Consider the following 46,241-nt stretch of genomic DNA (forward strand, 5'->3'; position numbering starts at 1 on the left):
GGACCATGCTCTCGCCGCCGTCCAGGCCGAAGCGCTTGGTGCCGGGGAAGCGGCGGTGCAGGAACCGCTCGAAGCCTTCGGTCTCGATCAGCTTCTTCAGGATGGCGACCTTGCCCTCCTTGGTGAACACGATCTCCTTGTCGCGGCCCTCGATGCGCTCCTGGAGCCAGGCCTTCTCCTTGGGGTCCGAGATGTGCATGTACTGCACGCCGACGTTGCCGCAGTAGGTGCGCCGAAGGATCTCCAGGATCTCGCGGACGGTGGCCGTCTCCAGCCCCAGCACGTAGTCGAGGAAGATCGTTCGGTCGAAGTCGGCCTCGGAGAAGCCGTAGGTCGCCGGATCGAGCTCGGAGGCGTCGCCGGGCGTGGTGGCGATGCCCAGCGGATCGAGGTTGGCCTTCAGGTGGCCGCGCATCCGGTAGGCGCGGATCATCATGATGGCGCGCAGGGAATCCAGGGTCGCGGCGCGCACCTGGTCGGTGGTGGCGGCTGGCTGGCGCTCGGTGATCTTGGTTTCGACCTTGGCCTGGACGGCGGGCCACAGGCCGTCGAGGGCGGAGAGCCAGTCGGGCCGCGCGGCCGGGGCGGCGGGCTGGGTCCAGCCTGGCCGCTCGGTCTGGCGCTGAGGGTCGCCTGCGGCGTCGTGCAGGGAGGCGAAGAAGGCCCGCCAGGAGGGCTCCACAGAATTGGGGTCGCTCGCCCAGCGCGCGTAGAGGTCCTCCACGAAGGCGGCGTTGCCCCCATAGAGGAAGGAGGTCTCGGCGAGCACCTCGTTGATCAGACCTGCGTCGTCGGCCATGTCGTCCGCTTCCCGGGCTGTTGGGCCGCGGAGCTTCTCGAGAAAAGGAGCCGAGCGCGGACCGCCCTCAAAACTAGTTGCCTGCTTCAGGCGCCTTTCAGCACCTCGACCATGGTGGAGCCGAGCGCCGCCGGAGAGGGAGAGACGCGGATGCCCGCGGCCTCCATCGCAGCGATCTTGTCCTCAGCCCCGCCCTTGCCGCCGGAGATGATCGCGCCCGCGTGACCCATGCGCCGCCCAGGCGGCGCGGTGCGTCCCGCGATGAAGCCGACCATTGGCTTCTTGGTTGCTGAATTTTTAATGAACTCGGCCGCGTCCTCCTCGGCGGAGCCGCCGATCTCGCCGATCATGATGATCGACTCGGTCTCGGGGTCCTTGAGGAACATGTCGAGCACGTCGATGAACTCGGTGCCCTTCACGGGGTCGCCGCCGATGCCCACGGCCGTGCTCTGGCCGAGACCTGCCTGGGTGGTCTGGAACACAGCCTCATAGGTAAGGGTGCCCGAGCGGGAGACAACGCCCACCGAGCCGCGCTTGAAGATGTTTCCCGGCATGATGCCTATTTTGCACTCATCGGGAGTGAGCACGCCGGGGCAATTGGGCCCGATCAGCCTGCTTTTCGATCCGCTGAGCGCGCGCTTCACCTTGACCATGTCGGCCACCGGTATGCCCTCGGTGATGCAGACGATCAGGCCGATCTCCGCGTCGATGGCTTCCAGGATCGAGTCGGCCGCGAACGGCGGCGGCACATAGATCACGCTGGCGTCGGCGCCGGTCTCGCGCGCCGCTTCGCCCACCGTGTCGAACACCGGCAGGCCCAGGTGCTTGGTCCCGCCTTTGCCCGGCGTCACGCCGCCGACCATCTTGGTCCCGTAGGCGATCGCCTGCTCGGTGTGGAAGGTGCCCTGCGCGCCGGTGATGCCCTGGCAGATGACGCGGGTCGACTTGTTGATCAGGACGGACATGGACTTAGGCGGCCTCTCGCACGGCTTTCACGATCTTCTCGGCGCCGTCGGCCAGGTCGTTGGCCGGGATCACGTTGAGGCCGCTATCGCGGATGATCTGCTTGCCGAGCTCGGCGTTGGTGCCTTCCAGCCGCACCACCAGGGGCACGACCAGGCCCACCTCCTTGACCGCGGCGACGATGCCTTCGGCCAGCAGGTCGCAGCGGGCGATGCCGCCGAAGATATTGACCAGGATGCCCTTCACGTTGGGGTCGGCCATGATGATCTTGAAGGCCGCCGTCACCTTCTCGCGGGTCGCCCCGCCGCCCACGTCGAGGAAGTTGGCGGGCTCGGCGCCGTAGAGCTTGATGATGTCCATGGTGGCCATGGCCAGGCCTGCGCCGTTGACCATGCAGCCGATCTCCCCGTCGAGGGCGATGTAGCTGAGGTCGTGCTTGGAGGCCTCGATCTCCTTGGGGTCCTCCTCGCTCTCGTCGCGCAAGGTCCGGATCTCGGGGTGCCGGAAGAGGGCGTTGTCGTCGAACGACACCTTGGCGTCGAGGACGCGCAGCTGGTCGTCTGCGGTGACGATCAGCGGATTGACCTCCAGCATCGCCATGTCCTTGGCGACGAAGGCGGCATAGAGCTGGCCGAGCAGCTTCGACGCCTGTTTGGCGAGGTCGCCCTTGAGGCCCAGCGTGGTCGCCAGGCTAAGGCCGTGGTGCGGCCAGACCCCGGTCGCCGGATCGATGGAGAAGGTGGCGATCTTCTCCGGCGTGGAGTGCGCCACCTCCTCGATGTCCATGCCGCCTTCGGTGGAGGCGACCACGGAGACGCGGCTGGTTTCGCGGTCCACCAGCAGCGAGAGGTAGAGCTCGCGGGCGATGGCCGCGCCTTCCTCGATATAGAGGCGGTTGACCTGCTTGCCCTTGGGCCCCGTCTGGTGCGTGACCAGCACCCGGCCCAGCATCTCGGCGGCGTTGGTCCCGACCTCCTCCACCGACTTGACGACGCGAACCCCGCCCTTGGCGTCGGGGCCGAGGCCTTCGAAGCGGCCCTTGCCGCGGCCGCCGGCGTGGATCTGCGACTTCACCACGAAGACCGGTCCCCCCAGCTTCTCGGCGGCCTGCACGGCCTCCTCGACGGAGAAGGCGGGATAGCCGCGCGGGACCGCCACGCCGAACTCGGAGAGGACGGCTTTGGCTTGGTGCTCGTGGATGTTCATATGGCTCGCAGGCGCTGGCGAATGTCGCCTCGCCTCAGCGGCGAGTGGGCGGCGTTATAGGCGCCGCTCCAGGGGATGACAACCGCGCTAGGGACGGAAAACCCGGGTCTCTAGCCGGCGCCTTCGAAGGCGGCGGTGGCGCGGCGTTCGAGCTTGCCCCAGCCGACCCGCGCGCCATGCAGGGCCGCGTCGATCGACTTGACCACCACATAGTACATCAGCTGGCGGTAGCCGAAGCGCTGGATCGGCATCCACACCAGGTCCGCCCAGGGCGCGCGCCGCTCCAGGGCCATGCCGACCGCGCCGGCCGAAAGGTCGAGGAAGATGAAGGCGGCCCAGAAGAACAGCGGCCGCGACAGGTCGTCGGGCGACCACTCCACCGGGTGGAAGGCCCAGGCGTAGACCGCCGAAATCAGGCTCCAGAGGACGGCCAGGTCGACCAGCGGCGCCACCGCCGTCAAGATGATCTGGAACAGCCAGATCTGCGGCAGGGCCACGAAGCCCAGCACCGGCCGCTTGACGTCGAACAGCGCCGCGCGGTGCTTGTAGATGCATTGCAGGGTGCCGAAGGACCAGCGGAAACGCTGCTTCAGCAGGCCGGCTACAGTCTCCGGCGCCTCGGTGTAGGCGCGCGCCTCGGGATCGAACTCCACCCGCCACCCGGCCCGCTGCATGGCGATCGTCAGGTCCTGGTCCTCGGCGAGCGTGTCGTCGGGATAGCCGCCGAGGGCTTCCAGCGCGGAACGCCGCCACGCCCCCACAGCGCCCGGCACCACGGTCACCGCGCCCAGCGCCGCCCGCGCGCGACGCTCCAGGTTCTGGGCGGTGACATATTCCAGCGCCTGCCAGCGGGTGATCAGGTTGCGGCGGTTGCCGACCAGCGCATTGCCGGCCACGGCGCCGACCGCCGGATCGGCGAACCAGCGGGCAAGCTTGCCGAGCGTGTCCGACGGAAACAGGGTGTCGGCGTCCAGCGCCACCACCACGTCGCCGCCGGCCTTGGTCAGGCCCCGGTTGAGCGCGCGCGCCTTGCCGCCGTTCTCGAAGGCCATCAGCGTCACCCGCGGCTCGTCGGCGAAAGCCCGGCGGACGACCTCGGCGGTGTGGTCCTGCGAGCCATCGTCGAGCACCAGCACCTCGAGCCGCGCCCAGTTGGAGGCCAGGACCCGGCGCACCGAGGACTCGATCACCTTCTCCTCGTTGAAGCAGGGGACCAGCACGCTGATCAGCGGTCCGGTCTCGGGATCGGGCAGCGGCGGCGTCCGTTTCACGATCGTGAAGCGGTGGATCAGCGCCAGCACGCCGAGCAGCAGCAGCCGGGCGACGCCCAGCACGATGGCGACGATGAACAGGCTCTGCAGCGCGACCTGCACCCCGTGGAAGAAGCCGAAGCCCATGCGGTCGAGCAGCAGTTCGAAGGAGTTGCGGCTGGTGGGCGGCAGCACTTCGGCGGGGGTCATGCCGGCCAGGTCACCGACGGTGACCAGCTTGTAGCCGCGGGCCCGCAGGGCGTCGATCAGCACCGGCAGGGCCGCCACCGTGCGGCTGCGGTCGCCGCCGGAGTCGTGCAGCAGGATCACCTGGCCCGGGCGCTGGTCGCGGTCGGCGAGGCGGGTGAGTGCGGTGTTGATGATGTGGCTGGGGTCGGGCTTCTTCCAGTCGTCGGTGTCGATCCGCAAGCCCACGCTCAGGTAGCCCTGGCGCTGGGCGTCCAGCAGCGGCGCGACCTCGCGCGGGGTCGAGGGCTCGGCGTCGCCGAAATAGGGCGGCCGGAACAGGCGCATGGAGCGGCCGGTGATGGTCTCGAACAGCCGCTGGGTGGCCGACAGCTCCACGGCGGTCTGGGCGGCGGGGATCTCGCCGATGTTCGGGTGGGTCCAGGTGTGGTTGCCGACGTTGTGCCCTTCGCGCAGCTCGCGGGCCACCAGGCCGGGCTTGGCCGCCATGTTCTTGCCGATGACGAAGAAGGTCGCAGGCGCGTGCTTCTGCTTCAGGATGTCGAGGATCTTCGGCGTCCAGCGGCCGTCCGGCCCGTCGTCGAAGGTCAGCGCCACCCAGCCGGGATGGAAGCCGTAGCGCTGGATCACGTAGGAGCTGGGCATCACCTCGTAGTTCTCGCCGGAAATCAGGCCGGTGTCGGAATCGATCTCCAGCGACCGGCGGCCGGGCGTCGGGATGGACTCCACCCGCAGCACCTCGCCGGAGCCGTCGAAGTCGACGTCGACGCCTGGCTTCAGCACCTCCAGCCCGTCGGGCTTGGCCTGGCCGTAGTCGTGGCGCAGCACCTTCCAGTCGAGCTGGTCCTCGCCGCCCATCCGCCAGAGCGCATAGCCCATGGGGCGGAAGCCGTCGGCGACCTTGATCTGGTTGAACAGGGTCGAGGCGTCGAGGAACCAGACGCTGTGCTTGCGGCCCAGGTCGTCCTGGTAGCCGAAGGTCGGGTTGAGCGAGGCCTCGTCCATCTCGGCCTGCGCCTCGGCGTCGTGCGCCTTCTGGGTCGCCTCGTTGAACAGGATGGTCTCGGCCGACGCCGGGTTCTTCGGGCCCTTCAGCGTCCAGTCGTAGCCGTAGGCGCCCAGCGCCAGGACCGTCTTGGCCGGGTCCAGCGCCTCCATCCGCTTGGCGAGCGTGGTCTCGAACCAGTCCTGCGCCGCGGCCGGACCCGGCTCGCCGCCGCCCCAGTGCTGGTCGTAGGCCATCAGCACCACCGCGTCGGAGACCTCCTGCAGGGCCTTGATCGGAAAGTCGTCGTCGGCGAAGGGCGTGGTGACCCAGACTTCGCGGCCGATCGGTTTCAGCGCCGCGCGCGCCTGGGCGATGAAGCCCGGATAGGCCCGCGCCCCCGCCGGCGACAGGTCCTCGAAGTCGAAGACGTAGCCGGCGTAGCCGCGCTTCTGCGCCTGGGCGACCAGGTTGTTGATCAGCCCGACGCGGGCGGCGGGGTTGAACAGCACCGCGTCGGCCTGCGGGCCGTTCCAGGCGTGGCCGGCGGTGTTGTAGTTGAACACGCCCGGCAGGATCGACGGCGGGCGCTTGGCCGAGGCGATGATCGCGCGGGCCTGCGGGTCTGAGGTGATCGACAGCGTCCCGTCCGCGCCGGCGAGGGCGATCCACTGCGGCGAGACCACGTCCAGCTGGTCGATGTGATCGGCCAGGGATTCGCGCGAGCTCTCGTCCCAGGAGACGTAGAAGCCCACCGCCAGGGGACGCGCCTGCCCGCCCGCGGCGGCGGCGCTGCGCGGATGCGGGATGCGGTTCCACTGCTGCCGGCCCTTCAGCTTGTGGGCGGTCTCCTGGTGCAGGGCCGAGAGCACCTGCGGGTCCTTCAGCGTCAGCCCCGGAAGCCGCGGCGCGAAGGCCAGGGTGGCGAAGAAGGCCGCGACCATGAGGGCCACGAAGGAGGCCACCAGGCCGCCCACGAGGCGCACGCGGCGCGCGCGGCGCCCAGTCGGGTCGTGGAAGATCAGATCGGCCATAGCCGCGGCGGCGCCTTAGGGTGAATCGGCCAGTCTTATGCCTCGCCACGATGACCGAAGCTAGGCGGCCCCACGGCGGCCCCGGCGACCGGCGTTTGCGAAACAGGCGACATCCGCTATCTGCGGGCGGAGAGACGAGACGCAGGAGCCCTGCGCTGATGGCTTTGATGCCGAAGATCCTGCGCTGGGGGCCTTACGACGACCTGCGGGGCTGGCTGCGCAGCCTGATCATCGCGCTCACCGGCGCGACCTTCCTCGCCTATGCGGGCGCCTTCGGATCGAATCGGGCGTCCCCGCCTGTGCGCTTCGCCTACTGGTTCGGGCTGATGATCGCGGGCTGGCTGTGGGGCGCCTTCGTCTCCCGGTTGATCTTCGGGCGGGTCGGTCAGCCGCAGCAGCTGTGGCTGCGGGTCGCCGCCTCGTCCCTGGCGCTGTCGATCCCCTTTACCGTCGTCGTCGCCTTCGCCTCCCGCGTGGCCTGGGGCTCCCGCTTCAACCGGCTGCCGGACATCGTCGAGCTGGCGGCGCAGGTCACCGTCGTGTCGGCCGCGATGATCGCGATCAATGTGCTGGTCGTCCGGCGCACCGGCGCGGCCACCCCAGCGTCGTCCGAGCCGCCGAAGTTCCTCGATCGCCTGCCCTTGAAGCTGCGCGGCGCCGAGGTCTGGGCGGTGGAGGCGGAAGACCACTACCTGCGCCTGCACACCTCCAAAGGCCAGGACCTGATCCTGATGCGGCTGGCCGACGCGGTGGCGGAGCTGGAGGGGATCGAGGGCGCCCAGGTGCACCGCTCCTGGTGGATCGCCCGCGACGCCATCACCGACGCGCGGCGCGGCGACGGGCGGGCCACCCTGACGCTGAAGGACGGGGCCGAGGTCCCGGTGAGCCGGACCTATGCGGGGCAGCTGCGCCAGCGCGGCTGGATCTAGCCTAGCTCTTGTTTTCGGGAATCGCGGTGCGATTCCCTGGCCGCCTCGCCAGCCACTGCTCGCGGGTCTGGCCCCAGGCCTCGACATAGGTGTCCTGATAGGGCGGGGGCATGGCCGACGGGCCCCACAGGGTCGAGCCCAGGCGCTTGGCCACCGCCTGCGAGGCGGTGTTGGCGGGTTCGATCGTGTGGATCGCCTCGCTCCAGCCCAGTACGTCGAAGACGTAGTCCATGCAGGCCGCCGCGCCCTCGGTGGCGTAGCCCTTGCCCCAGGTCTCGCGGGCGAGCCCCCAGCCGACCTCCCGGCCCGGCCAGTCCTCCGGCTGCCAGGGCCCGAGGCGGCCGATCCAGCGCCCGGACGCCTTCTCGATCACCGAGAACATCGAGAAGCCGCGGATCGACCAGGCCCCGGCCACGGTACAGATCCCACGCCAGGCCACCGAGCGGGCTTGTGGCCCGCCGAGGTGGCGCATGGTCTCCTCGTCGGCGGCGAAGGCCGCCCAGGCTTCGAAGTCCTCCGCGACCGGCGCGCGCAGAATGAGGCGATCTGTCTCAAGGATTGGCGCTAGCTTAACCTTCATAGTTCAGGCTCATATTGTAGCGGGAGAGATCGGTGTGGGGGTCGTCAGCTTAGCCGTGGGCGCGGCAGGCGGGCCAGCACTTCGTTCATCGAGGGATCCGCTTGGGGCTGGGATCTCTATTATGACGCCTGACAATTTCGACGAGTTCATGCCGCAGCCGGCCAGACGGCGCGGCGCCTCGACGCGACACATCCTGTTCGCAGGGGTCGCGGGAGCCTGCGTGCTGGGGGTGGGCCTGGGCCTGTGGGCCCGGCCGGCCATGAACGAGCGGCGCATGGCCGCGGCGGCGCCGGTCGCGCCGGTGAAGCCGGCCGCGCCGACCCGCAGGCTCGAGATCGTGGTCGACGACCGCCCGGCGCCAATCGGCGCCCCGATCGAGGTGCTGTCGAAGACGCTGGCCGCCCCGGCGCAGGCCGTCCGGCCCGAGCCGCCGTCGGAGCCCGAGCCGCAGGCGCCGATACGGCCGCCGCAGGGCCTGATGCGGGTGCAGGCGACGACCCCGCCGGCGCCGGACCTGGCGCCCGCTGCGGCCAAGCAAACTCCGAGGCCCAGGCTGCAGGCGCCGCCCGCGCCGGCCCTCGCCGCGCCCAAGCTGACGATCGCCAAGGCGAGGCCGCTCGCGCCACCCACCCGCTTCGCGAAGATGGAGCCCGCGCCCGCCAAGCCGTCGCGCAAGGCGGAGCTTGCCAGCGCGCAGGCCGCAAGGGCGCACAGCATCGAATTGGCGCGCGCCGAGGCGGCGGCGCACAAGGCCCAGCTCGCCCGCGCCGAGACGGCCAAGGCGCACAAGGCCGAACTGGCCCGCGCCGAGGCCGCAAGGACGGCGGCCCACAAGGTCGAGCTCGCCAAGGCGGCCAAGGCCGCGCGGCAGGATCAGCTGCGGCTGGCCAAGGCCGAAGCCAAGGGCCGGGCCGAGGCGCGCGCCGAAGCCAAGACCGAGGCCCTGGCGCAGGCTCGGCAGGAGGCGCGCAGCCGGACCCAGCTGGCGGGCCTGATGCACGCGCTGGCCCGCGCCGCTCATCACAAGGCCACGCCGCAGGAGCCGCCGCCGGCGCAGCTGGCCAGGCTCGACCGCAAGTCCAAGGCCCGCCACGAGCTGAAGGTCGCGTGGGCCGCGGCCCGCAAGCCGCCGCGCCGCGCCGAGCCGTCGTACCGGGCGCGTGCGGTCCAGCAGGCGCCGCAGCCGGCCTCGGGGCTGATGAAGGTCTCGACTACGCCGCGCTGCGCCAACCACGATGCCGGCGCAGCCCTGGTCTGCGCCGACCCGAGCCTCGGGGCCGCCGACCGCCAGCTCGCCCGCGCTTACCAGGGCGCCCGGGCCGCCGGCGTGCCCGACGCCCAGCTACAGCGACAGCAGCAGCGCTGGCTCGCCGCACGCTCGGCGGCGGCCCGCGAGGCCCCCTGGGCGGTGCATGACGTCTACCTGGCCCGCATCGCCGAGCTGAACGGTCAGGCGCACGACGCGCACGGCGACGGCTACTGAAAGCCGGCTTCGCCGTTGCAACTGCGGAGTCGCCGAGCGGGTTAGGGCCCGCAGGGGACGCTGCAGGAGGTTTTTCACCATGACCACGGAGCCGGCTGGGCAGCCTTTGGGCGGCGGCAGCTATCGCGGCTTCTCCGGGGCTGCGCCACCCCTGCCGCGGCCCGCACAACGGGCGCCGGCTCGGCCGATCCCGAGGGCCCTGACGGCCGCCGGCGGCGTGGCGGTCGCGGTGGCGTTGGGCCTGGGCCTGGGTTTACTGGCCAAGCCCGACCTCATCCATCTGGGCCCCACCGCCCCCATGCGGGCGGTCACCGGCTCGGCGGAAGACGCCACGCCGCCGAAGGTGGACATCGAGGTCAACCGGCCGCCGCCTCTGCCCGCCGTGAAGTCCGCAGGACGCCTCGACGTCCTGCCGCCGGACCTGGCCCGCAGTGCGGCCAGGCCGATCCCGACCTCGGCGCCTGAGTTGGCCCAGGTCGAGACGCCGGCGCCGGTTCCCGCGCCGCGGGCGCTGGCCACCGATCCCGCCTGCGATGACGCGCGGAGCCGCGCGGCGCAGATGGTGTGCGCCGATCCCGACCTTTCGGCCGCCGACCGCGAGTTGAACCGAGCGTACCGCCGAGCCCTGCGCTCCGGCGGTTCGCCCGATCAGGTGCGCGAGGAGCAGCGCGACTGGCTGACCATCCGCGAGGACGCCGCGCGCCGCTCACCGCGCGCGGTCGCCAATGTCTACGAACAGCGGATCGACGAACTGAACCGGATCGCCGAGGACGATCCCAACTAGTGTGCTGGATTTGAAGTTCGCCTCACGCGCCACGCGCCTAGCGAACTTCAAATCCAAAAAGCACACTAGAAACATATACTTGCTAGTATCCTCATCGATTCCGAAGTCAGCCGCAAGCACTTGCGAACTTCGGAATCGGGACACTAGAGGGTCGCGGCGGGCTCGCCCTCGGCGACGAGTTCGGCCGCGGCCGCAAGCTTGCGCAGCGAATCCTCGTGGCCTTGGCGCGTGATCCGGTACCCGGTCAGACAGAGCAGCGCCAAGCCGTAGAGGAGGACGGTCGTCGGCGCATAGACCAAGCCCAGGTTGCGGACAATCTGCGGGTCCACATAACCCGGGCGGGCGTGCTGCGGGAAATGAATCGCCGCCAGCAGCATACCGGAGGCGAAGATGCCGATGCCGGTGACGGCCTTGGCGACGAAGGCGGCGGCGGCGAAGAATAGCCCCTCCGAACGCCGGCCTGTCTTCAGTTCGGAATCCTCCACCACGTCAGCGATCATAGAGGTCATCAGGATCGCGCCGGACGTCCCCAGGCAGACCGTGACCACGCCCAGCACGAGCAGCAGCGGAAAGATGACCGGCGAGCCGTTGGGCGGCAACAGCCCCGCGAGCCGCAGGGCGATTGGGGCGATGGCCGCCATCGCCGCGATCGGGATCAGGATGAGGGCGCCGGCCTTCTTGCCGAGCGACTTGGAGATCAGCGGCGCGATCACGAAGGCGAGCGCCGCCCCGCTCAGGCTCGAGAAGGTGAACAGCGCGATCTGGGCGGACGACAGTTCCCAGAAGTAGGTCTGGAAATAGAGGCCGATCGAGAACCCGAGGCCGACCGCCATGGCGAAGAACAGGCTGCCGCCCAGGAGGGCCAGGAACGAGGCGTTCGCCAGGGTGCCGAACATCTCCGCCACCAGGACCTTGAGGGAGACGTCCCGGCGCGGAGGGTGGCGCAGGTAGGGGATTTGGCTGTGGGTGCCCAGCGCCGAGGTCAGGATCGCGAACAGCATGACGCCGGCGGCCGCCAGGCCGTAGTGGGAATAGCCGGCCGGGTTGAGCTGGCCCACCGCATGGCCGGCCTCGGGCCGCAGGAAGACCTTGAGCGCCATGAAATACATGAACAGGCCGCCGATCCAGGAGAACAGGAAGCGGTAGCTCAGCAACTTAGTGCGCTCGTCGTATTCCGCCGTGAGCTCCGCCGACAGCGCCGTCGAGGGGATTTCGTAGGCGGTGATGAAGCTGCGGATCAGGATCGCGGTGGCGATCAGGTAGATGAACAGCGCCCCGTGGCTCCACCCGTGCGGCGGGTTCCAGAGCAGGAGGTAGGAGACCGCCACCGGCCCGGCGGCGGCGTACATGAAGGGGTGGCGCCGCCCCCACCGGGACCGCCAGTTGTCGGAGATCTGGCCGGTGATCGGATCGAGGAAGGCGTCGACGACCAGGGCGACCATGATGGCCAGGCCGACCATCGCCGACGGCAGGCCCACGACCTGATTGTAGAAAATCAGCAGGAAGGTCGAAAAACCGTTGTCCTTGACGCCGAACGCCACCGAACCGAAGCCGTAGAACAGCTTGGTGGGCAGGCTCAGCCGGCGAGCCGCCGGATGGATTACGGATTCAGCGGACACGCCAGGGTCCTCCTGCCGCCCTAGCGGCGCTCGTCGGACTTTCGGACCGTCTGCGGTCCGCGCCCGCTCTTTGTCTGTCACGCGACGGTGCGGGAGGCCTCAGGAGGCGTCAACGCATTTGATCTTACTTCGCGGAAAGATTCGAAAAGCCGGAATGCTCCTCTCCCGAAAACAAAGGGCGCGCCCTCGCGGACGCGCCCTTCGAACCGGATTTCCGGATCGCTTAGAAGCGGTACTGGACCTCGATCCCGTAGGTCCTGGGCGGGGTCAGGTTGTAGGTGGTGCTGATCCCGTTGAAGGCCGAGTTCGACTGCACCGTGTTGAACGTCCCCGGGATCGTGGCGGGCGTGCCCTGGGGCAGGCCGGCCGCCGCAATCGTGGCGGCCGAATAGACGCCGGCAAAGCGCGTACTCGTCGATCCGCCGTCATAGCCCAAGGTGTTGAAGGCGTTCTTCACGTACGCGATCACGCTGTAGCGGTTGTCCTTGCCCTTCCAGGTGATGCGCGCGTCCCATTGGTCCCACGACGGGGCTTCGTTGTAGGACCGTTCGAAGATCGTGCCGTACTGCTTGTCCCGCCAGATGTAGGAGATTTCCGGGACCAGGGAGCCGCGCTCGGTCTCGAAGGCGTAAGTGACGGCGACGGCCACTTTGTTCTTCGGGTTCTGCGGCAGGCTGTTGCCGCTCAGGCTCTGAGTACGCTGATTGAGGCCGGTGTTCACGTCACAGACCCCCACCGCCGCGCCGCAAGCGGTCAAGGCGGTCAGCGGCTTGGCGCCGGCCGCGAGGGCTTCCGGGTCCGAAGGATCGACGATCCCGGAGAGGCTGACCACGTGGGCGTCGTCATAGGAGTAGTTGAACAGCACGTTCAGGTGCTCGACCGGCGCCCAGTTCGCCTCCAGCTCGACGCCCTGGCTGACCGACTTCGGGATGTTGAGGTACTGGCTTTGGCTCGTGGCCAGCTGGCCGCTAGTAGACACCACGGTCAGCGGCGCCTGGAAGTCGCGCAGGTCTTCGTAGAAGATCGCCACGTTGACCTGCAGCGTTCGGTTGAAGAAGTCCTTCTTCATGCCGACTTCGTAGTCGTTGATGTGCTCGGGGTTGGTGAGTGGGAACTGGCCCAGCTGCGAGGTCACGCCGGCGTTGAAGCCGCCCATCATGTAGCCGCGGCTGTAGCGGCCATAGAACATCGTCCCCGGATTCGGATCCCACTGCAGGCCCGCCGTGCCGGTGGTGGCCGACCAGCTGGCGGCATAGTTGCGGGTCGCAAAGCCGTCGGGGGTGAAGGTGATTCCGCCCGGCTTGCCGTTGTTGACGACCCCGGCCGGAACACCGGCCTGATAGACGACACGCGCAGTGACATCGACCGGCGGCGTCAGGCTGCCGAGCAGTTCCGGCGTGGTGCCGCAGGCCGTGGTCGCAAAGCAGAGCAACCGGACCGATTCCGAACCGGTCAGCTTGTCGTGGCTGTAGCGCAGGCCCACCGTCAGCTTCAGGGTGTCGGTGAACTTCCAGTCGACCTGGCCGAAGCCGGCGTAGGATTCCTCCTCGAACTGCGGACGGTCGTCATAGATGCGGCGCTGGAAGTCGCGGCTGACGATGCCGCTCACGGCCACATTCGCGGGCGTCACCGCGCCGTCGAGGGCGGTGTTGTTCGGCTCGGTAGTGAATACCGGCTGCTTGTAGCCCTCACGATAGTAGTAGAGGCCGCCCAGCCACTGGAGCGCGCTGGTTCCGTTCGAGGCGATGTTAATTTCGTGGCTGAAGTTGTGGTAGTCCTCGGCGTAGGTCGAGATCTGCTTCGCCTGGAAGGTGAGCGGCGTGCAGACGCCGCCGGCGACAGCCGCCGGCGAGCAGGTGGCGGCGGGCGCACCTGAGGCGGCCGTGCGCAGCGGCACCTGGAACGACGCGATCGAGCCGGCGGTCCCGTTAGTCGAGTTATCCGAGACCAGGGTGTAGTGGTAGTTCCCGCCGCCGCCGATGTATTTCAGGTCGAAGCCGTCGAAGTGGTAGGTGTAGTTCGCCGACAGGCCGTAGGTCTCGTCCAGCGAGACCGTCTGGGCGACGTTGGTGGCGAAGTTGCGGTGATCGCCGGTCTGCGCCGGGTTGGTGCAGCCGGACGGGCTGGTGTTGACCACATTGGCGACCACGCCTCCGGGCGCGCAGCCGAAGCCGCCGTTGAGGTTCTGGGCGGCGAACTCCGAGTAATTGATCGGCCCGGCGACGTAGCCGTTCCGGGCGCCGGGGCCGCCGGAACCGTTGTTCCAGCCCTGAACGTAGACCTTCACCCAGCCATCGGCGTGATCGCCGAACTTCGCCTGTAGTTGGCCTTCCAAGTAGTATTGGTCGATGACGTTGCCCTCGGACGGCATGCCCGGGACGATGTTCTTGAAGTAGCCGTCGCGCTGCTTTTCCCAGCTGCCGCCCAGCCGGTACTGCAGGTCGGGGGCCAGCGGGCCGGAGACCGCGGCTTCGAAGAGGGTGCGGCCGTAGTTGGCGACGGTGGCGCGCACCTCCGCGTACGGATCTTCCGTCGGGCGCTTCGAGATGACGTTGATGGCCCCGCCGATGGAGTTGCGGCCGTAGAGGGTGCCTTGCGGTCCGCGCAGCACTTCCACCCGGTCGGTGAAGATCGGCGCCTTGCCCGCGGTGGTCGTCGAGGTGGTGTAGATGCCGTCGTCGTAGACCGCGACCGGCACGGCGACCGCGTGGGCGTTGGTCAGGCGGCCGATGCCGCGCAGCGAGGGGCGGTCGTTGGCGCTGGTGTAGTTCAGGCCAGGCGTGAAGTTGGTCAGGTCCTGGATGGACTTGATGCCCAGCAGGTCGCGCTTTTCTGACGTGAACGCCGAAATGGCCACAGGCACGTCCTGCAGGCTCTGGCTGCGCCTTTCAGCGGTGACTACCAGTTCTTCGATGGTTCCGGCCGCCGCAGCGGTGGTTCCGGTGCTCGATTGGGCATGGGCGGCGGTCGTGCCGAGCAGCGCGGCGGCCAGCAGGGCGCTGGACGCCAAAAGGCGATTCTTATGTTGCAAGTTTACCTCCCCAGAAGGCCGTTCCGGCCCTTGATTTGAAAAAATAATGGTCCTGTTGCTTAAATTTGCCGCGGGCTCATGCCGCAGGCTCTCGGCCCCGCGAGCTCACGCTCGCGCGTCCGCCAACAAACTGTCGGATGCCCCAATATGTCCTCCCCGCCGCCCCCAGGCGGCCTCCGTCGCGCGTTTGAGGGCCGAGAGGCCGCCATCGCCCGTTCATTTTGCGCGCGGAACCTGAGGGAGGCCTAAGGCAGCGTCAATGTTTTTCGATCTTCCGGGACGGAGTGTTCAACGAACAGGGATGTTCGATAGGAAATTGCGCTGAAAAAACAAAGGGCGCGCCTTGCGGCGCGCCCTCCGAACCGAAATCGGTTTCTCCTAAAAGCGGTATTGCAGCTCCAGCCCGTAGGTGCGGGGCGGGGTCAGCGGATAGCTGACGTTGAAGCCCGGCTGCACAACATTGGTCAGCGGCACGCCCACCCCCGCGAAGTTGCTGCCCGCGATCCGCGACCCGACGGCGCCGCCGTCGTAGCCCAGGGTGTCGAACAGGTTCTTCACATAGGCGATGACCGAGTACTTGTTGTCCCTGTCCTTCCAGGTGAGCCGGGCGTCGACCTGGCTCCAGGACGGGGCCTCGTTGTACGCGCGCTGGAAGATCGAGCCGTATTGCTTGTCGCGCCAGATGTAGCTGACCGACGGCGACAGCGAGCCGCGTTCCGTCACCCAGGTGTAGGTGGCGTTGAAGGCCACCTTGTTCTTGGTGGATTGCGGAAGCTGGTTGCCGCTCAGGTCCTGGCCGCGCTGCACGGCGTGGGCGTAGATGTCGCAGTTCTGGGCGAAACCAGCCGTGCCCGGGGTGGAGCTGGTGCAGGGCACGAGCGCGCCGATCGGCTTGGCGCCGGGCTGGGTCGCCGTCGGGTCGGCCGGATCGATGACGCCGCTCAGCTGGGTGATGTGAGCGTCGTTGTAGGCGTAGGTCAGCATCAGCTGCAGGTGGTCGATGGGCGACCAGATGCTTTCCAGCTCGACGCCGTAGCTCACCGCCTTCGGCACGTTGATGAACACGCCTTGCGGCTGCGCCACCGTCCCGCCGACCGCCGGGATGGTCACCGGAGCCTGGAAGTCCTGATAGTCGAGATAGAACACCGCCAGGTTGGTCTGCAGGGTGTGGTGGAAGAGGTCCTTCTTCAGGCCGATCTCGTAGTTGTTGGCGTGCTCCGGACCGGTGTAGGGCGAGCTGCCTTCGGTGGTCGTGATGCCGACGTTGAAGCCGCCGGCCTTATAGCCCCGGCTGTAGCGGGCATACATCATGGTGTCCCGATCGGGATCCCATTGCAGGCCGGCGGTGCCGGTCCAGGCCGACCAGCTGGCGTCGTAGCTGCGGTGGGCGAAGCCGTCCGGGGTGAAGGTGATGCCGCTGCCGTTGATGCCCCCGGGCACCACGCCTTGGGGCAGGCCCGTCAGATTGACCACAGCGGCCGTCACGTCGACCGGCGGGGTGAAGGCGCCGAGGCCCTCCGGCGTGACGAGCGTGCTCCCCGGTGCGTTGAGGCAGGTGGTGACCGCGTAGCAGACGATGCGAAGCGCTTCAGTGCCCCACTTGTGGTCGTGGCTGTAGCGGATGCCGAGCGTGGTTTTCCACGTCGGCGCGAACTTCCAGTCGACCTGACCGAAGCCCGCGTAGGACTCGTCGTGCATTTCCGGGCGGTCGTCGTACGGCCGCTGCAGGGTGTCGGGCTGGAGGGCGGAGCCGGTCACGGCGGGCACAGAGGCCGCGAGCGGGCCGGCCAGCGCGGTCTGGTTGACCAGGGTCGTGAACACCGGCTGCTGGTAGCCTTCTTTGTAGTAGTAGAGGCCGCCGAGCCACTGCAGCGCGCCGTCGCCGCTCGATGACAGGTTCAGCTCGTGGCTGACCCAGTGCTTGTTCTCCTGATAGGTCGAGACGTACTGCGGGCGGACGTTGACGCCTGTGCAGCCCGGCACGACGGAGCAAGGAGTGAGCGCCGCGCCCACCGTCGTACCGAGAGCGCCGAAGAACGGCGCCACCGGCAGGGTGAAGCCCTGGATGGCGGTCGCGTCCTGATCGGCGATCAGGGTGTAGTGATAGTTGTCGTAGCCGCCGATGTACTTCAGGTCGGCGCCGTCGAAGTGGTAGGTCCACTGGGTCGAGAAGATGTAGGTCTCGTCCAGCGACACCGAGTTCGCCGTGTCAGCCGCGAACGTGCGCTTGTTGCTGTCGGTCGGATTGGCGCAACCCGCCGGCGAGAGGTTCACCACATTGGTCACCTTGCCGCTACAGGCGTAGCCCGGGTTCACGAAGAGGGCGCTGGGCGCGAACTCCGTGGTGTTGATCGGACCAGTGATTGCGGTCGCCCGGGCCCCGGGGCCGCCGCCGCCGTTGTTCCAGCCGGCGATCGAGGCCTTCACCCAGCCTTCGAGGTGGTCCCCGAACTTCGCCTGGAGCTGGCCCTCGATATAGTAGGTGTCGATGACGTTGCCTTCGCTCGGCATGCCTGGGACGACGTTCTTGTAGTAGCCGTCGCGCTGCTTCTCCCAGTTGCCGGCCAGCCGGAACTGCAGGTCGGGCGCCAGCGGGCCGGAGACCGCCATTTCCAGCAGCGTGCGGCCGTAGTTCGCCACGGTGGCGCGCACTTCGCCGTAGAACTCCTCGGTCGGGCGCTTGGAGATCACGTTGATCGCGCCGCCGATGGAGTTGCGGCCGTAGAGGGTGCCCTGCGGGCCGCGCAGCACTTCCACCCGGTCGGTGAAGATCGGCGTCTTGCCGGCCTCGACCGTCGAGGAGGTGTAGACGCCGTCGGAATAGGTCGCCACGCCCGGGTCGGCGGACTGCACATTGGTCAGGCGGCCGACGCCGCGCAGGCTGATCCGGTCGAGCTGGCTGGAATATTCCAGGCCGGGCGTGAAGTTGGTCATGTCCTGGACGCTGTTGATGCCCAGGAGGTCGCGCTTCTCGGAGGTGTAGGCGGAGATGGCGACCGGCACGTCCTGCAGGCTCTGGCTCCGCTTTTCGGCGGTCACCACCAATTCTTCAATGGTGCCGCCGGCAGGGGCCGCCGCCGCCGTTGCGGCAGGGCGGGTCTGTGCGTGGGCGGCCGTTCCCAGCGCGGCGGCGAAAAGCAGAGCGCTGGACGCGAAAAATCGAACCTTGTTGTGCAATTTGATCTCCCCAGTGGGCCGAACGGGCCAGAAACGAGCTGACGCTTTTTCTTTCTCCACTGGCTCAGCCGTACGGGGGCGTCAACCTCACTCGCCGAAAAATACAACCGGATTTCGAAGAATCGGTCTGGAGTGTGGCGCAGATATCAGTCGTTTTTAGCGCGTCATTCAAAAACCGGGTTTGAACTGACGGCGACCTCAGAACTGCGGGTGCAACCTTAAGTGCTGGCCGTCACGAGCACCACCTTGCCGACGTGAGCGCCTTCGAGGTGTGCGTGCGCCTTGGCGGCCTCGGCCAGCGGGAAGGTCGCATCGACCTGCGGCCGGACCTTCCCGGCCTCGATCCAGGGCCATACCAGGGCCTCGACGGCGGCCGCCAGCCGGGCCTTCTCGTCGGCGGTGCGCGGGCGAAGGGTCGAGCCGGTGACCACCGCGCGCTTCTGCATCAGGCGGCCGATCGACAGGGTGACGTCGCCACCGCCGAGGCTGGCGATGAATACGATGCGGCCATCCATTCGCAAGGCGTCCAGGTCCTTGGCGAAATAGTCGCCGCCGACCATGTCGAGGACCACGTCGCAGCCCCCCTCGCGCTTCGCAACCTCGGCGAAATCCTCCGTCTTGGCGTCGACCGCCACGTCGGCGCCCAGCTTGCGGGCCACGGCCGCTTTCTCCGAGCCCCTGGCCGTCGCGATCACCTTCGCGCCGTGGGCCTTGCCCATCTGGATCGCCGTGGTGCCGATCCCGGAGGTCGCGCCGTGCACCATCAGGGTTTCGCCGGGTTTCAGCGCGCCGTGCTCGAAGACGTTGGCGTAGACCGTGAAGACCGTCTCGGGCAGGGCCGCGGCCTGGACGAAATCGAGGCCCTTGGGAATCGGCAGCGCATGGCGGGCGTCACAGACCGCGTATTCCGCATAGCCGCCGCCGCCCAGCAGGGCGCAGACCCGGTCGCCGGCCTTCCAGCGCCCTGCGCCGACCACCACCTCACCGGCGACTTCGAGCCCCAGGGTCTCAGGCGACCCCGGCGGCGGCGGATAGAAGCCCATGCGCTGGATGATGTCCGGCCGGTTGACGCCCGCCGCGCGGACCCGGATCAGGATCTGCCCCGGCTTCGGCTCGGGGCGCGGAATCTGCACGGGCTTCAGCGCCTCGGCGGGACCCTTGCCGCCTTCGATGGCGATCGCGGTCATGGTCTCAGGCATGTGGACGGCTCCGGCAAAGCTGTGCATCGCGCGCCGGCGCGAACTTGCGCTTTGACGGCTTGCGCGGTTGGATAGCGTCCCATCGGGGAACCGGAAAGGTAAAGCCCGTCATGGAAGAGCCGGCGGAAGTTCGTATCGGCCGCGGCCAACGCCTCATCGAGGCCGTCCGCGAGGACCTGGAGCTGTTCGGCGTGGCCGAGCTGGAGGAGCGGATCGAGATCCTCCAGTCGGAGGTCGCCCGCGCCCAGGCCCAGATCGACCGGAAAAGGGCGGGCCGGGCGGCGGCCGACGCGCTGTTCGGCGCGGGCCCGAGCTAGTTTGGGACGCGGACAAGGCGCAAAATGGTCCAGATCGCGTGGCCCAATATGAGTGGCACAGGGGTTGCACGGACGGTTTTTCGCGACCGCTTGGCAGGCTGAGTATAGGTTGACCACCGTATGAGCGATCTCAACGTCCCCTCCACGCCGTGGCGCGCCGAAGTCATCCAGGACTTCGCGCGCTCCGAGCTGTTCCAGCGCACCTTCCAGGAAGGCATGGACCTGGTGGAGGAGACTGCCGGCTATCTGGACGGCGCGGGCCGCCAGGCTTCCAAGCTGCTGTCCCGCAACGCGGCGCTCGCCTATGCGGCTGAGAGCATGCGGCTGACCACGCGGCTGATGCAGGTGGCCTCCTGGCTCCTGGTGCAGCGCGCCGTGCGCGAGGGCGACATGCCCCCGGGGGCCGCCTGCGAGGACCGCTACCGGCTGGCCGGGGAAGAAGTCTGCCGGGCGTCCGGGGAAGCCGATGGCCTGCCGGGCGAGCTCATGACCCTGCTCGACCGCTCCGAGCGGCTCTACGAGCGGGTCCGCCACCTCGACCGGCGGATGTACGTCGAGGGCGACTCCGAGGAGGCGCCGCATCCGGTGCTGTCGCAACAGGACCGGCTGAAGACCGCCTTCGGGACCTGAGGCGGGGCTGCGCCGGGATGTCGGCTATCGCCGGTTTCCCTGTGGCCGGCGCGTCATCAAAATATGAAGACGTCATGGCCCGGCTTGTCCGGGCCACCCATAAACACGGGAAAGCGCGATTAGTCGCTGTGGCGCCGCTGCGGCCAACCGCGGGACGGCGAGATCATGGATGGCCCGGACAAGCCGGGCCATGACGATCGGTGGGGGGTGTTGGTCCCAAGGCCCGAATTCGCGTCGTCCAGTCGTCGTTCCGGAAACGCAAAACGCCGCAGCGGTCGCCCCTGCGGCGTTTTCACATTCGAGCGCGCAATCTATTTCCGGGTGAAGCCGCCGAACTTGGCGTTGAAGCGCGACACGCGGCCGCCGCGGTCGAGCATCTGGTGGCCGCCGCCGGTCCAGGCCGGGTGGGTCTTCGGATCGATGTCCAGGTTCAGCGTCGCGCCTTCCTTCCCGTAGGTGGAACGGGTCTGGTAGGTCGTGCCGTCCGTCATCACCACGGTGATGAAGTGATAGTCCGGATGGGTGTCTTGTTTCATCGCGAAGGCGCCTGACGTAAAGGAGCGTCGAAAGATATCAAAGGCCTCCTGCGAGGGGGCCGTTCGAAGAAGCCGGGCGTATAGAGAAACGCCGGTGCAAATGCAAGGTGTGAGCGTCGATGAGTGAGCCCCTATGAGCGACTTGGGGGCCGAGGCCGCCGCAGCCGGCAGGCCGACCGCGGGCCAGGCGCTGGCGCAGACCCTCGACGAAGCCGCCGAGCGGCGCCCCAAGAGCCGCAACGTCCGCGCGCTGGGCCGTCTGATCCCGTTCGCGGCCGGCCACCGGCTCGACGCGGTGGCGGCGGGCGTGTTCCTGGTCACCGCGGCGGCGGCAAGTCTTGGCCTCACCGGCGCGATTCGGCTGTTGGCGGACCATGTGACGCAGGCCGTGGCCGCGCACGCCACGGCGCGGTCCGTGGAGCCCTGGTTCTGGGCGCTGGGCGGGGTGGCGCTCGCCTTGGCGCTGTCCTCGGCGCTGCGCTACTTCTTCGTCACCAAGCTCGGCGAGCGGGTCGTGGCGGACCTCAGGAAGGCGACCTACGCCCATATCCTGTCGCTGGATCCCGCCTTCTTCCTGATGACCCGGACCGGCGAGGTGCTGTCGCGCCTGACCACCGACATCCAGATCGTCGAGAACCTGCTTACGACCTCGATCTCGGTCTCGCTGCGCAACGTGCTGATGCTGATCGGCGGCCTGGCCTACATGCTGGTGGTCAGCCCGCGGCTGACGGGGCTTGTCCTGGTCACCGTACCGCTGATCATCGCGCCGCTCTTCCTGTTCGGCCGCCGGGTGCGCAAGCTCACCGCCTCCACCCAGGACCAGTTCGCCGCGGCCATCGGCCATGCCGGCGAGACGCTGGACGCGCTGGAGATCGTCCAGGCCTTCGGGCGCGAGGCCTCGGGCGCGGCGCGGTTCGGCCAGGCTGTCGAGGCGTCCTTCCAGACCTCGCTTCGGCGGATGGCCGCACGCGCGGGCATGACCGCCGCCGTCATCGCGCTGGTCTTCTGCGGCGTCGTCTGGATCCTCTGGCTGGGGGTGGCCGCGCTGTTCAGCCATGAGATGAGCGTCGGCACCCTCTTCCAGTTCGCCTTGCTGGCCGTGCTGTCCGCAAGTTCGGTGGGGGCGCTGGGCGAGACCTGGGGCGACGTGCAGAAGGCCGCCGGCGCCATGGAGCGGGTCTCCGAGATCCTGGCGGCCAGGCCCGGCATCGCCGCGCCCGCCCACCCCCGTCACCTGCCTGTCCCGCCGCGCGGCGAGGTGGCGCTGGAGAACGTCACCTTCGCCTATCCCGGCCGGCCGGACATGCCGGCGGTCCGCGGCCTGTCGCTGAGCGTCAAGCCGGGCGAACGGGTGGCCCTGGTGGGCCCGTCGGGCGCCGGCAAGAGCACGGTGTTCCGCCTGTTGCTGCGCTTCTATGACCCGCAATCCGGTCGCGTGCTGGTCGACGGCGTCGACGTACGCGAGGCCGATCCCGTGGAGGTCCGCGCCCGCATGGCCCTGGTGGCGCAGGAATCGCCGCTGTTCTCCGGTTCGGCCTTGGAGAACGTCCGCTTCGGCCGCGAGGACGCCAGCGCCGAGGAGGTGCAGGCCGCGGTCCGCGCCGCCCAGGCCGAGGGATTCCTGGCCGACTTGCCGCAAGGCATCGACACCCAGATCGGCGAGCGCGCCCGCAGCCTCTCCGGCGGCCAGCGCCAGCGGCTGGCCATCGCCCGCGCGCTGGTCCGCCACGCGCCGATCCTGCTGCTCGACGAGGCCACCAGCGCGCTCGACGCCGAGAACGAGCGCCTGGTGCAGCGCGCCCTGGACGAGGCCATGGTCGGCCACACCACCCTGGTGATCGCCCACCGCCTGGCCACCGTGCTCAAGGCCGACCGCATCGTGGTCATGGACGAGGGCCGCGTCGTGGAGGAAGGCTCCCACCACGAGCTGGTGGCCCGGAACGGCCTCTATGCGCGGCTCGCGTCGCTGCAGTTCGGCGAGGCGGCTTAGGTTTAGGCCTCAATCACCTCCCCCTCGATCGTCATCACCCGGCTTGTCCGGGTGACCCAGGAACACCGGATTGCGCAAGCAAATCCGCGGAGCCGCCGTGGCGCACCCTTCGGCGCGGAGATCATGGGTGGCCCGGACAAGCCGGGCCATGACGAGATATTAATTGAATCAATGTGTTGGTGGACGTTTCAAGCTAGACGGCCGGTTTCATCTCGACGGCGACGATGTGCAGGTCGCGGTCCCCGATGTTCTCCACATAGTGCGGTGGCAACGGCGCCGACCAAAGAGCGCCCCCGGGCCCCGGCGCGCTGGTCATCATGGTCCTCGAGTCGACCAGCACCTTGCCGTCCGGGTCGTAGCGGACGAAGTCGCTCCAGCTCAGCACGTACAAGGCGGCCGGCCACTGGTGGCTGTGCACCGGTGTGCGGCCTCCCGGGCCGAGGCGGGTGTCGAGCACCCTTACCTGATCGTTTTCCAGGAGGATGCTGTGGTGATCGGGGGCGACCGCCATGGCGTCGAGGGGGTGGAGCTTGTTGGGCATGTCCTGCGCCTACCCTCGCGCCTTCACCGCCAGCCCGGGGAAGTCGCTGAACAGGCCGTCGACGCCGGCGGCGTAGAGCGCCTTGTAGACCGCGTTCACGTCGCCGACGTCGGCGGGGTTGGCGCCGCGGCGCAGCTTCGGCGGCAGGAAGGCGTTCTCGGCGCGCACCGTCCAGGGATGCACCGCCAGGCCGGCGGCGTGGGCGTCGGCCACCAGCGAGGTGGCGGGTCCCAGCCCGCCGTCGACGGTCGGGACCACCATCGACCAGTCCGGCCCGACGCCGTTGGCGTAGGCGGCCACGTCCTTCAGGCCGGCGGCCGAGGCCATCTGCCGGTAGGTCACCGCCTGGTCCGTCGGGCCGCCCTCGGGCGACATCAGCTGGATGCGCGGCGCCTTGCTGAGCGTCATGATGGTCTTCAGCGGCAGGACGTCGAAGCACTGGATGAAGACCGGCGCCGTGGGGCTGTCGAGGCCGTTCTGCTTCAGCATGTCGGCCAGCCGGGCCTCCATCGGCAGGCCGATCCCAGCGAAATAGCTGGCGTGCTTCATCTCCGGATAGGTGCCGATCGGGCGCTTCAGGCGCGCGCTCTCGGACTTCGCGAGATCCAGCACCTCTTGGTAGGTGGGGATGGCCTCCTGGCCGTTGAACTTGGCGCTCTCGGACCGCAGCTTCGGCAGCCGCTCCCGGCAGCGGATGGTCTTCAGCTCCTCCAGCGTGAAGTCCTCGGTGAACCAGCCGCTCACCGCCTGGCCCTGGATCTGGCGGGTGGTGCGGCGCGACGCGAACTCGGGTCGCAGGGCGACGTCGGTGGTCTGGGAGATCTCGTTCTCGTGGCGGACCACGAAGTGGCCGTCCTTGGTCAGCACCAGGTCCGGCTCGATGAAGTCCGCGCCCTCGGCGATGGCCAGCCGGAAGGCCATCAGCGTGCTCTCGGGCCGCTCGCCGCTCGCTCCGCGGTGGGCGATGATCAGCGGCTTCTTCCTGAACTGGGCGGTGGCGGGCAGGGCGGTGAGCGCGGCCGCCGCGGCGGCCATGGTCCCCAAGGTGCGGCGTGTCATATCCATAGCGTGCCCCCTAGTTGTCGTTCGTGACAGTCAGTCACTCGGCAGGCGGGGGGTCAACTACCGCGCAGCTTGGCGCAGGCGCTCCAGGAGCTGGGGCTGAATGTCGAGGTTGCCGGCGCAGACCGAACCCGCCGCCAGCACGTCCTCGCCGCCCTCGGCGTCGGTGACGCGACCGCCGGCCTCGGTGACCAGCAGTATGCCGGCGGCCAGATCCCAGGGGTTCAGGTCGCGCTCCCAGTAGCCGTCGTAGCGGCCGGCCGCGACCCAGGCGAGGTCGAGGGCCGCGGCGCCGAAGCGGCGGACGCCCGCCACCCGCTGGCTGACCTGGTGCAGCTCCTTCAGGAAGGTCGCGTGCTGGCCGTGGCCGAGGAACGGGATGCCGGTGGCCAGCACCGCCTCGTCCATGCGGGTCCGCGCGGCGACGCGCAGGCGCTTGTCGTTGACGAAGGCGCCCTTGCCCTTCTCGGCCCAGAACAGGTCGTTGGAGACCGGGTTGTAGGTCACCGCCGCCACCACGGCGCCCTCGCGCTGCAGGGCGATGTTGATCGCGAAGTGCGGGATGGCGTGCAGGAAGTTGGTGGTGCCGTCGAGCGGGTCGACGATCCAGGTGTGGGTCTTGTCGGTGCCCTCGATCAGGCCGCGCTCCTCGCCGAGGAAGCCGTAGCCCGGCCGGGCCTTGGTCAGCGCCTCGAAGATGGTCTGCTCGGCCTTCAGGTCGGCGGCGGAGACGAAGTCGGCGGGGGCCTTCTTGGCTACCTGCAGCTCGGCCAGCTCCCCGAAGTCGCGGTTCAGCCCACGCGCGGCCTTGCGGGCGGCGTCGGACATGACTTTCAGGAGGGCGGTCTGGGTGGACAAGGGTCTTCCTGTCGTTTGGGGGGCGGCGGAACCTAGTGGCCGGGCTTCAGAGAAGCAAGGCGAGCCTCAGGCGCGCTCGGCCACGCCCTTGGCGATCTCGGCGTTGAAGGCGGCCACCGCGGCGGCCGGACCGTCGCCGTATGACCAGACGCCCGCGGAGACCGCGAGGAAGTCCGCGCCGGCGGCGGCGAGTTCGCGGGCGGTCGGGACGGTGATGCCGCCGATGGCGACGCAGGGGATCACCATCGCCTCCTGCCAGCCGGTCAGAAGCTCCGGCTCGGCGCGCGTGGGCGCGTCCTTGGTCGTGGTGGCAAAGAACGCCCCGAAGGCGACGTAGTCGGCGCCGCCCTCCGCGGCTTCCATCGCCAGGTGCAGGCTGTCGTGGCAGGTGACGCCGATCATGCGGTCCGGGCCGACGATCCTCCGCGCCTCGGCGAGCGGCGCGTCGTCCTGGCCGATGTGCACCCCGTCGCAGCCGAGCCGCGCCGCCAGGTCCGGCCGGTCGTTGAGGATCACCGCCACGCCGCGGCCCGCCGCGATCGGCGCCAGCGCGTCGACCGCGGCGGCGACGACCTCGTCGGGCGCGTCCTTCAGCCGGATCTGCAGGGCCGCCACGTCGCCGGCGTCCAGCGCATGGGCCAGGGTGCGGCCGAAGGCGGCCAGGTCGTCGAGCCGGGGCGGGGTGATCAGGTAAAGGCGGCAGAGCGGAGGGGCCATGGGCCCCCAAGAGCCTATCTGAGCAGCGCCTTCAAGAGGTAGGCGACGGCCGCGGTGGTGAGCGCGGAACTCACGGCCAGGCCCACGAACCAGCCGAGTCGCTTCCACAGCGGCGCCAGCGGCGTGCCGGCCTCGGGGGGCGGCTCAATGATAGCCCGCATCGGCGCCCACCTTGCCGCGGAAGATCCAGTAGGACCAGAGGCCATAGCCGATGACTATCGGCAGCAGGATGCCGCCCAGGGCCAGCAGCAGGGCGAGCGCATTGTCGGCGTTGGCGGCCTGCCGGAAGGTCATGTGGTAAGGCACGATATAGGGGAAGAAGCCGACCGCCAGTCCGAGGTAGCCCGACAGGAACATCAGCACCGCGCCCGCGAACGGCCAGCCATGCGACCTGCGCCGCAGTCCGAGCGCGGTCAGGGCAAGGCCAGCAACGCCCAGGATCGGGATCGGGGAAAACCGCGCCAGCCGCGCCAGGTCGAAATGGCCCGCCGCATAACCCCAGCGGAGCGCCACGCGCGGATGCACGAAGAGCGTGGCGACACTCACCATCGCCAGCAGGACGGCCACCGCCAGCAGCGCGATCCAGGCCCATCGGCGGGCGCGGCCATGCAGTTCGTCCTCGGTGCGCCAGATCAGCCAGCAAGCGCCCAACAGCGCATAGCCGGCGACCAGGCCCACGGCGACCAGCAGGCTGTAGGGGGTGAGCCAATCGAACACGCCGCCCGCGAACTGCCCGTCCCTCAGCTTCACGCCCTGGATGAAACCGCCCAGCACCAGGCCTTGCGCCACCGTGGCGGTCAGCGAGCCCGCGGCGAAGGCTGCGGTCCAGAACGCCTTGCCGCGCGCCCTCCCGCTCAGGCGGAACTCGAAGGCCACGCCGCGCAGGATCAAGGCCAGCAGCATCAGCAGGACCGGCGGATAGAGCGCCGGGAGCAGGGCGCTGTAGGCGAACGGGAAGGCCGCGAGGAGCCCGACCCCTCCCATCACCAGCCAGGTTTCGTTGCCGTCCCAGACTGGCGCCACGGTCGCCATCATCACATCGCGGTCGGCGGCGGTGTCTGCGAAGGGGAAGAGGATGCCGATCCCCAGGTCGAATCCGTCCAGCATCACGTACATGAGGACCGTGATGGCGATGACCACGGCCCAGAGCAGCGGCAGGTCGAGGCTCATTGGGCGCTCCCCGGCTTACTGGCAGGCCCGCGCTGCGTGGCGCCCAGGACGAAGCCCGGCGGTCGGGGGGGCGCCGGCTCGGCCTCTTCGGCGCCGGCCAGCGGGCCCCCGGCGATCAGCCGCAGGATGAAGAGCGCGCCGGCGGTGAACACGACGGCGTAGATCGCCATGAAGGCCAGAAGCGATGCCGAGACCTCGCCTTTCGTCACGGGCGATACGGCGTTGGCGGTTCGCAGCACGCCATAGATCGCGTACGGTTGCCGGCCCACCTCGGCGACCACCCAGCCGGCTATGACCGCGACGAAGCCCGCCGGGCCCATGGCCACGCTGGCGCGCAGGAACCAGCCTGCCTGGGTAAGGCGGTCACGCCAGATGAGGAACGCGCCCCAAAGGCCCAGGCCGATCATCGCCAGGCCGAGTCCGACCATCACCCGGAAGGCCCAGAAGACGATGAACACCGGCGGCCGATCCTGCGGGGCGAAGGCCTTCAGGCCCTTGACCACGGCATTGGCGTTGCCGGCAGTGATCAGGCTGCCGAGCTTGGGGATCGCAACCTCCCAGCGGTTGGCTGCCGTCGCGCGGTCCGGCCAGGCGACGATGTGGAACGGCTGACCCGCCTTGGTCTCCCAGAAAGCCTCGATGGCCGCCAGCTTGGCCGGCTGCACCCGCATCACCAGCTTGCCCGCCGTGTCTCCGGCCAGGAGCTGCAGCGGCGCGACGATGGCGAACATGCCGATGGCCATCTTCAGCGCCAGGCAGCTTGCGTCCTCGTCGCTGTCCTTCAGCAGCCGCCAGGCCGAGGCCGCGCCCACCACCAGCGCCGTGGACAGGTAGGCGGCCAGCACCATGTGGATGAAGCGGATGGGGAAGGTCGGCGAGAAGATCACCTGAACCCAGTCCGTGGCGCGCAGGGTCCCGTTGGGCAGCCGCACATAGCCGCTCGGATCCTGCATCCAGCTGTTGGCCGAAATGATCCAGAAGGCCGACATCAGAGTGCCGACGGCGACCAGCACCGTGGCCGTGAAGTGCAGCCGCGGGCCGACCTTGCGCCAGCCGAACAGCATCACGCCCAGGAAGCTGGCTTCCAGGAAAAAGGCCCAGATCACCTCGAACGCGAACAGCGGCCCGATGACCGGCGCCGCCGCGGCGGCATAGACGCTCCAGTTGGTCCCGATCTCGTAGGACAGCACCACGCCGGAGACGACACCCATGCCGAAGGCGATGGCGAAGATCTTGACCCAGAAAAGGTAGAGGGTCTTGAACGCCTCTATCCGGGTGGTCAGCCACAGGCCTTCCAGCACGGCCAGAAAGCTCGCCAGCCCGATCGAGAAGCTCGGGAAGATGATGTGGTATGCAATCGTGAAGGCGAACTGCAATCGCGACAGCATAAGCGCGTCGAAATCCATGGCTTTGTCCTGAACATGCCTCCGCAGACGGCGGCGGCACGGCTCCCGTGACCGAACAACGTTCGGAGCCAAGGTAGCAGCTATGCGACAGACGGTCGCGGGTGCGCGAGTTCGGTACATAGTTGCGAATGACTTGCAAACGCGTTCGCAACTGGCTATCTGAAGGGCGAGATCAGGAGACACGGCCACCGCCATGTACGTCTGCAATTGCAACGGCATCCGTGAACGGGAGGTGCGCTCGGCGATCGCCGCCGGCGCCGGCCGCCCGGCGCAGATTTTCAAGGCCTGTGGTTCGGCCGCGCAATGCGCCCGCTGCGTCTGCGACATGCGCAAGATGCTGGACGAGGAGCGCGAGGCGCTCCGCTACGCCGCCGAGTGACGCGAGCCGCCCGCCCGGCTAAACCTGTCGGTACGCGGATATCTGGGAGGCTGCCATGCAGGGCGACAAGGCGATCATCCGGCTCCTGAACCAGGTGCTCACCAACGAGCTGACCGCGGTCAACCAGTACTTCCTGCACGCCCGCATGTACGACAACTGGGGCCTGAAGCAGCTCGGCAAGGTCACCTACGACGAGTCGATCGGCGAGATGAAGCATGCCGACAAGCTCATCAAGCGCATCCTGTTCCTCGACGGCCTGCCCAACCTGCAGGACCTGCACAAGCTGAAGATCGGCGAGAACGTCGGCGAGGGCCTCGAGGCCGACCTGGACGTCGAGGCCGGCGGGCGCACGGTCCTGGTCGACGGGGTCAAGCAGTGCGAACTGGCCCAGGACTACGTCTCCCGCGAGATCCTCACCGAAATCCTGATGGACACCGAGGAGCACATCGACTTCCTCGAAACCCAGCTTGCCCTCTTGGGCGGCCTGGGCGAACAGAACTACCTGCAGAGCGCCATGGGCCAACTCGAAGGTTGAGCCGGAACTCGAGGTGGCGCCTGGGGATTTCGTGAGGTAGCGAGACCGTGGGAAGCCGATCCATGCCAGCAAATCCTGTCCGCGGGGCTGTCGACAGCCTCGCCAACAGCCGTGGACGCTCCACGCAGCACATCCTGATCGGGCTGGGCCTGACGGTGGGCGCGGTGGCGGTCTCGGCGCTGGTGGCGCGGATGAATGCGCCGGCCGAGGACAACTACGAGGTCTATTCCGACTACGAAGAGAGCGTTCAGCCGGAGGGCAAGCCGCCGTCGAAGGTGTTCGCCACACTCTGGCCGCCGCTGTTCATGGCGCTGACGCTGTCGGGCCTGCGCATCTGGAACGCGCCGAAGAGCGCGGCCCGCACCCAGGCCCTGACGCTGTGGGGCACGGTGCAGGCGCTGAACGCCGTCTGGATGGCGCTGGGGCCAAAGCGCCTGGGCGGCCAGCTCGCCGCCGCCATCGCCTCGCTGGGCACAGCCGGCGCCTACGTCTGGCGGGCCCGCCAGGTCGATCCGCCGGCGGCCAACCTCGTCGCCCCCTACGTGGGCTGGATCGGCTTCGCCAACGTGCTCAGCGAAGAGCTCTGGCGGAGGACCCCCGAGGTCCGGACCGTGCACTAGGGTTTCTGTCTTCCCCCGGTACGGGGGAAATGTCGCCAATGGCGAAGCCGGGCGACAATGGGGGAGGTATTCTTCGACTTCCCCCATCGACCCTCCAGCCTGCGGCTGTCAGGCCACTTCCCCCGTACCCGGGGGGAAGACGCATCCGGCTTCCCCATTGCTCCAACCGCCAACACCGCCCTAGGCTCGGCCCCAAGAACGAGGGTCGTGGGAGCGGAACGATGGTGGCGGCAGCAGCGGGCGCCGAGGCGCCGGCGCGGGGGTCGGACCGGCTGGTGATCGCCGGCGCGTCGGCCGGGACGGTCTTCGAGTGGTACGACTTCTACCTCTACGGCTCGCTCGCCACCTTCATCACCGAGCACTTCTTCTCCGGGGTCAACGCCACCACCGGCTACATCTTCGCGCTGCTGGCCTTCGCCGCGGGCTTCGCGGTCCGGCCCTTCGGGGCGCTGGTGTTCGGACGGCTGGGCGACCTGTGGGGACGCAAGAACACCTTCCTCGTCACCATGCTGCTGATGGGGGTCTCGACCTTCGTGGTGGGCCTGCTGCCCGGCTACGACAAGATCGGAGCGGCCGCGCCGGTCGGCCTGATCGTCATGCGGCTGATCCAGGGGCTGGCGCTGGGCGGCGAGTACGGCGGGGCGGCCACCTACGTCGCCGAGCACGCGCCGGCGGGCAAGCGCGGGCTGTACACCAGCTGGATCCAGACCACGGCCACCTTCGGCCTGTTCCTGAGCCTGATCGTGATCATCCTGGTGCGCACGCGGCTCGGCGAGGACGCCTTCAAGGCCTGGGGCTGGCGCGTGCCGTTCCTGGCCTCGGCGGCGCTGCTGGTGGTCTCGCTGTGGATTCGCCTGCGCCTCAACGAGAGCCCGGTGTTCCAGAAGATGGTCGCCGAGGGGAGCACGTCGAAGGCGCCGCTCACCGAGAGCTTCGCCCGCTGGCCCAACCTGAAGCTGGTGCTACTGGCGCTCGCGGGCCTCACCGCCGGCCAGGCGGTGGTCTGGTACACCGGCCAGTTCTACGCGCTGTTCTTCCTGGAAAAGATGCTGAAGGTCGACGGGCTCTTGACCAACGGCCTGGTCGCCGTCGCGCTGCTGCTCGGCACGCCGTTCTTCGTCGTCTTCGGCTGGCTCTCCGACAAGATCGGCCGCAAGCCGATCATCCTGGCGGGCTGCCTGGCCGCGGTGCTGACCTATTTCCCGATCTTCAAGGCCCTGACCGCCGCAGCCAATCCGCAGCTCGCCGCCGCCAGCGCTGCGGCGCCGGTGACCGTCGTCGCCGACCCGGCCGACTGCGCCTTCCAGTTCGATCCGGTGGGCAAGAAGTCCTTCGCCTCGTCCTGCGACTTGGCCAAGTCGGCGCTGGCCAACGCCGGGGTCAGCTACGCCAACCAGGCCGCGCCGGCCGGCTCGGTGGCGGTGGTCCGCATCGGCGCCGTGTCGATCCCGAGCTTCCAGGGCGGGGCGCTGTCGGCCGCGGAGCTCAAGAGCCAGAAGGCCGCCTGGACCAAGACCCTTGGGGCCGCGCTGAAGACCGCGGGCTATCCCGCTAAGGCCGATCCCGCCCGGATGAACAAGCCGCTGGTCGTGGCTCTGCTGTGGCTGCTGGTCCTCTATGTGACCATGGTCTACGGCCCGATCGCCGCGGCGCTGGTGGAGATGTTCCCGGCGCGCATCCGCTACACCTCGATGTCGCTGCCCTACCACGTCGGCAACGGCTGGTTCGGCGGCTTCCTGCCGACCACCGCCTTCGCCATGGTCGCGGCGACGGGCAATATCTACTACGGCCTCTGGTACCCGGTGATCATCGCCGCGGTGACCTTCGTGGTCGGCCTGCTGTTCGTGAAGGAGATGCGGGGAAACCCGATCGGGGCGTAAGCGCGCACAGCAAAAGGCGAAAGCCTTTGCGTCCGGGCGCGCGCCTACAAGAAAACTAGCGCACTTCGCGGACGTCGGATCGGTTCCCGATCCGCCTGCAAGCGCTAGTGCCCCTCAGGGTCGACGCGGTCGTCGTAGCCATTGTTGGCGGAGTAGAAGGCCAGCCACATGAACAGGCCGGCGAAGGCTGCGGTAATGACGCCCGCGCCCAGCAGGTAGGGCCAGACCGCGCCCAGGGTGCGCCAGGCTTCGCTCAGGTTGGAGCCTGAGAAGAACGCCCAGCCGGCCAGCAACGAGAACCCCGCGAGGCCGAGGAAGGTCAGGCCAAGGAAGAGCAGATGCCTTTGCATGCCCAACCAAGCCGCTGGCGGGCGCAGAAGTTCCAGTCTGCCTGAGGCCTATTCGGCCGCGTGGCGGGTGATGCCGATCTTGGGCGCCAATTCGCCCGCGGCGTAGCGCTTGGCCATGACCGACATGGGGATCGGCTTGATCTTGCCGGCCCAGCCCGCGGTCCCGAACTCCTCGAAGCGCTGCTTGCAGACCGCGCGCATCGCATCCATGGCGGGCTTCAGGTACTTGCGCGGATCGAACTCGCCGGGGTTCTCGGCGAACACCTTCCGGATCGCGCCGGTCATCGCCATGCGGTTGTCGGTGTCGATGTTGATCTTGCGCACGCCGTGCTTGATGCCGCGCTGGATCTCTTCCACCGGCACGCCCCAGGTCTGGGGCATCTCGCCGCCGTACCTGTTGATCACGTCCTGCAGGTCCTGCGGCACCGAGGAGGAGCCGTGCATGACCAGGTGGGTGTTGGGCAGGCGTCGGTGGATCTCCTCGATCACGTTCATCGCCAGCACGTCGCCGTCCGGCCGCCGCGTGAACTTGTAGGCGCCGTGGCTGGTGCCCATGGCGATGGCCAGGGCGTCGACCTGGGTGGTCTTCACGAACTCGACGGCCTGGTCGGGGTCGGTCAGCAGCTGGTCGTGGCCGAGCTTGCCCTCGAAGCCGTGGCCGTCCTCCTTCTCGCCCATGCCGGTCTCGAGGCTGCCCAGCACGCCGAGTTCGCCCTCGACGCTGGCGCCCACCCAGTGGGCCATGTTGCAGACGGTCTTGGTGACGCGGGCGTTGTAGTCGTAGTCCGCCGGCGTCTTGCCGTCGGCCTTCAGCGAGCCGTCCATCATCACGCTGGTGAAGCCGTACTGGATGGCGGTGGCGCAGGTCGCCTCGTTGTTCCCGTGGTCCTGGTGCATGCAGACCGGGATGTCCGGATAGAGCTCGCACAGGGAGTCGATCAGCCCCTTGAGCACGATGTCGTTGGCGTAGGCGCGGGCGCCGCGGCTGGCCTGGATGATCACCGGCGCGTCCACCGCGGCGGCGGCCTCCATGATCGCCAGCCCCTGTTCCATGTTGTTGATGTTGAAGGCCGGCACGCCATAGCTGTGCTCGGCAGCGTGATCGAGAAGCTGTCTCAGGGTGATCCGGGCCATCGTCTCTACCGTTCTCTATCGGGCCATCTGTATCAATTTAGGAGGGCCGCCACGCCGGGCAGCGTTTTGCCCTCCATCCATTCAAGAAACGCGCCGCCCGCCGTCGAGACGAAGGTGAAATCGTCGACGACGCCGGCCACGTTCAGGGCCGCAACCGTATCACCGCCGCCAGCCACCGCCACCAACTTGCCTTCGCGGACCAGCCTGGCTGCGTATCGCGCAGCTTCAACGGTTCCCCTGTCGAAGGGTTTCATCTCGAAGACGCCGAGCGGGCCGTTCCAGATCAGGGTCTTGGAATTGGCCATGGCGCGGCACAGGCGCTCGATGGTCTCCGGCCCCGCGTCGAGGATGCGTTCGTCCTCGTCGATGGAGCCCACGTCACGCACCCGGGCCGGCGCGCCGGGGGCCATTTTCTCCGCGACGACGATGTCCAGCGGCAGGAACAGCTTGCAGTTGTTCTGGCCCGCCAGGCGGATGACGTCGCGCGCAGTCTCGGCCAGGTCCTTCTCGCAATAGGAGGCGCCGACGTCGTGGCCCTGGGCGTAGAGGAAGGTGTTGGCCATGCCGCCGCCGATGGCCAGCTTGTCGAGCTTGGTCACCAGATGGCGCAGCAGGTCGAGCTTGGTGGAGACCTTCGAGCCGCCGACGATGCCCATCACCGGCCGTTCCGGATGGCCGAGCGCCCGGTCGAGCGCGTCGAGCTCCAGCCGCATCTGCTCGCCCGCATAGGCCGGCAGGCGGCGAGCGAGGGCCTCGGTGGAAGCGTGGGCCCGGTGGGCGGTGGAGAAGGCGTCGTTGACGTAGATGTCGCCATTGGCGGCCAACGCGTCGGCGAACTTCGGGTCGTTGGCCTCTTCCCCGGGGTGGAAGCGGAGGTTCTCCAGCAGCAGCACATCGCCCGGCTGCATGGCGCCCACCGCGGCGCGCGCTACCGGGCCGATGCAGTCGGAGGCGAAGGCCACCGGCAGACCCAGCACCGTCTCCAGCGCGGCGGCGATGGGCTTCAGGCTCATCCTCGGGACGACCTTGCCCTTCGGCCGGTCGAAGTGGGAGAGCAGGATCACCTTCGCCCCGCCCTTGCGCAGCTTGTCGATCGTCGGGATGGCGGCGCGCAGGCGGGTGTCGTCGCTGACCTTGCCGTCTTCGCCTTCTTCACGACTTAGGGGAACGTTGAAGTCCACGCGGACCAGGGCCCGCTTGCCTTGTAGGTCCGCCTGGTCGAGCGTCTGGAAAGCCATCAGCCGCCGATCAGATCAGCTTCGCCATGGCGACGGCCACGTCGCTCATCCGCGTCGAGAAGGCCCACTCGTTGTCGTACCACGAGAGCACCCGGCCCAGCCCGCCGTCGACCATCTGGGTCTGCGGCAAGGCTACGGTGGAGGACGCGGGGATGTGGTTGAAGTCGTGGGAGACCAGCGGGTCCTTGGTCACCGCCAGGATGCCCTTCAGCGGGCCGTTGGCCGCGGCGGCTTCAAAGGCGGCGTTGATCTCTTCCACCGTCACCTTGCGGCTCGGCACGAAGTTCAGGTCCACCACCGAGACGTTCGGCGTCGGCACGCGGATCGAGGAGCCGTCGAGCTTGCCGGCCAGCGACGGGATCACCAGGCCCAGCGCCTTGGCGGCGCCATTCGAGGTCGGGATCATCGACATGGCCGCGGCGCGGGCGCGGTAGAGGTCCTTGTGCAGGGTGTCCAGCGTCGGCTGGTCGCCGGTGTAGGAGTGGATCGTGGTCATGTAGCCACGCTCGATGCCGCAGAACTCCTGCAGCACGTGGGCCACCGGCGCCAGGCAGTTGGTGGTGCAGGACGCGTTGGAGATCACCAGGTCGTCGGCGGTGAGGGTCTGGTGGTTCACGCCGTAGACGATGGTCTTGTCGACGCCGTCGGCCGGGGCCGAGATGATCACCCGCTTGGCGCCGGCGCTGAGGTGGGCCGAGGCCTTGTCCCTGGAGGTGAAGAGGCCCGTGCACTCGAGCGCGATGTCGACGTTGAGGGCGGCGTGCGGAAGCTCCTTGGGGTCGCGGATCGCCGTGACCTTCATCTTCCCGAGGCCCGCGTCGATCCAGTCCTCGCCGGTGGTGACGGTTCCGGGGAAGCGGCCGTGCACGCTGTCGTAGCGAAGCAGGTGGGCGTTGGTCTCCACCGGGCCCAGGTCGTTGATCGCCACCACCTCGATGTCGCGCCGCCCGTGCTCGACGATCGAGCGCAGCACCAGCCTGCCGATGCGGCCAAAACCGTTGATGGCGACGCGGACGGTCATGGGCGGGGTCTCCTCAATGAAGTGCGCGCGTTTTTGAGGTGGGGGGCGGCCAAGTCAACCCTCATCCCTCCTCTTTAGGGGAGGGACAGGCCGGCGAAGCCGGCCAGGGTGGGGGAGTCGCGTTCAAGCGTCAGGCTCTCAGCTTGGCCCACACATCCCCACCCGTCTCGCGCCTGCGGCGCGATCCACCCTCCCCTAAAGAGGAGGGATAAAGGGCTATTTCCCGCCCCCGCTCGGGCTGTGATCGGCCAGCGCCGCCTGCAGGCCCGGCGCGAACTCGGCGCCGTAGGGCGAGGTGATCGACGAGCCGGCGAAGGCCTTGCCGTAGGCCTCCGCACGGCCGCCCAGGCACTTGCCCAGGAACTGCTCGGTGATGGCGTAGAAGGCGATGTTGTTTTCCGGCCGGGCGAAGCCGTGTCCCTCGTCGGGGAACAGAATGTAGGTCACCGGGATGTTCTTGGCCTTCATGGCCGCCACGATCTGGCTGGCCTCGCGCTGGTTGACCCGCGGGTCGTTGGCGCCCTGGCCGATCAGCAGCGGCCGCTTGATGGCGTCGGCCTTGAACAGCGGCGAGGCGGCCTTGAGGACCGCCTGGCCGGCGGGCGTCCTGGGGTCCCCCATGCGCCGGTACATCTGTTCCCGCCCCGCGATCCAATAGGCCGGCACGCTCTCCAGCAGGGTGTTGAGGTTCGAGGGCCCGACGATGTCGACGCCGCAGGCGAAGCGGTCGGGCGTGAAGGTCATGCCCGCCAGCGTGGCGTAGCCCCCATAGGAGCCGCCCATGATCGCCACCTTGTCGCGGCTGGTGACGCCCTTTTTCACGGCCCAGTCGACCGCGTCGACCAGGTCGTCGTGCATCTTCAGGCCCCACTGCAGGTTGCCGGCGGCCAGGTACGTCTTCCCGAAGCCGGTGGAGGCCCGGTAGTTCGGCGACAGCACGGCGTAGCCGCGGTTGGCGAGCCACTGGTGCAGGCCGTTGTAGCCATACTCGTCGCGCCCCCAGGGGCCACCGTGCACCAGCAGCACCATGGGCACGGGATGATCCGGGACGCCGTCGCCGTTGGCGTCGCTGCCCGGCGGAAGCGTCAGGTAGGAGACCTCAGTCAGGCCGTCGCGGGTCTTGATCGCCACGGGATGCATGCCCGCGAGCGTCGCCGACTCCAGCTCCGGACGGTTGACGAAGAGCTTGGTGAGGCGCTTGGCCTTGCGGTCGTAGAGGTAGGTGGTGGCCGGGCCGCTGACCGGATCGGCGGCCACGGTCCAGAGGTCGTCGGCGTCGGTGCGTGAGGTGACGCTCACCTGGCCTTTCAGGTGGCTCTTCAGGAAGGCGAGGTCGGGCTTGATGGCGGCGTCGAGCGGCGTCCACTCGGTCTTCAGGTAGTTGACGCCATAGGCGTCGACGCGACCGGTGATCGGGTTTTCCATCGCCTCGGTGATATCGGCTCGGGAATCCTCGGCGATGACGGTGCGCTTGTTGGTGTGCGTGTCCTGCGCGATCAAGGCGGAGGTGTCGCGGCCGCGGCTGTCGACCCAATAGCGGATGGCCCCGTCGACCGTGTAGCCCACCGGCGCGGTATCGGAGGAGTCCTCGAAGCCGATGGTTTCCTCCGGCTTGGCTGCGACCTGGTTGTTCTCGACCCGGTAGATGTCGACGCCGCCGTCGGGCCGCGGCTTGCTGGCGGTGCGCAGGCGCAGTTGCTCGTCCACGCCGAAGCCGCCGAAGCCGTCGTTCTTCAGAACGAGCGTGAGTTGGCCGGTCTTGAGGTCGAGGCTGTAGACATCGTGCCAATGGGCGTCGCGATTGTTCAGGCCCACCAGGATGCGGTCCTTCACATGCCGGCTCAGGCCGAAGACCTGGACGCGGGTCTTTTCGAAAGGTGTCAGCGACTTCTGCACCCCGCTCGCGACGTCGACGCCGTAGAGCAGGAAGTTCTCGTCGCCGCCCTTGTCGTTGATGAACAGGATCGTGGAGGCGTCAGGCGACCAGAAATACTGCCGGATCGGCCGCACCTTCTCGGCGGTCAGCGGCCGCGCCTTGGTCGGGTCGGCGGTCGGCGCGACCCAGATGTTCATCATGCCGTCGCGCGGGGCGAGCCAGGACAGCCACTTGCCGTCCGGGCTGATGCGGCCGGCGGCGCGGCTCGGATTGCCGAACAGCTTGGCGCGTTCGATGAGCGGCGCCTCGGCGGCGACGGCGGCGAGCGCCGTGGCGGCGGTGACGATGGCGATGGCGCTGGCGGCGAACAGGCGGCGCATGACGATCCCTCCCAAAACGGTGTTTGAGGAATGCTAGGCCCCGCGGGGCGACGCCGCTAGCCCGCCGCCGGCTTCACCGGGCCGCCATCTAGAGCTTGGCCCTCGCCGCTGCCGCGACCGCCTCGGCAGTGATGCCGAAATGCTTGTAGAGCACCTCGAACGGCGCGCTGGCGCCGAAGCCCTCCATGCCGACAAAGACCCCGTCCTCGCCGATGAACCGCTCCCAGCCCGTCCGCACGCCGGCCTCGACGGCGACGCGCACGTCGGTCTCGCCGATCACCGCGGCCTGGTAGTCGGTGGGCTGCGCCGCAAACAGCTCCCAGCAGGGAGTCGAGACCACCCGGGCGCCGATGCCCTCGGCCTCCAGCAGGTCGCGGGCGGCCATGGCGACGCCGACCTCCGAGCCGGAAGCGAAGATCGTGACCTGGGCCGGGTGGCCCGATCCGGCGAGTTGATAGGCCCCGCGCGCCGAGAGGTTCTCGCCGGCGACGACCGTGCGCACCGGCGGGACCTTCTGGCGGGAGAGCGCCATCAGCGATGGCGTCTTCTTGGCCTCCAGCGCCAGCTTCCAGCACTCGGCCGTCTCCACCGCGTCGGCCGGCCGGAAGACGTTGAGGTTGGGCATCGCCCGCAGGGACGCCAGGTGCTCCACCGGCTGGTGGGTCGGCCCGTCCTCGCCAAGGCCGATGGAGTCGTGGGTCATCACGTGGATGACGCGGACACCCATCAGCGCCCCCAGCCGGATCGCCGGGCGGCTGTAGTCGGAGAACACCAGGAAGGTCCCGGAATAGGGGATCACCCCGCCGTGCAGGGCCATGCCGTTCATCGCCGCCGCCATGCCGAATTCGCGCACGCCGTAGTGGATGTAGCGGCCGGCGTAGTCGGGGTAGTCGAAGGTCCCCATGCCCTTGACGATGGTGTTGTTGGAGCCGGTCAGGTCGGCCGAGCCGCCGACCATCTCGGGGATGGCCGGGATCAGCTTCTCCAGCGCCGCGCCGGAATGCTGGCGGGTGGCGGCGGCGGGCTTCTCCGCCTCGCACCTTGCGATGTGGGCATCGACGGCTTCGAAGGCGCCGGGCGGCAGGTCGCCGGCCATGGCGCGCTCGAACTCGGCTCGCTGCGGCGAGGCGGCCAGCGCCGCCTCCCAGGCCTTCCGGACCCGCGCGCCCCGGCGGCCGGCCGCGCGCCAGGGCTTCAGCGCGTCTTCGGGAACGGTGAACGGCTCGTGGCCCCAGGCCATGGCCCTGCGCGAGGCGGCGATCTCGTCGTCGAACAGGGTGTAGCCGTGGCTGTGCGGGTCGCCTTCCTTGTCCCCGGCGCCCTTGGAGATGCTGGTCTTGCAGGCGATCATCGTCGGGCGGTCCTGCCGGGTCGCCCAGCGCATGGCCGCGCCGATCTTTGCGTGGTCGTGGCCGTCGACCGCCTTCACCGCCCAGCCGGCGGCCTTGAAGCGCGCCAGTTGGTCGCCGGTCTCGGCGATGGTCGCCTCGCCGTCGATGGTGGTGTTGTTGTCGTCGAACAGCACGGTCAGCCTGGAGAGCCTGAAGCGGCCGGCCAGGCTGATGGCCTCGTGGCTGACGCCCTCCATCAGGCAGCCGTCGCCAGCGATCACCCAGGTGCGGTGGTCGACCAGCTCATCGCCGAAGCGGGCGTTCACGTGGCGCTCGGCCATGGCCATGCCGACCGCGGTGGCGAGGCCCTGGCCCAGCGGCCCGGTGGTGGTTTCGACGCCGGGGGTATGGCCGTACTCGGGGTGACCGGGCGTGTTGGAGCCGAGCTGCCGGAAGTTCTTGATCTGCTGCATGCTCACCGCCTTCACCCCGGTCAGGTGAAGAAGGCTGTAGAGCAGCATCGAGCCGTGGCCGGCGGAGAGCACGAAGCGGTCGCGGTCGGCCCAGTCCGGCCGGGCGGCGTCGTACTTCAGGAATTTCGTGAACAGCACCGTGGCCACGTCGGCCATGCCCATCGGCATGCCCTGGTGCCCGGACTTGGCGCGGTGGACCGCGTCCATGGAAAGCACGCGGACGGCGTCGGCCATGGTCTGGAGAGGCGCGGGCATCGAGATCCTGGAGTGGCGGGGTTGAGGCTTGCCGCGCGGGGTCGCACGCGGGCGGGCAGGGGTCAAGAAAAGGGCATGCTTCCGAAGCACGCCGACGCAGGTCTATAGATGGACAGGCTGGAGCCTTTTCGGGAGGACGGCGATGAGCGGCGAAAGCGCCCTGGACCTGGCGGCCCGGCGGCTGGAGCAGGCGGTGAACGTGCTGGAGCAGCGGCTCGCCCAGCGGCTGAAGACCGCGGGCGCAGAAGCTGGCGGCCTGTTCGACCAGGACCGCGCCAACCTGGCGGCCGAGCTGGACGAGGCCCGCGCCCGCGAACGTGAACTGGAGGCGGCCGGCGCCGAGGCCTCAGCGGCGCTCGGCCGGGCGATCGTGGAAATCCGCGCCGCCCTGAACGGCGGCGCGCCGCCCCCCTCTTCCTCAGCGGAGCACTGATCCATGGCCCAGCTGAGCGTCGAGGTGAACGGCCGGCCCTATGCGGTGGGATGCGAGGACGGCCAGGAGGCCCACCTCCTCGAGCTCGCCAGGATGTTCGACCACCAAGTGCGGCAGGTCAGCCAGGACATGGGTCAGCTCGGCGACACCCGGCTGTTCCTGATGGGAGCCCTCCTGCTGGCCGACGAGCTCGCCGACGCCCGCACGCGGCTGGCCGCTTTGCAGTCCGAGGTGGGACGCCTGCAGACCGACCGCAGCCGCCTGGAAAACCGCGCCGTCGCCGCCCTGGAAACCGCCGCCAAGCGCATCGAGAAGCTGGGCGGCGAAGAGGGCTGAGGCGGCTTCGCTTGAGAACCACGCCGCGACGCACTACCTTGGTAAGCGGCGGGTCAGCTGCGGCCCACGTCGAAGGCGACATATTCCAGCGACCTTAATTCACTCATAGGGAGCTGTCCCTGGCCGGGATCGTGGTCCCGGGCATACGGCGCCCACCTGGTCTACCAGGTCGAGGGAATGAAACAGTCCTTCACGGCTCTCGCGGCGCCGCCACCCTTTCCCGTAAGATCGCCCGGTGACCGAGCTTCTCGACAAGTCCGCGCTGCGTGTGCGGCTGCGGGCCCTGCGCCGGCGGCTGGCCGACCAGGTCCCTGACGTCGCCGAGCGCGCGGCGCGCCGCCTGCCGCTCTCGCGGTTCAGCCGCTTCAGTGTCGTCGGCGCCTATTGCCCGATGGGGTCCGAGGTCGATCCGACGCCGATCCTGCGGGCGATCCTGGAGTTCAACGCCGGCCACGCGAAGGCCGCCCTGCCGGTAGCCGTCGACCGCGACTCGCCGCTGAAGTTCCGCCTCTGGCGGGCGCAGGATGTGCTGGCGCCGGACGCCTTTGGCATCCCCGCGCCACCCGCCTCGGCCCCCGATGTGGAGCCCAACCTCGTCATCACCCCACTGCTCGGCTTCGACCGAAAGGGCGGGCGGCTGGGACAGGGCGCAGGCCACTATGACCGGACGCTGGCGAACCTTCGCGCGGTGCGGCCGGTTTTCGTCCTTGGCCTGGCGTTCTCCGGCCAGGAGGTGGAGGCCGTGCCGATGGATCCTCACGACCAACGGCTCGACGCCATCCTGACGGAGACGGAGTTCATGGAAGTCGCCCGATAGAGACGTTGGGGCGGGAAGTCGTTAGAGAGAGCCGATGAGATTTGCCTTCTTTGGAGACGTCGTCGGGCGCTCGGGCCGCGAAGGCTTGGCCGATCACCTGCCGGGCCTGCGCAAACGGCTGGGCTTGGAGTTCGTGATCGTCAACGCCGAGAACGCCGCCGCCGGGTTCGGCATCACCGAGTCCACGGCCCGCGAGCTGTTCGACGCCGGCGCCGACGCGCTGACGCTGGGCAACCACTCCTGGGACCAGAAGGAGGCGCTGACCTACATCGTGCGCGAGCCCCGGCTGATCCGGCCGCTGAACTATTCCGCCTTCTCCGATGCGCCGGGCCGAGGCGCCCAGCTGTTCGAAACCCAGGGCGGCCGGCAGATCCTGGTGATCAACCTGCTGGGCCGGGTGCACATGGACAGCCTCGACGACCCCTTCGCGGCGGTCGACAAGGAGCTTGAGGCCTGCCCGCTGGGGGCCGTCGCCGACGCCATCGTGGTCGACATGCACGCCGAGGCCACCTCCGAGAAGATGGCCATGGGCCACTTCTGCGACGGCCGCGCCAGCCTGGTCGTGGGCACCCACACCCATGTGCCGACCGCCGACTGCCAGATCCTCACCGGCGGCACCGCCTACCAGACCGACGCCGGCGCCTGCGCCGACTACGACAGCGTGATCGGCAACCAGAAGGAAGAGCCGCTCAGGCGCTTCACCACCCGCATCTCCGGCGGCCGCTACAAGCCCGCCGAGGGCCCGGCCACGGTCTGCGGCGTCTTTGTCGAGACCGACAACGCCACCGGCCTCGCCCGCCGCGTGGAGCCGATCCGCATCGGCGGACGGCTGTCCGAGACCGTGCCCACGGTCGAGGCCGTCACGGCGGGTTGAGCGTCAGGGCGCCTTCGGCGCGTCCTTCGGCGGCTTGGGCTGCAGGTGCAGCAGGTTGTCCTTCGTCAGGCGTCCCGACTTGTCGTGGTCCAGCCGGGCGAAGCGCCGGTCGGTGATCGCCATCCATTCCGCGAGCGTCACCTTGCCGTCGAGGTTGGCGTCCGCCGCCGAGATCGGCTCCGGCTCGTTGATCAGGGAATACCGCGCCGCGCCCTCGCGGCCGGCGGCCGGGGCCTTCGTGGTCTGCTGCGCCTGGGCGCTGGAGCTGTTGTCGGAGCCTGAGCCGCCGCCCTGTCCGCCGCCGCGGCCTCCCCCGCCACCCATTCCGCCACCGCCGCGACCACCGCGGCCGCCGCCACCGCCGCCGCGTCCACCGCCCCCGGAGGGGCGGGCGGCGGGGGTGGGACGTTCATCGAAGGTCATGACGCCGATCTCAGGGACGATGTCGCGCTCGTAGTGCTGCAGCTCGAACCCGTCGATGACCCCGTCGCCGTTGGTGTCGAGGAACTTGAAGGAATGCTGCGCGTCGGCGCGGAACTCGGCGAGCGTCACCGCGCCGTCATGGTCGGCATCGGCCTGGGCGAGCCAGTGGCCCAGGCCGTCCTCGCCACGGAAGGGCTCGCCGGACGGGCTGATGAACAGGCGAACGCGCGGCGGTCCGCCGGGGCCGCCGGGCCCGCCGCGGCCGCCCGGACCGTGACCCCGGGGATGATCCGACGCGCACGCGGCCAGGGTCAGCAGGAGCGCCGGCACGAGGAAGCGTTTGATCATCTGAAACCCTTGTTCACTGGACGCCGCAGCTTGACCGCCCCGCTGAGGCCAAAATGCGCCCCCAGCATGTCGCCGCCGAAACCCTTTCCTACGCTGCCGGGACGCGCTCTAGTAGCAAAGCTTCGACGCGCCCGTGGGAGACCGCATGTTCGCCAAATTCATCGTCCGCGTGATCTTCGGCGCACTGGGCCTGTGGGTCGCCTCCAGGCTCCTGCACGGCGGCATCACTGTACGCGACACCACCGCGCTGATCCTGGCCGCCGTGCTGCTGGGCGTGGTCAACGCCTTCGTCCGGCCGGTGGTGGTGATCCTCACCCTGCCGCTCACGATCGTGACCCTGGGCCTGTTCCTGCTGATCGTGAACGCCGCGATGATCGGCCTGGTGTCGCTGGTGGTTCCCGGCTTCCACGTGCACAGCCTGGTCGCGGGCGTTCTGGCTGCGATCATCACCGGCATCTCCAGCTGGATCGGCGGCATGATCCTGCGCGACGACCGGCGGGCTAGGTAGCCGCGCCGCCTGCGATCAGCGCCTCCACGGCCGCCGGGTCGTAGCCCGCCTCGGCCAGCACTTCGCGGGTGTGCTCGCCGAGCCTGGGCGCGGGACCGGCCGGGCCGGTGGGCGTGGCCGGGAAGCGCACCGGCGCGGCGGGCGCCCTGAAGCTGCCGCCCCAGCCGTCGGGCGTCTCGACGAAGCAGCCGGCCTCGTGCGCGGTGGGGTCGGCGACCACGTCGGAGAGCGTCGCCATGGGCGCCCAGATCACGTCCACGCCGGTCAGCATCGCCCCGGCCTCGGCCAGCGTCATCCCGGCGAAGGCGGCGTCCAGCACGGCGCGGATCTCGCGCACCACCTCCAGGTCGGTGATCGGCGGCGTGCAGCGCGGGTCGGTGACGTAGTCCGACCGGCCGATGGCGCTCATCACGGCCGGGAAGTCGCGCGGTCCGCGCGGCGCCATGCAGAACCAGCGCTCGTCCTTGGTCCGGAAGAAGCCGCCGAGCGCACCCGGCCGATCGTGGCGCGGCTGAGCGGTCACCGCCTGGCCGTAGCGCAGGTGGACCGCATAGTCCCAGCCCAGCGCATAGCAGCCGGCGCGGATCAGCGACGTCTCCACCTGCCGCCCGACGCCGGTCCGGTCGCGCTCGTGCACCGCGGCCAGCACGCCCGACAGCGTCGCCAGCGCCGTCACGTGGTCGCCGAACCCCGGGCGGCAGGTGAACGGCTCCTGGTCCGGCGGGATGGTCGCGGCGGCCACGCCGCTGCGCGTCCAGAACCCGGTCAGGTCGAAGGCAGGCGTGTCGGCCTCTGGCCCGGTGAGGCCGTAGCCGGTGACGTTGGCGTAGATCAGCCGCGGCAGCTCGGCCTTCAGGCTGTCATAGTCCAGCCGCGCCCGCTTCAGCGCGCCCGGCCGCACGTTGGTCACGAAGACGTCGGCGTCCTTGAGGATGGCGATCAGCGCCGCGCGGCCTTGCGGCTTTCCAACGTCCAGCACGACGCCGCGCTTGCCGCGGTTCTCGTTGGAGAAGATCGGATTGCCGGGGCTCTCGGCGGTGTCCGGCCAGAAGGTCCGCGTGGCGTCGCCCGCGGCGGCCTCGACCTTGATCACCTTGGCGCCCCAGTCGGCCATCACCGCCGCGCACCCCGGCCCCGCGACCCAGGTGGACCACTCCACGACCTTCAGATCCGAGAGCAGCATGGGCGGTTCCTCCAACGCAACGCCTGGCATCCTCAGATGCGTCCGCGGCTTAAATCGCACGCGGGATGCGAGCCTGCCTGGGCAGGTCCGTCAAGGATCGGCCTGCGGTTGGGGCGCGCGAACCGTCCCCCTCCGCTCATCCCCGCGAAAGCGGGGACCCAGGCTTTTTTCGTTCATTCGAGCGGCAGTTCCTCGAACAGGTCTCTCCAGCTTGGATTGAACCGTTCGATCAGTTCGAGCTTCCAGAGTCGCCGCCATTTCTTCATCGCGCGTTCGCGCACGAACGCTCCGTTTCGGCCCTCGAACACCTCGTAATAGACAAGCCGCTTTACCCGGTACTTGGCGGTGAAGCCGGGCGTGGCGCCTTCGCGATGCTCCAACATTCGACGGCTGATGCTGTCGGTGTGGCCGATGTAGAGGGTCCCGTTCCTCTGGCTCGCCAGGATGTAGACGTAGAAGCTCATCAACGAAAAAAGCCTGGGTCCCCGCTTTCGCGGGGATGAGCGGAAATTAGGGGTCGGGTAAGGGCGCCTCGAAGGGCTCAGAAATCGGTCGCCCGACCGCGCCCTCCACGGCTTCCGGAGGCGCCGCCTCGCTCTCGATCCCCCAGTCCGCGTCGTTCCAAAGGACCAGGGGCGGGGTGACGCCGAGGTGCTTGCAGATGAGGGCGACGATCTCGGGGAGGGGGCGGTCGTGGAAGCCGGCCAGGTCGTCGGCGTCTTCCAGGCGTTCGCGGAGGTCTTCGTAGAGGTTGTCGGCCTCCGAGCCGGAGGCTTCGGCGTCGATGGCGCGCTCCACCAGGGACTCGATGCGGGTCCGGCGGCGTCGGGCCTGGGCGTCGGCCTCGCGTTGGCGATGCTGGGCGCGCTCGGCGAGGGACGTCTGCCGGTCGTCGGCGAGCTTGGCCTCCAGGGCCACGGTCTGGCGCACGGCTCTGGCGATGCGGGCGAAATCGAGCGCCAGGGCATGGGCGGTGGCCGGATCGGCGTCGGCGGCCTGGGCGCTCACCGCGCGGGCCAGGTTCATGCCGAGGTCGGTGAGCTCCTGCAGGACGCGCCCATGCCGCTCGGCCCGATCCGCGACGGGATCGGTCGGCGCAGTCTCAGGGATCGCCTCCGTGTCGAACATGAACAAAACAAGAACATAGATACCGGCGGGAGTCAAGGAATTCCGGCTTTGGGTTGGTGGCGTTCACCCTTCGACAGGGGACCCCTCGGCCGGCCGCTGGGGGTCCGGAGGGCCGCCGCGGCGGATCGGCCTTTGGCCGGTCCTTGAGTGACCGGCTACGGCAGGCAAACTAGCCGGCATGAGATTTATGGCTGGGTGTCGGCCGGGCCGATCGTCCCAGGTCCCAAGAGCGGACTATCTCAATGA

At 68.9% G+C, this 46,241-nt stretch carries 41 protein-coding genes, 1 other RNA gene and 1 pseudogene; 16 read left to right on the forward strand and 27 right to left on the reverse strand.

Annotation, left to right across the window (positions count from 1 at the left end):
- The 4 genes and pseudogenes from sucA to JWP28_RS03795 all read right to left on the reverse strand — a co-directional run.
- Positions 1-799 (reverse strand): annotated as a pseudogene (sucA, locus tag JWP28_RS03780) (2-oxoglutarate dehydrogenase E1 component); the annotation flags it as partial.
- 86 nt (positions 800-885) lie between these two features.
- On the reverse strand, positions 886-1,764 hold the full coding sequence (gene sucD / locus JWP28_RS03785; protein ID WP_299540102.1) for a succinate--CoA ligase subunit alpha: 879 nt from the start codon (positions 1,762-1,764) through the stop codon (positions 886-888).
- A gap of 4 nt (positions 1,765-1,768) precedes the next feature.
- Complete coding sequence (gene sucC / locus JWP28_RS03790; RefSeq protein ID WP_299540104.1) at positions 1,769-2,968, reverse strand: ADP-forming succinate--CoA ligase subunit beta; 1,200 nt, start codon at positions 2,966-2,968, stop codon at positions 1,769-1,771.
- 110 nt (positions 2,969-3,078) lie between these two features.
- Positions 3,079-6,444: a glycosyltransferase gene (locus tag JWP28_RS03795; protein WP_299540106.1), complete on the reverse strand. Its 3,366-nt coding sequence runs from the start codon at positions 6,442-6,444 to the stop codon at positions 3,079-3,081.
- 158 nt (positions 6,445-6,602) lie between these two features.
- Here JWP28_RS03795 and JWP28_RS03800 point away from each other — a divergent pair, with 158 nt between their 5' ends.
- A complete protein-coding gene (locus tag JWP28_RS03800; protein ID WP_299540108.1) occupies positions 6,603-7,373 on the forward strand; it encodes a LytTR family DNA-binding domain-containing protein in 771 nt (256 codons plus the stop codon).
- A gap of 1 nt (position 7,374) precedes the next feature.
- On the opposite strand, the gene JWP28_RS03805 is transcribed toward JWP28_RS03800, so the two are convergent.
- Positions 7,375-7,953, reverse strand: a complete 579-nt coding sequence (locus JWP28_RS03805) for a GNAT family N-acetyltransferase (RefSeq protein ID WP_299540110.1) — start codon at positions 7,951-7,953, stop codon at positions 7,375-7,377.
- 121 nt (positions 7,954-8,074) lie between these two features.
- Between JWP28_RS03805 and JWP28_RS03810 the strand changes: the two genes are divergently transcribed.
- Together JWP28_RS03810 and JWP28_RS03815 are read left to right on the forward strand one after the other, a co-directional pair.
- Entirely contained in the window at positions 8,075-9,436 is a 1,362-nt protein-coding gene (locus JWP28_RS03810) for a hypothetical protein (RefSeq protein WP_299540113.1), read from the forward strand.
- Between the two features lie 79 nt (positions 9,437-9,515).
- The gene (locus JWP28_RS03815) at positions 9,516-10,220 is read left to right on the forward strand and encodes a lysozyme inhibitor LprI family protein (protein ID WP_299540116.1); all 705 of its coding nucleotides are present in this window, start codon (positions 9,516-9,518) and stop codon (positions 10,218-10,220) included.
- Between the two features lie 143 nt (positions 10,221-10,363).
- Here the strand turns inward: JWP28_RS03815 and JWP28_RS03820 are convergent, their stop codons facing one another.
- The 4 genes from JWP28_RS03820 to JWP28_RS03835 all read right to left on the reverse strand — a co-directional run bounded on the left by JWP28_RS03820 (position 10,364) and on the right by JWP28_RS03835 (position 19,246).
- Positions 10,364-11,839: an MFS transporter gene (locus tag JWP28_RS03820; protein ID WP_299540119.1), complete on the reverse strand. Its 1,476-nt coding sequence runs from the start codon at positions 11,837-11,839 to the stop codon at positions 10,364-10,366.
- 223 nt (positions 11,840-12,062) lie between these two features.
- Positions 12,063-14,849, reverse strand: a complete 2,787-nt coding sequence (locus JWP28_RS03825) for a TonB-dependent receptor (protein ID WP_299540121.1) — start codon at positions 14,847-14,849, stop codon at positions 12,063-12,065.
- Positions 14,850-15,248: 399 nt separating this feature from the next.
- Positions 15,249-17,909 (reverse strand): TonB-dependent receptor, encoded by a 2,661-nt coding sequence (locus JWP28_RS03830; RefSeq protein WP_299540123.1) that lies wholly within the window; start codon positions 17,907-17,909, stop codon positions 15,249-15,251.
- A 356-nt stretch (positions 17,910-18,265) separates the two neighbouring features.
- Positions 18,266-19,246: an NAD(P)H-quinone oxidoreductase gene (locus JWP28_RS03835; protein WP_299540126.1), complete on the reverse strand. Its 981-nt coding sequence runs from the start codon at positions 19,244-19,246 to the stop codon at positions 18,266-18,268.
- Between the two features lie 110 nt (positions 19,247-19,356).
- Here JWP28_RS03835 and JWP28_RS03840 point away from each other — a divergent pair, with 110 nt between their 5' ends.
- Positions 19,357-19,563, forward strand: coding sequence for a DUF1192 domain-containing protein (locus tag JWP28_RS03840; RefSeq protein WP_299540128.1), 207 nt, complete (start codon positions 19,357-19,359; stop codon positions 19,561-19,563).
- 120 nt (positions 19,564-19,683) lie between these two features.
- Complete coding sequence (locus tag JWP28_RS03845) at positions 19,684-20,193, forward strand: DUF1465 family protein (protein WP_299540131.1); 510 nt, start codon at positions 19,684-19,686, stop codon at positions 20,191-20,193.
- Between the two features lie 311 nt (positions 20,194-20,504).
- Here JWP28_RS03845 and rpmE read toward each other — a convergent pair whose 3' ends face one another.
- Positions 20,505-20,729, reverse strand: a complete 225-nt coding sequence (gene rpmE / locus JWP28_RS03850; protein ID WP_299540133.1) for a 50S ribosomal protein L31 — start codon at positions 20,727-20,729, stop codon at positions 20,505-20,507.
- A 133-nt stretch (positions 20,730-20,862) separates the two neighbouring features.
- Between rpmE and JWP28_RS03855 the strand changes: the two genes are divergently transcribed.
- Positions 20,863-22,719, forward strand: a complete 1,857-nt coding sequence (locus tag JWP28_RS03855; RefSeq protein ID WP_299540136.1) for an ABC transporter transmembrane domain-containing protein — start codon at positions 20,863-20,865, stop codon at positions 22,717-22,719.
- A gap of 193 nt (positions 22,720-22,912) precedes the next feature.
- Here the strand turns inward: JWP28_RS03855 and JWP28_RS03860 are convergent, their stop codons facing one another.
- From JWP28_RS03860 to JWP28_RS03890, 7 genes are all read right to left on the reverse strand, one after another.
- Positions 22,913-23,260, reverse strand: a complete 348-nt coding sequence (locus tag JWP28_RS03860; RefSeq protein ID WP_299540138.1) for a hypothetical protein — start codon at positions 23,258-23,260, stop codon at positions 22,913-22,915.
- Between the two features lie 9 nt (positions 23,261-23,269).
- Entirely contained in the window at positions 23,270-24,325 is a 1,056-nt protein-coding gene (locus tag JWP28_RS03865) for a glycerophosphodiester phosphodiesterase (protein ID WP_299540141.1), read from the reverse strand.
- Positions 24,326-24,382: 57 nt separating this feature from the next.
- Positions 24,383-25,180 carry an inositol monophosphatase family protein gene (locus JWP28_RS03870; protein WP_299540143.1) on the reverse strand — a complete coding sequence of 266 codons (798 nt, stop codon included), beginning with the start codon at positions 25,178-25,180 and terminating at the stop codon, positions 24,383-24,385.
- A gap of 66 nt (positions 25,181-25,246) precedes the next feature.
- Entirely contained in the window at positions 25,247-25,897 is a 651-nt protein-coding gene (gene thiE / locus JWP28_RS03875) for a thiamine phosphate synthase (protein ID WP_299540145.1), read from the reverse strand.
- Positions 25,898-25,911: 14 nt separating this feature from the next.
- On the reverse strand, positions 25,912-26,058 hold the full coding sequence (locus JWP28_RS03880; RefSeq protein ID WP_299540148.1) for a hypothetical protein: 147 nt from the start codon (positions 26,056-26,058) through the stop codon (positions 25,912-25,914).
- Entirely contained in the window at positions 26,042-27,067 is a 1,026-nt protein-coding gene (gene cydB, locus JWP28_RS03885; protein ID WP_299540151.1) for a cytochrome d ubiquinol oxidase subunit II, read from the reverse strand. The genes JWP28_RS03880 and cydB overlap by 17 nt, the downstream gene beginning before the upstream one ends.
- Positions 27,064-28,473 (reverse strand): cytochrome ubiquinol oxidase subunit I, encoded by a 1,410-nt coding sequence (locus JWP28_RS03890; protein WP_299540154.1) that lies wholly within the window; start codon positions 28,471-28,473, stop codon positions 27,064-27,066. The genes cydB and JWP28_RS03890 overlap by 4 nt, the downstream gene beginning before the upstream one ends.
- 193 nt (positions 28,474-28,666) lie before the next feature.
- On the opposite strand from JWP28_RS03890, the gene JWP28_RS03895 reads away from it, so the two are divergent.
- From JWP28_RS03895 to JWP28_RS03910, 4 genes are all read left to right on the forward strand, one after another.
- Entirely contained in the window at positions 28,667-28,852 is a 186-nt protein-coding gene (locus JWP28_RS03895; RefSeq protein ID WP_299540156.1) for a (2Fe-2S)-binding protein, read from the forward strand.
- Positions 28,853-28,907: 55 nt separating this feature from the next.
- Positions 28,908-29,387, forward strand: coding sequence for a bacterioferritin (gene bfr / locus JWP28_RS03900; RefSeq protein WP_299540158.1), 480 nt, complete (start codon positions 28,908-28,910; stop codon positions 29,385-29,387).
- A 62-nt stretch (positions 29,388-29,449) separates the two neighbouring features.
- Positions 29,450-30,007, forward strand: coding sequence for a TspO/MBR family protein (locus tag JWP28_RS03905; RefSeq protein WP_299540160.1), 558 nt, complete (start codon positions 29,450-29,452; stop codon positions 30,005-30,007).
- A 221-nt stretch (positions 30,008-30,228) separates the two neighbouring features.
- On the forward strand, positions 30,229-31,887 hold the full coding sequence (locus JWP28_RS03910) for an MFS transporter (protein WP_299540162.1): 1,659 nt from the start codon (positions 30,229-30,231) through the stop codon (positions 31,885-31,887).
- A 104-nt stretch (positions 31,888-31,991) separates the two neighbouring features.
- Here the strand turns inward: JWP28_RS03910 and JWP28_RS03915 are convergent, their stop codons facing one another.
- The 6 genes from JWP28_RS03915 to tkt all read right to left on the reverse strand — a co-directional run bounded on the left by JWP28_RS03915 (position 31,992) and on the right by tkt (position 39,945).
- Complete coding sequence (locus tag JWP28_RS03915; protein ID WP_299540164.1) at positions 31,992-32,237, reverse strand: hypothetical protein; 246 nt, start codon at positions 32,235-32,237, stop codon at positions 31,992-31,994.
- A 48-nt stretch (positions 32,238-32,285) separates the two neighbouring features.
- Entirely contained in the window at positions 32,286-33,371 is a 1,086-nt protein-coding gene (gene fba / locus JWP28_RS03920; protein ID WP_299540166.1) for a class II fructose-bisphosphate aldolase, read from the reverse strand.
- Positions 33,372-33,403: 32 nt separating this feature from the next.
- Complete coding sequence (locus tag JWP28_RS03925) at positions 33,404-34,609, reverse strand: phosphoglycerate kinase (protein ID WP_299540168.1); 1,206 nt, start codon at positions 34,607-34,609, stop codon at positions 33,404-33,406.
- Between the two features lie 10 nt (positions 34,610-34,619).
- Entirely contained in the window at positions 34,620-35,630 is a 1,011-nt protein-coding gene (gene gap, locus JWP28_RS03930; protein WP_299540170.1) for a type I glyceraldehyde-3-phosphate dehydrogenase, read from the reverse strand.
- A gap of 216 nt (positions 35,631-35,846) precedes the next feature.
- Complete coding sequence (locus JWP28_RS03935; protein WP_299540173.1) at positions 35,847-37,886, reverse strand: S9 family peptidase; 2,040 nt, start codon at positions 37,884-37,886, stop codon at positions 35,847-35,849.
- Positions 37,887-37,974: 88 nt separating this feature from the next.
- The gene (gene tkt, locus JWP28_RS03940) at positions 37,975-39,945 is read right to left on the reverse strand and encodes a transketolase (RefSeq protein ID WP_299540176.1); all 1,971 of its coding nucleotides are present in this window, start codon (positions 39,943-39,945) and stop codon (positions 37,975-37,977) included.
- A 142-nt stretch (positions 39,946-40,087) separates the two neighbouring features.
- Between tkt and JWP28_RS03945 the strand changes: the two genes are divergently transcribed.
- The 5 genes from JWP28_RS03945 to JWP28_RS03965 all read left to right on the forward strand — a co-directional run bounded on the left by JWP28_RS03945 (position 40,088) and on the right by JWP28_RS03965 (position 42,405).
- Positions 40,088-40,378, forward strand: coding sequence for a DUF4164 family protein (locus tag JWP28_RS03945; RefSeq protein WP_299540178.1), 291 nt, complete (start codon positions 40,088-40,090; stop codon positions 40,376-40,378).
- A 3-nt stretch (positions 40,379-40,381) separates the two neighbouring features.
- Positions 40,382-40,714 (forward strand): cell division protein ZapA, encoded by a 333-nt coding sequence (locus JWP28_RS03950; protein WP_299540181.1) that lies wholly within the window; start codon positions 40,382-40,384, stop codon positions 40,712-40,714.
- 51 nt (positions 40,715-40,765) lie between these two features.
- A non-coding RNA gene (ssrS, locus tag JWP28_RS03955) (6S RNA) lies at positions 40,766-40,925 on the forward strand.
- A 24-nt stretch (positions 40,926-40,949) separates the two neighbouring features.
- Complete coding sequence (locus tag JWP28_RS03960) at positions 40,950-41,531, forward strand: 5-formyltetrahydrofolate cyclo-ligase (protein WP_299540184.1); 582 nt, start codon at positions 40,950-40,952, stop codon at positions 41,529-41,531.
- Between the two features lie 34 nt (positions 41,532-41,565).
- Positions 41,566-42,405, forward strand: coding sequence for a TIGR00282 family metallophosphoesterase (locus JWP28_RS03965; RefSeq protein ID WP_299540187.1), 840 nt, complete (start codon positions 41,566-41,568; stop codon positions 42,403-42,405).
- A gap of 3 nt (positions 42,406-42,408) precedes the next feature.
- Here JWP28_RS03965 and JWP28_RS03970 read toward each other — a convergent pair whose 3' ends face one another.
- Complete coding sequence (locus JWP28_RS03970) at positions 42,409-43,176, reverse strand: hypothetical protein (RefSeq protein ID WP_299540189.1); 768 nt, start codon at positions 43,174-43,176, stop codon at positions 42,409-42,411.
- 145 nt (positions 43,177-43,321) lie between these two features.
- On the opposite strand from JWP28_RS03970, the gene JWP28_RS03975 reads away from it, so the two are divergent.
- Entirely contained in the window at positions 43,322-43,684 is a 363-nt protein-coding gene (locus JWP28_RS03975; RefSeq protein ID WP_299540192.1) for a phage holin family protein, read from the forward strand.
- Here JWP28_RS03975 and JWP28_RS03980 read toward each other — a convergent pair.
- From JWP28_RS03980 to JWP28_RS03990, 3 genes are all read right to left on the reverse strand, one after another.
- On the reverse strand, positions 43,677-44,867 hold the full coding sequence (locus tag JWP28_RS03980; RefSeq protein ID WP_299540195.1) for a CoA transferase: 1,191 nt from the start codon (positions 44,865-44,867) through the stop codon (positions 43,677-43,679). The two genes, JWP28_RS03975 and JWP28_RS03980, sit on opposite strands and share 8 nt — an antisense overlap.
- A gap of 173 nt (positions 44,868-45,040) precedes the next feature.
- Complete coding sequence (locus tag JWP28_RS03985; protein WP_299540197.1) at positions 45,041-45,331, reverse strand: GIY-YIG nuclease family protein; 291 nt, start codon at positions 45,329-45,331, stop codon at positions 45,041-45,043.
- A 46-nt stretch (positions 45,332-45,377) separates the two neighbouring features.
- Positions 45,378-45,995, reverse strand: a complete 618-nt coding sequence (locus tag JWP28_RS03990; RefSeq protein ID WP_299540200.1) for a hypothetical protein — start codon at positions 45,993-45,995, stop codon at positions 45,378-45,380.
- Positions 45,996-46,241 lie beyond the last annotated feature (246 nt).

The sequence above is a fragment of the Phenylobacterium sp. genome, from assembly GCF_028290885.1.
In the GTDB taxonomy this organism is placed as follows: Bacteria; Pseudomonadota; Alphaproteobacteria; order Caulobacterales; family Caulobacteraceae; genus Phenylobacterium.

What these genes read in the sequence shown, in the direction of transcription:
- JWP28_RS03880 (WP_299540148.1), bottom strand. Translation starts at nt 26,058, where the DNA reads ATGCGGGCTATCATTGAGCCGCCCCCCGAGGCCGGCACGCCGCTGGCG.
- JWP28_RS03815 (WP_299540116.1), top strand. Translation starts at nt 9,516, where the DNA reads ATGACCACGGAGCCGGCTGGGCAGCCTTTGGGCGGCGGCAGCTATCGC.
- JWP28_RS03965 (WP_299540187.1), top strand. Translation starts at nt 41,566, where the DNA reads ATGAGATTTGCCTTCTTTGGAGACGTCGTCGGGCGCTCGGGCCGCGAA.
- JWP28_RS03795 (WP_299540106.1), bottom strand. Translation starts at nt 6,444, where the DNA reads ATGGCCGATCTGATCTTCCACGACCCGACTGGGCGCCGCGCGCGCCGC.
- JWP28_RS03810 (WP_299540113.1), top strand. Translation starts at nt 8,075, where the DNA reads ATGACGCCTGACAATTTCGACGAGTTCATGCCGCAGCCGGCCAGACGG.
- JWP28_RS03980 (WP_299540195.1), bottom strand. Translation starts at nt 44,867, where the DNA reads ATGCTGCTCTCGGATCTGAAGGTCGTGGAGTGGTCCACCTGGGTCGCG.
- JWP28_RS03915 (WP_299540164.1), bottom strand. Translation starts at nt 32,237, where the DNA reads ATGCAAAGGCATCTGCTCTTCCTTGGCCTGACCTTCCTCGGCCTCGCG.
- rpmE (WP_299540133.1), bottom strand. Translation starts at nt 20,729, where the DNA reads ATGAAACAAGACACCCATCCGGACTATCACTTCATCACCGTGGTGATG.
- JWP28_RS03905 (WP_299540160.1), top strand. Translation starts at nt 29,450, where the DNA reads ATGCCAGCAAATCCTGTCCGCGGGGCTGTCGACAGCCTCGCCAACAGC.
- sucD (WP_299540102.1), bottom strand. Translation starts at nt 1,764, where the DNA reads ATGTCCGTCCTGATCAACAAGTCGACCCGCGTCATCTGCCAGGGCATC.
- JWP28_RS03910 (WP_299540162.1), top strand. Translation starts at nt 30,229, where the DNA reads ATGGTGGCGGCAGCAGCGGGCGCCGAGGCGCCGGCGCGGGGGTCGGAC.
- bfr (WP_299540158.1), top strand. Translation starts at nt 28,908, where the DNA reads ATGCAGGGCGACAAGGCGATCATCCGGCTCCTGAACCAGGTGCTCACC.
- JWP28_RS03800 (WP_299540108.1), top strand. Translation starts at nt 6,603, where the DNA reads ATGGCTTTGATGCCGAAGATCCTGCGCTGGGGGCCTTACGACGACCTG.
- fba (WP_299540166.1), bottom strand. Translation starts at nt 33,371, where the DNA reads ATGGCCCGGATCACCCTGAGACAGCTTCTCGATCACGCTGCCGAGCAC.
- JWP28_RS03805 (WP_299540110.1), bottom strand. Translation starts at nt 7,953, where the DNA reads ATGAAGGTTAAGCTAGCGCCAATCCTTGAGACAGATCGCCTCATTCTG.
- JWP28_RS03840 (WP_299540128.1), top strand. Translation starts at nt 19,357, where the DNA reads ATGGAAGAGCCGGCGGAAGTTCGTATCGGCCGCGGCCAACGCCTCATC.
- JWP28_RS03970 (WP_299540189.1), bottom strand. Translation starts at nt 43,176, where the DNA reads ATGATCAAACGCTTCCTCGTGCCGGCGCTCCTGCTGACCCTGGCCGCG.
- JWP28_RS03835 (WP_299540126.1), bottom strand. Translation starts at nt 19,246, where the DNA reads ATGCCTGAGACCATGACCGCGATCGCCATCGAAGGCGGCAAGGGTCCC.
- cydB (WP_299540151.1), bottom strand. Translation starts at nt 27,067, where the DNA reads ATGAGCCTCGACCTGCCGCTGCTCTGGGCCGTGGTCATCGCCATCACG.
- sucC (WP_299540104.1), bottom strand. Translation starts at nt 2,968, where the DNA reads ATGAACATCCACGAGCACCAAGCCAAAGCCGTCCTCTCCGAGTTCGGC.
- JWP28_RS03865 (WP_299540141.1), bottom strand. Translation starts at nt 24,325, where the DNA reads ATGGATATGACACGCCGCACCTTGGGGACCATGGCCGCCGCGGCGGCC.
- JWP28_RS03845 (WP_299540131.1), top strand. Translation starts at nt 19,684, where the DNA reads ATGAGCGATCTCAACGTCCCCTCCACGCCGTGGCGCGCCGAAGTCATC.
- JWP28_RS03985 (WP_299540197.1), bottom strand. Translation starts at nt 45,331, where the DNA reads ATGAGCTTCTACGTCTACATCCTGGCGAGCCAGAGGAACGGGACCCTC.
- JWP28_RS03855 (WP_299540136.1), top strand. Translation starts at nt 20,863, where the DNA reads ATGAGCGACTTGGGGGCCGAGGCCGCCGCAGCCGGCAGGCCGACCGCG.
- JWP28_RS03860 (WP_299540138.1), bottom strand. Translation starts at nt 23,260, where the DNA reads ATGCCCAACAAGCTCCACCCCCTCGACGCCATGGCGGTCGCCCCCGAT.
- JWP28_RS03975 (WP_299540192.1), top strand. Translation starts at nt 43,322, where the DNA reads ATGTTCGCCAAATTCATCGTCCGCGTGATCTTCGGCGCACTGGGCCTG.
- JWP28_RS03895 (WP_299540156.1), top strand. Translation starts at nt 28,667, where the DNA reads ATGTACGTCTGCAATTGCAACGGCATCCGTGAACGGGAGGTGCGCTCG.
- tkt (WP_299540176.1), bottom strand. Translation starts at nt 39,945, where the DNA reads ATGCCCGCGCCTCTCCAGACCATGGCCGACGCCGTCCGCGTGCTTTCC.
- JWP28_RS03990 (WP_299540200.1), bottom strand. Translation starts at nt 45,995, where the DNA reads ATGTTCGACACGGAGGCGATCCCTGAGACTGCGCCGACCGATCCCGTC.
- JWP28_RS03925 (WP_299540168.1), bottom strand. Translation starts at nt 34,609, where the DNA reads ATGGCTTTCCAGACGCTCGACCAGGCGGACCTACAAGGCAAGCGGGCC.
- JWP28_RS03935 (WP_299540173.1), bottom strand. Translation starts at nt 37,886, where the DNA reads ATGCGCCGCCTGTTCGCCGCCAGCGCCATCGCCATCGTCACCGCCGCC.
- JWP28_RS03890 (WP_299540154.1), bottom strand. Translation starts at nt 28,473, where the DNA reads ATGGATTTCGACGCGCTTATGCTGTCGCGATTGCAGTTCGCCTTCACG.
- gap (WP_299540170.1), bottom strand. Translation starts at nt 35,630, where the DNA reads ATGACCGTCCGCGTCGCCATCAACGGTTTTGGCCGCATCGGCAGGCTG.
- JWP28_RS03950 (WP_299540181.1), top strand. Translation starts at nt 40,382, where the DNA reads ATGGCCCAGCTGAGCGTCGAGGTGAACGGCCGGCCCTATGCGGTGGGA.
- thiE (WP_299540145.1), bottom strand. Translation starts at nt 25,897, where the DNA reads ATGGCCCCTCCGCTCTGCCGCCTTTACCTGATCACCCCGCCCCGGCTC.
- JWP28_RS03945 (WP_299540178.1), top strand. Translation starts at nt 40,088, where the DNA reads ATGAGCGGCGAAAGCGCCCTGGACCTGGCGGCCCGGCGGCTGGAGCAG.